The following is a 54,573-nucleotide window of genomic DNA, read 5'->3' on the forward strand; positions in this document are numbered from 1 at the left end:
ACCTTCAGCTCGTGATCCTGGCGCTGCTCGCCGAAAAGCCCGCGCATGGCTACGAGCTGATCAAGATCATCGAGGAGCGTTCGGAGGGGTTTTATACGCCGAGCCCCGGCGTGATCTATCCAGCGCTGACCTATCTCGAGGAGGTCGGCCACACCAGCGTCGCCCAGGATGGCGGCAGAAAACTCTACAGCATCACGCCGCAGGGTGAGGCCTATCTCGCCGAGCAGCGTTGGACCGCTGATGCGATCCTCCAGGCGCTGTCACGGATCGGGCGCCGCATGGACGAGGTGCGCGAGGCCTTTGCCGGCGTCAGCGATCTCGATGCCGATGCCTCCGACGAGCTGCATCGGGCCCGCCACAACCTCAAGCGCGCGCTGCGTTCCAGGCACGGCAGCGACTCCGCCGAGGCGCGTCGCATCGCCGGCATCCTGGAGCGTGCAGCCGCGGAAATTCTCGGCAAGTGACGAGGAAAGCGGGACATGACTGATCAGCCGCCCAGCCCGATCCGAGATCCGCGCGTCAACGCCGTGATCGCGCGCCTGCAAGGCGCGCGGCAGCGGCCCTCCGGCGGCGGACCGCGCAGTTCTTTCAACAGCCGCGATCCCCACGCTTATGCCGAGCAGGGCTTTTCGATCCATCCCGAGCAAGGCGAGTTGATCTACCTGCTGTGCCGCGGCCTGCGCGCCACGCGCGTGGCGGAATTCGCGACCTCGGTCGGCATGTCGACACTCTATTTCGCCGCCGCCTTGCGCGACAATGGCGGCGGGAAGGTGATCGGCTCGGAGATCGTGCCAGCCAAGGTCGAGGCCGCCAGGCGTAACCTCGCTGAGGCGGGGTTGGCCGACTATGCCGAGATCCGCGAAGGCGACGCCCGCAAGACGCTGCGCGATCTCGGCGGCCCGGTCGATTTCGTCCTGATTGACGGATGGCCGGGCGAGGGTGGTCCCTCGCTTGCGCGCGAAGTGATCGAGATCGTTGCGCCGCAGCTGCTCGTAGGCGGCTATGTCATGAACGACAATGCCGAACCCGATTATCTCGCCTTCATCCGCGATCCCCAAAACGGCTTCGTGTCGATGACGCTGCCGCTCAAGGGCGGCACGGAGCTAAGCCTGAAGGTGAGGTGAGGTCCTCCGCCCACAATACCTTCCGTTGGTGTGCCATCGTTGAACGATGGTCTCGTGCCACGGGCGCAGCAACGCCAAGAGGCGTTGCTGCGCCATGAGAGCGATGGATACGAAGAAAATTCGTGCGCCCTGACAAGCCAGCTGCATTGTGAGTTGTGCCTGAACGCCACGCGGTTACGATGCGTGCCGAGTTCCTGCGGTGTGCAGGAGCGGACATCGTCACTGGAGAGGCGACATGAGCGAGCAGGAACGCAAAGTCAAAGGATCGGACCTGTTCGTCGCGGCGCTCGAGAACGAAGGCGTCGACCGAATTTTTGGTGTGCCTGGCGAGGAAAACCTCGACCTCGTCGAATCGCTGCGCACCTCGAAGATCGAGCTGGTCCTGACTCGCCACGAGCAAGCGGCCGCCTTCATGGCAGCGACCCACGGCCGGTTGACCGGCAAGCCCGGCGTCTGCCTCTCCACGCTTGGCCCGGGCGCGCTCAACCTGTCGACCGGTGCCGCCTATGCGCATCTCGGCGGGATGCCGATGATCCTCATCACCGGGCAGAAGCCGATCATGAGCAGTCGGCAGGCACGCTTCCAGATCGTGGACGTGGTTGCGACCATGAAGCCGCTGACGAAACTGTCGCGGCAGATCGTCAGCGCCTCCTCGATTCCGACCGTGGTCCGCGATGCCTTCCGCGTGGCGATGGAGGAGCGGCCGGGTCCGGTGCATCTGGAATTGCCCGAGGACATCGCGGGTGATGAGGTGGCTGCTACCCCGGTGATTCCGATTCATCCGATCGAAATCCCCGTTGCGCACCGCGCTGCGCTCGACCGTGCCGCCGAGATGATCCTGGCCGCCAAGCGCCCACTGGTGATGATGGGCGCTGCGACCAGCCGGCCGCACTCGACCCACGGCATCGCCAGCTTCGTGCGGCGGACCGGCATTCCCTTCTTCACCACGCAGATGGGGAAGGGCACCGTGCCCGGCGGCACCAATCTCTACATGGGCACCGCGGCACTGTCAGAGCGCGACTATGTCCATGATGCGATCGACGCCGCCGACCTGATCGTGGCGATCGGCCATGATCCGATCGAGAAGCCCCCCTTCATCATGGGGCCGTCGGGCCCGAAGGTCATTCACGTCAGCTACACGTCGGCGAGCGTCGAGCTCGTCTATTTTCCCGACGCCGAGGTCATTGGCGACGTCGGCCCGAGCCTGGAGCTCCTGGCCGACCGGCTCGAGGGCAAGCTGCCCCAGGCAGCGGCGCTGCTGCCGTTGCGCGAGGAGATCCTCAACCACATCGCCGACCGCGCTACCGAGACGCGCTGGCCGCCGACGCCGCAGCGCATCGTGCACGACATCCGCCAGGTCATCCCCGAGAACGGCATCGTCGCGCTCGACAACGGCATGTACAAGATCTGGTTCGCGCGCAACTACCGTACCCGCGTCGCCAACACGCTGCTGCTCGACAACGCGCTGGCGACGATGGGTGCCGGCCTGCCGTCGGCGATGATGGCCGCGATGCTCTATCCCGATCGCCGCGTGCTCGCGGTCGCCGGCGACGGCGGCTTCATGATGAACAGCCAGGAGATGGAAACCGCCGTCCGCCTCAAGCTCAATCTGGTCGTGCTGGTGCTTGAGGACAACGCCTACGGCATGATCCGCTGGAAACAGGCCGTCGACCATTTCGCCGATTACGGCATGACCTTCGGCAATCCCGACTTTGCGCTTTACGCCAAGGCCTATGGTGCCAAGGGCCACCGCATCGCCAGCATCGACAGCTTCGGTCCGACGCTCGATGCCGCCTTCAAGGAGGGCGGCGTGCATTTGGTCGTGATTCCGATCGATTATTCGGAGAACGTGCGGGTGCTGGTCGACGAGCTGCGCGCGCGGCAGAAATAGGAGAGCGGGGCCTGCATGGTTCGAGACGCCCGCTTTCAGCGGGCTCCTCACCATGAGGAATTAGCATCTCGCCGCATATCCGGACCTCATCCTGAGGAGCCCGCAAAGCGGGCGTCTCGAAGGATGGCCACATCGGGATGATCTCGGCCCGATTTACGGCTCGGTGAATACCAGCCATTCCTTGATATATATCGTTCTACGATATATTGGCAGGCGCGAAGCATCCTCCCGACAAGAGACATCCATGCGCCAGACCCCCGACATGACCGGCGGCCTCCCGCGGCCTCGCGGCAAGCCCGGAGATTTTACCGCCGACCGCCGCGTGCTGGTCCTGATCGGCATGGCGCTGCTGGTCGGCAGCATCAGTGCCGGGGCTGCTTGGGTGCTGCTGAAGCTGATCGCGCTGGTGACCAATCTGGTCTGGTTCGGCCATGTCAGCGCCGAGAATGTCTCGCTGGCCAATGCCCATCCGGGGATCTGGATGGTGCTGGCGCCGGCGCTGGGCGGTCTCGTGATCGGGTTGATGGCGCGGTTCGGCTCGGAGAAGATCCGCGGCCACGGTATTCCCGAGGCGATCGAGGCGATCCTGATCGGTGGCAGCCGCATGCAGCCGAAGGTCGCGATCCTGAAGCCGTTGTCCTCCGCGGTGTCGATCGGCAGCGGCGGTCCGTTCGGCGCCGAGGGACCGATCATCATGACGGGCGGCGCGATCGGATCGATCTTCGCCCAGTGCTTTCATCTCACCGCCGCCGAGCGCAAGACGCTGCTGGTCGCGGGCGCGGCCGCCGGCATGACGGCGATCTTCGGCACGCCGATCGCGGCGGTGCTGCTCGCGGTCGAGCTGCTGCTGTTCGAATGGAAGCCGCGCAGCTTCCTGCCTGTGGTGACGGGGGCGGTGATCTCGGCGGCGTGGCGCCCGCTGCTGTTCGGGACCGGACCGCTGTTTCCGTTCGCGGAGCGGCCGGATCTGCCCTGGTGGGGCCTCGTGGCTGCGATCGGCGTCGGCATCGTCGCCGGCCTGCAATCCGGGCTGATGACGCGGCTGCTCTACGCGATCGAAGACCTGTTCGACCATCTGCCGGTGCACTGGATGTGGTGGCCGATGCTCGGCGGCCTCGTCGTCGGCCTTGGCGGGCTGATCGATCCCCGCGCGCTCGGCGTCGGCTACGACGTCATTGCCGATCTGTTGTCCGGCCACATGGTGCGCGACGAGGCGATCCGGTTGCTGCTGGTGAAATCCGCGATCTGGGTGATCGCGCTCAGTTCGGGCACCTCGGGCGGCGTGCTGGCGCCGCTGCTGATCCTGGGCGGCACGGCCGGCTGGTTGGAGGGATTGGCGCTGCCGGGTGGCGCATCATTCTGGGCGCTGGTCGGCATGGCCGCGATGATGGGTGGCACGATGCGCTCGCCGCTCACCGGCGTGATGTTCGCGATCGAGCTGACCGGCAATATCGACATGCTGCTGCCGCTGCTGGCGGCGACCGGCGCGGCGCACGCCGTCACTGTGCTTTTGCTCAAACGCTCGATCCTGACCGAGAAGATCGCGCGCCGCGGCCAACACATCACGCGCGAATACGCGATCGATCCGTTCGAGCTGATTCGCACGGCCGATGTCATGGTCACCAAGGTCGACACGCTGCCGGTCGACATGTCCATCGATGCGGCGGTTGCTTTCTTCACCTCGGATCAGCGCCGTCACAAATCCTATCCCGTCGTCGCCGCCGATGGACGGCTGAACGGCATGGTGACCCGCGCCGACGTGCTGCGCTGGCGCACCGAGGGTGATCATCAGGCGGCGACGCTCGACGACGTCGTGTCGGATACTTCGGTCGTGGTGGCTCATCCCGACGACGTGCTGGGGCGGGTCGCCGATCTCATGGTCGCCTCCGACCTCGGGCGGCTGCCGGTGGTCGATCGTGCGAGCCATCGCGTGGTCGGCCTGGTCGCTCGCAAGGATTTGCTGAGAATTCGCGCGGTCGTGAACGCGCAGGAGGAGGACCGCAACGCATATTTCCTGCGCGAAAAGGCGCTTGTGCCGGAGGCGCGGATCGCGGAAGGTCAGCCCCTCTGAACTCCAGCACCGGCAGGAATGAACATGACTCGCGTTCGCTGTATCACCGAGATGGGCATGGGCGTCGACGTTCACGGCAGGGACGCCACCAAGGCAGCGAAGCGGGCGGTGTCGGATGCGATCCGGCACTCGAGCCTCGGCTTCTTCCGGATGATCGACAAGACCGCGAACGACATGTTCGTCGACGTCACCATCGGCGTGCCCAATCCCGAGGCCGTCGACAAGGAGGCGGTCGCGAAGGAGCTTCCCTACGGCACCGTGACCGTCACCGCGGTCAAGGGCGGGCTGGAGATTCCCTCGGCCACGGAAGTGGCCAATGATCCCATCCTGATCGCCAACGCCGCCGTCATCGTCAGCTTCGACAAGGACTAGGCCGGTGTCCGACAGCGATGTGCGGCTCCTGGACCGTCCGATCTGGAGCGCACTGACGACGAGCCATCGGCATCTGGCCGAAGGCGGGCCGCGCGCGCTGCGCTATCCCCTGGACATGACGCCGTTCGCCGACATGGTCGACATGTCGGCGGCAAGCTTTGCCGCGCTCGGTGATCTCATGTCCGGCTCACAAGTTGCCGCGCTGTTCACGCCTGATACGGTCGATGTTCCCGCGGGCTTCAAGGTCGTGTTGGCCGAAACCGGCGAGCAGATGATCGGCTCGCCCGCGGATAGCCCGTTGCGCGATGCCGAGATCGTCACGCTTGGTGCGGCCGACGTTCCCGCGATGATGGCGCTCACCGCGCTGACCAAGCCCGGGCCGTTTGCATTGCGAACGCATGAGCTCGGGACGTTCCTCGGCATCCGCGTCGACGGCGAGCTGGTCGCGATGACGGGCGAGCGGATGAAACCGGGGAAGTTCGTCGAGATGACCGCGGTCTGCGTTCATCCCGACTATCGCGGGCGCGGCTATGCGCAGGCGCTGCTCGCCGCGGTCGCGCGCCAGATCGAGGCGCGCGGCGAGATTCCGTTCCTGCACGTATTCTCCCACAACACGTCCGCCATCGCGCTCTATCAGCGCCAGGGCATGCACATCCGCCGTCGTCTGCACGTCACGGCGTTCATGAAGCAGGAATGACGGCCCGGCGGCCTGCGCCGGGCCGCGCATCCTAGGTCGTGTAGTCGACGAGCAGCGCGCTCGATGCGTTGGAGGACGCCGAGTTGCCGTTGGAGCCATAGGATGTCGACTGGCTGGTTGCGTTCTGGAGCAGCGAGATCAACTCCTTCATCAGCTCTGCGGTGGTGGCCGAAGACGAGCTGGACGAGGAATCGGACGACGAGGTCGAGTCGGTGCTGCCAGTGCTGCTCGTGCTCGACGAATCGCTGCTGCCATCGGGCGGTGGCGGCGGTCCGCCGGCGCCATTGGCGCTGCCGGAGAAGGTGTTGGCGAACACGTTCTTCAGCTCACTGGCCTGGTCGCTGGTCAGCTTGCCGCTCGACACCTCGTTCTGGATGAGGTCGTCGATCTTGGACTGCATCTCGTCGGCCGAGGGCGGCGACGAGGAGCTGGCGCTGGATGCGCTGCTCTTCATCGCCGAGTCGATATCGTCGAGCGCGGACGACAGTGCGGATTCATCGCTCGACGAGATGGTGCCCGCCGAGACTTCCTTGGTGAGCTCGCTCTTAAGGCGGTCGAGTGGGGAGTAGGAATTGGTGGTCGTTGCGGAGATCGAGGTCATTGCCGGTCACCCTTGATGAAATTGAAGATACGCTGAACATGGGTGTGAGGCTAAAGGTCGCGCGCTTAATGAGATCTTGCCGTAGGGATTGCTGGCGTTTTCGTTGTGTTGCTCGCGCCGAGGCGAACATGCGGTGAAACAAAAATGCGGGTGTTGACGGCGCCGGCCGCGCCTTGCGCGAACAGGCTTCCCCGCGGCCGATTCGTTGCTATATCCATCGCCATCATCTCGGGAAGGGACCGGTTTATGGATGCCAGAACGACAGATTTTTCCGCCGCGCGGACAGCGATGCAGCGCTACGTCGATCAGGAGATCGTCCCCGGCATGTCCTGGGCAGTGCTGCGCGGGCGCGAGGTGGTCGATCAGCAATGCGTCGGCTTTGCCGATCGCGAGGCGAAGACGGCGCTCCGGCCGGACCATATCTTTCGCGCGTTCTCCAACACCAAGATCTTCGTCACCTCCGCGATCATGCTGCTGGTCGAAGAGGGCCGCATCGGGCTCGATGATCCAATCGAGAAATTCCTGCCGCAGCTTGGCAATCGCAAGGTGCTGAAGCAGGGGGCTTCGAGCCTCGCCGATGCGGAGCCGGCGAAGAGCCCGATCACGATCCGGCACCTCCTGACCCACACCTCGGGCCTCAGCTACGGCATCTTCGATCCCGGCACCGTGCTGTTCAAGGGCTACAACGATGCGCGCGTGCTCAATCCGTTGACGCCTCTGACCGACATGATCGACAAGCTTGCCGATCTGCCGCTGTCCTACCATCCCGGTACCAGCTGGGAATATTCGGTGGCGACCGACGTGCTCGGTCGCGTCGTCGAGGTCGTCTCGGGAAAACCCCTCGACGCCTTCTTCAAGGCACGCATCTTCGATCCGCTCGGCATGACCGATACCGGCTTCTCGGTGCCCGAAGCGCAGCAGGGGAGGCTGGTCGCGCACTATACCGGTGCCGACGTGCTCGATCCGACCAAGCCGGGCCTCACCCGCGCCGACGATCTGCCTTACCCGCAGGCCTATCGACGGCCGTTCCCGCGGCTGTCGGGCGGTGGCGGGCTGGTCTCGACCCTGCCGGACATGCTCTCGCTGGTGCGTGCGCTGGTGCCCGGACCGGAGGCGCTGCTGAAGCCTGAGACGCTGCGGCAGATGATGACCAACCAGTTGCCGGCGGGCCAGACCATCCGATTTGCCAATCTCGGGCCGATGCCGGGCAAGGGCTTTGGCCTCGGGGGTGCCGTGACCTTCGCGCCGACGCAGTTCGATCCTCCGAATTCCACAGGCGAATTCCAGTGGGGCGGTCTTGCCGGCACCCATTGGTGGATCTGCCCTGAGGTCAACACCGCCGGCGTCCTGATGGCGCAGCGCCACATGGGCTTCTGGAATCCGTTCTTCTTCGAGTTCAAGCGCCTGGCCTACCAGGCGGTCGGAGGCTGACCGCAAAAAAATTGCAAGCAGCCGCGAATCCTTTTGCGCGATCGCGCCCTCTTCACGGTCGAGGCATTCCGTCTCGGCTCGTGTTGGAGGATGTGATGGCATTTTACAGGAAGAATATCGGCGGCCTGCACCAGGCGGTGCGGGTGGTCGCCGGAATCGCCGTAGCAATCGCGGCATTGGTTCATCTCACCGGTGCGCCGGCATGGCTGGTCGCGCTCGGCGGCGCCGGCTTCGCGCTGACCGGCCTCGTCGGCTATTGCCCGATGTGCGCGATGGCCGGCATCGGCAGGGGAGGCGTGTCGTGAGTGCTGCGGCGATCTCTTCAAACCTGTTCGAGGCGGCCCGGCTCGGCGATCCCCAGGCGATCGCGGTTCTGCTCGAGACGGCACAGCCGGATATCCGCCGTTACGCACGCGCGACCTGCCGCAATTCCGCGGACGCCGAGGACGCGGCGCAGGAAGCGTTGTGGATCCTGAGCCGGCATGTCGGCGCGATCCGTTCACTGCTCGCATTTTCGGCGTGGCTGTTCAGCGTGGTCCGGCGCGAATGCCTGCGCCTCGCGCGCAAGGCGGGCTTGGCCCCGTCGATCGACGAGAGCCAGGCGGAGGCCGCGCTGCTGTCGCGCCCAGAGGCCGATCTGCGGCTCGACGTGGCCGCGGCCTTCGAGGCGCTGCCGCTGCATTACCGCGATGTCGCGCTGATGCGCGACGTCAAGGAAATGACCATCGATGAAATCGCCGAGGCGCTCGGCGCAACGCGACAGACCGTGAAAGCGCGCCTGCATCGTGCCCGCGCCCTGATGCGCGAATATCTGACGAGGTGAGCCATGACCGAATATCAAACCCCCGACGATCTGAAGTCGATCCCGGCCTTCGTCGCGCTGGCGCCAATCGAGGCCAATGCGTTCCTCGCGTTCAACCACGCGGTCGAGCGCCACGACGGATTGATTCCGCCGAAATATCGCGAGCTGATCTCGCTCGCCGTCGCGCTCACCACGCAATGTGCCTATTGTCTCGATGTGCATGCGGCGCAGGCCGCGAAAGCCGGTGCCTCGCGTGAGGAGGTGGCGGAAGCCGCGCTGATCGCAGCCGCCGTGCGCGCCGGCGGCACGCTCGGCCATGCGCTGCTGGCACAACGGCTGTTCGAGCGGCATCGGGGCGCTGGATGAGCGAGCATTGGTGGAAGGCGGGACCGGACGCGTGAACAACTATCTCGGTCTCGACGGATTTCGTTTCGGCTGGGTCGCCGCGTGGATCGATGATCGCGGCGATCACGGCTTCGATTATTCGCCGGGCCTCACGCGCCTGCTCGCGATGCCGCATGCGCGTACGATGATCGATATGCCGATCGGGTTGAAGCCGACCGGCTATCGAACATGCGATCTGCGTGCACGCGAAATGGTGGGCCCGGCGGTGTTTCTCGGGGCCCGCCGCGATCTCTGGTTATTTTCCGACATGGCGTCGGCCAATCGGCATTATTGGGAGCACGAAGGCAAGGGCAGGGGTGTCTCGGCGCAGCTCTGGAACATCAGGGACAAGATCAGGGACGTCGACGCGATCATGACGCCGCCGCGGCAAGCGACAATCGGCGAAGCGCATCCGGAGTTGATTTTCTGGAATCTCTCAGGGCGTATCCGGCTTGCGAGGAAGGCATCGGCGCAAGGCCGCGAGCAACGCATCGCGCTGCTGGCGCAGCGCGGCTTCACGCGCTTGCCGAAATGGCTGACGCAGCGGCACGGCACCGGCATTGGCCGCGACGATCTCATCGATGCCTGCGCCTGCGCGGTCGCGGCGCGGGACAGCAGGCAGCGCGTCGGCGGGGATGAGATCGATCCGCGCGGGCTGCGCATGGAGATCAATTACTGAGGGCGCCGGGCTGCAGGCCAACCCGGGAAAAACAGGCAAATTATTTGAACCATGGAGGAACTGGCGATTGCCGGCGCGCGTTCCCCGTGCGAACCGAATTGAGAGAAGCCCGTGCGATGAATGATGCCAGCCAGTTCGCGACAGCGATGCTCGCGCTCGTTTTCACCGGAGCATTGCTCGTCACCGGGCAGCTCTTCATCGAGCAGCGCGCCCAGCGCGAAGCGCTCTACGCCACCAATCATTTGCTGCGGCCGTTGTAGTTTGACTGAATGACCCGGCCTTGCGCCGTTCGATGGCTCGCCTAGATTAAGCGCCATCTCACGCATGAAGCCGGGGTTCCGATGTCTGATTTGTCCGCCTTTCCGATCACCAAGCGCTGGCCTGCCAAGCATCCGGAGTTGCTCCAGCTCTATTCGCTGCCGACGCCGAACGGCGTCAAGGTTTCGATCATGCTGGAGGAGATCGGGCTGCCTTACGAGGTTCATCTCGTCGACTTCGGCAAGGACGACCAGAAGACGCCGGAATTCCTCTCGCTCAATCCCAATGGCAAGATCCCGGCGATCCTCGATCCCAACGGTCCCGGCGGCAGGCCGCTGCCGCTGTTCGAGTCCGGTGCGATTCTGCAATATCTCGCGGAGAAGACCGGCAAGCTGCTGCCGCAGGACGCCGCCCGGCGCTACCAGGCGATCCAGTGGGTGCACTTCCAGATGGGCGGCATCGGGCCGATGTTCGGCCAGGTCGGCTTCTTCAACAAATTCGCCGGCAAGGATTTTGAGGACAAGCGCCCGCTGGAGCGTTACGTGGGCGAGTCCAAGCGCCTGCTCGGCGTGATGGAGACGCATCTCACCGGACGGCAATGGTTCATGGATGACGACTACACCATCGCCGACATCTCCATGCTTGGCTGGGTACGCAACCTCATCGGCTTTTACGGTGCCGGCGATCTCGTCGCATTCAGCCAATTCAAGTCGGTCGCGGCCTGGCTTGAGCGCGGGCTGGCCCGTCCGGCCGTTGAGCGCGGATTGAATATTCCGAAGCGGCCTTGAAGCTAGCCCAGCGCCTTGTAGGTCATGTAGAGCGCCATCAGTACGACGAGGGCGATCATCGTTTGGCGCAGCACCGCCTTGCTGACGCCGTTCGCCGCCCGTGCGCCGAGATCGGTGCCGACCCAGAGGCCGGCGATAATGCCGATGATGGCCGGCCAGCCGACCATCAGTCCCTTGCTCCAGTAGATCCAGGCGGCCGGAATGTTGGTCGGGATCACCGAGAAGATGAGGCTGATGAGTTGGGCCTGATGCTGCGGCACGCGCAGGCCCGCGGCGAGGCCGACCGTGATCGCAAGTCCGCCGCCGATGCCCATGAAACCGGAGGAGAAGCCGGCAAGCACGCCGATGAGCAGCAGGGGGAGCCAGGGCAGGTGGTCCTGATCAGCGGTGGGGCTGCTACCGTCCTTGCGGTCACGACGCAGGATCAGAAGCGCGATGAGAGCGACCAGGTAGGCGACGTAGGTCCATTGCAGCACCGCGTCGGAGACGGCGGCCGCGGCGTAGCCGCCGCCCGCGCCGCCGATCAGAAATCCGACGCCGATCCAGACAATCCACAGCAACGGGCTGTGATTGCCGCTTTGCCAGTAACGACGTACGCCGGCGAGACCTGTCGGCGGGACTTGCGTGATCAGCGAGGTTCCTTGGGCGACGTGCTGCTCGGCGCCGAGCAGCAGCACCGTGAAGATGACGAGGCCGCCGCCCGGGCTCGTGCCCATGAAGCCCGAGGTCAGTCCGCCGATGAGACCGACGCCGGCACCGGCGAGGAGGTCGTGGATTGCCGACATCGTTCACGTCCTCGTTCGTCGCTTGATGTCGGGCTTGGCCGTACGAAAGCCATCGATCACGCCGGTCACAGTCGCCATGCAGGCGGCGACGTCAAAATCCTCGCCCCAGCATTTTTGCAGCACAAAGCCCTGGAAGATCGCCACCAGCACGCGCGAGATCGCATCGGCGCCGAGATCGTGCTTGATCAGGCCGTCGTGCTGGCCGCGTTCGACCAGCGCCACGATCAGCGCGCGCGGCATGTCGATGCCTTCGACAACGCTGGTGCGGACGCGGCGGTTGCGCAGCGCCTCGGCCCAGCCATGGATGCCGACGCGGCGCCGCGCTTCGCCGGCGGGATCGGTCAGCCACTGCGCGTAGACGCGCACCAGTGCGTGCAATCCTTCGATCGGATCGCCCGATCCTTGCGCGACCGAGTTGAGGACGGCCTCGCGGCGATGCCGGTCGTCGGCCAGCGCCTCGATCAGATCGTCCTTGCTCTGGAAGTAGAGATAGACCGCGCCGTGGCTCAGGCCGGACCGCTTGACGATATCGGCCATGCCGGTCTGGTGAAATCCGTCTTCGGAGAAGCAGGCGAGCGCGGCTTCGAGGATCTGCTGGCGCCGGTCTTCACGCTTCTTGTCGCTGATCTTGGGCATCCGTCCCGTCCGTAAATAACTGACCGTGCGATCGTTTTAGGAGGCAGCCAGAAATGGCTCCCACGAAGCTTACCTTAATAAAAAACGATCAGTCAGTCATTTTTAATGGCAAAGCGGTTTCCGGTCAAGTCCGGGCGATTGAGCCGAAGAAACCGGACGAGATCTGAGAGAGTCCGCGAAGGCGATTCCGCTAGAACAGTCGCCCGCCGTTCGGCACCGGCTTGCTCGGCTGCATCAGCACGACCTTGCCGTCGGCATCGGGGAAGCCGAGCGTCAGCACCTCCGAGACGACAGGCCCGATCTGGCGCGGCGGGAAATTGACGACGGCCGCGACCTGCTGTCCGACCAACGTCTCGAGCGGATGGTTCTCGGTGATCTGCGCCGAGCTCTTGCGCACGCCGATGGCCGGGCCGAAGTCGATCCACAGCCGCCAGGCCGGCTTGCGCGCCTCGGGAAACGGCTTTGCGTCGACGATGGTGCCGACGCGGATATCGACCGCGAGGAACGTGTTGAAGTCGATGGTCGGCGAGGCGGATGCCGCGGGATCGTGGGTCACGTGCATGATGTGTCCGTTCGGAAGAGGTCGAAAGCGTCTTTGGCAATATTGTCGCGCGAACCGGAGTTTCGTACAACGCCACAGCACGTCACGACGCATGCGCGAGGATCGTCTTGCCCAACATCATCTACGGCATCAAGAACTGCGACACCATGAAGAAGGCGCGCGCCTGGCTTGACGGTCACGGCGTCGCCTACGAGTTCCACGACTACAAGGCCGCCGGCGTCGAGAAGGACAAGCTCAAGCAATGGAGCGACAAGGTCGGCTGGGAGACGTTGCTCAATCGCGCCGGCACCACCTTCAAGAAGTTGCCGGACGCAGACAAGGAAGGTCTGACGGAGAAGAAGGCCCTGGCCTTGATGCTAGCGCAACCATCGATGATCAAGCGGCCGGTGCTCGACATCGGCGGCAAGCTGCTGGTCGGCTTCAAGCCTGATATCTACGACAAGGAAGTCGGCGCCAAATCGCGTAAAAGCTAATTCAGCTCGATGATTTCGGTGGTGATATCAGGACCGCCGGGCTGATCGGCGAATTCGACGACGTCAGCAGCGACGATGCGTCCGGGGGCGCGGTGAAACAGTTCGCGGTCGATCACCGTGCGCAGTTTCGGCCGCGGCAGCGCGTCATTTCCGCGCAGCAGATTCTTGATCTCGAAGCCGCCGTCCTCGCAGAAGGTCTTGAGCGAAGCGATGACGTGACTGACCTTGTCGTCGGTCAGGAAGGGCAGCAGCAGCCGTTCGTAGGCGACGATGCGGCCGTAGATGTCGTCGACCTCGGCAACGCTGTAGACCGGAAGGCCGCGGGCGACGCATTCGTGGTAGACCGGCATGACGAAGGGCGCGAGCCGCGGCCCGACATAATCCTCCAGCAGGATTCCCTTGCCGGTATGGCCATAAGCGCGCGAAATCCGTGTGCCCTCGCTCTGAATGGTCAGGCGCGGGGTCGCCGGCGAATTGTCCACCGTGTAGTAGATGAGATCGGACAGCTCCTCCTCGAGTCGCGCGGGCTGATACTCCCAGATCGCCGGCGCAGCCTGCTGGCGCGCATAAAGTCGCAGCCACGTGTTGAGCAGGTCACGCTGCTTGATCGATTTGACGACGGACGGAGCGGCGCTGGCGAAATCCAAAACAATATTCCCGGCGAATGAAACCCGCACATGATCGCCACGGTGGGGAAATTTTTGATGAAGGCTGGCGCGCGGGACCAAAGACCGTTAACGACGGCTTGATGACCGGTGTCTTGCGAACCGGACGGCCGGCAGGCGCAACATCACAAAACCTCCAACTAAGGGAGCATAAGACTCCCGGCCGGAGGCCTGACCTGCTCAGCTTTCCGCCTTGCCTAACCCCCGTCACCTCCGGCATATTCCGCGCCCGGAGGCGGCGTTCCGGGAAGGCTCCAAGGCCTCCGGAAAGCCGAAGTCACAAGGACAGCCACGCGTATTGCGCGGGCAGGGGGAAATCTGTTTGGCCGATGAGTTCATTCTCGAAACGGAAGGCTTGACCAAGGAGTTCGCGGGCTTCTTCGCCGTCCGCGACGTTGCGCTCAAGGTCCGCCGTGGGAGTATTCACGCGTTGATCGGCCCGAACGGCGCCGGCAAGACGACGTGCTTCAATCTTCTGACCAAGTTCCTCAAACCGTCTGCCGGAAAAATCCTGTACAAGGGACAGGACATCACCGCGATGGCACCCGCCGATGTTGCGCGCCTGGGGCTGGTGCGTTCGTTCCAGATCTCGGCGGTGTTTCCGCACCTGACCGCGCTGGAAAACGTCCGTGTTGCGCTCCAGCGTCAGCACGGCAGCTCGTTTGATTTCTGGCGTTCGAAATCGGTGCTCAACCGTTTCAACAACCGCGCGCTGGAATTGTTGAACGATGTTGGCCTCAGCGAATTTGCCAATACGCCGGCGGTCGAGATGCCCTACGGGCGCAAGCGCGCGCTCGAGATCGCGACCACGCTGGCGCTCGATCCGGAGATGATGCTGCTGGACGAGCCGATGGCCGGCATGGGCCACGAGGACATCGACAAGATCGCAGCGCTGATCAAGCGTATCTCGGCGAAGTACACCATCCTGATGGTCGAGCACAATTTGAGCGTCGTGGCCAATCTCTCCGATATCATCACCGTGCTGACGCGCGGGCAGGTGCTCGCCCAGGGCAATTACGCCGATCTCACCAAGGACGAGCGCGTCAAGGAAGCCTATCTGGGAGCCGGTCATGCCTGAGACTGCGATGGCCGAAGCTCCGGCGAAGGCCGCAACCGGCGGTAACATCCTCCAGGTCCGGAACTTGGAGGCCTGGTACGGCGAATCCCACATCCTGCACGGGATCAATTTCGACGTGAACGCGGGCGAGGTCGTCACGCTGCTGGGGCGCAACGGCGCCGGCAAGACCACCACGCTGAAGTCGATCATGGGCATCATCGGCAAGCGTGCCGGCTCGATCAAATTCAACAACCAGGACATCATCCGCGCGACCTCCGACAAGATCGCGCGGATGGGCATCGCGTTCTGCCCGGAAGAGCGGGGGATTTTCTCCAGTCTCGACGTGCGGGAGAATTTATTGCTGCCGCCGGTGGTGCGCCCGGGCGGACTGCCGCTCGAACAGATCTTCGATCTGTTTCCGAACCTGAAGGAGCGGCTCAACAGCCAGGGTACCAAGCTGTCCGGCGGCGAGCAGCAGATGCTCGCGATCGCGCGCATCCTGCGCACCGGCGCCAGCTTCCTGATGCTCGACGAGCCGACCGAAGGTCTTGCGCCTGTCATCATTCAGCAGATCGGTCACACCATTGCGCGGCTGAAGAAGGAAGGTTTCACGATCCTTCTGGTCGAGCAGAACTTCCGGTTCGCATCCACCGTTGCCGACCGCTATTACGTCGTCGAGCACGGCAAGATCATTGACGGATTTTCCAATGCGGAGCTTGCCGCCAACATGGACAAGCTCCACACCTATCTCGGCGTCTAGTCCGGCCAGAGGTCGGACGGTCACGAGAAGATTCACGAGGGAAGTAGCATGAAAAAGTCGATTGCATCGTTGTTGCTCGGCACGGCGTTGGCCGTTACCACCGCTGGCGCGGCTTTCGCGCAGGACAAGACGGTCAAGATCGGCGCGCTGTCCGATCAGTCCGGTCTCTATGCGGACCTCGGTGGGCCCGGCTCGACGCTCGCAGCCCAGATGGCGGTGGAAGATTCCGGCCTCGCCGCGAAGGGCTGGAAGATCGACATCATCTCGGGCGATCACCAGAACAAGCCGGATATCGGCACCGCCATCGCAAGGCAGTGGTTCGACGTCGATAAGGTCGACATCATCGTCGACGTGCCGAATTCCGGCGTGGCGCTCGCGGTCAACAACGTCGTGAAGGAAAAGAACGGCGTCTATATCAATTCGGGCGCGGCGACCTCCGATCTCACCAACGCGCAGTGCTCGCCTAACACCGTGCACTGGACCTACGACACCTACATGCTGGCCCACACCACGGGCCAGGCCCTGGTGAAGGCCGGTGGCGACACCTGGTTCTTCCTGACCGCGGACTACGCCTTCGGTGCGGCGCTCGAGCGCGACACCACCGCCGTCATCACCGCCAACGGCGGCAAGGTCGTCGGCGGCGTCAAGCATCCGCTCAACACGCCGGACTTCTCGTCCTTCCTGCTGCAGGCGCAGGCCTCCAAGGCCAAGATCATCGGCCTTGCCAATGCCGGCGGCGACACCACCAATACGATCAAGCAGGCGGCCGAGTTCGGCATCGTCAAGGGCGGTCAGAAGCTCGCGGCGCTGCTCTTGTTCCTCACCGACGTCAAGGCGATCGGCCTGGAGACCGCGCAGGGCCTGAACTTCACCGAGACCTTCTACTGGGACATGAACGACCAGACCCGGGCTTTCTCCAAGCGGTTCTCGGAGAAAATGAAGAACGGCGCGATGCCGACCATGGTGCAGGCGGGTGTCTATGCGGGCGTGCGCCACTATCTCAAGGCGCTGGACGGGTTCGGCGGCAATCCTCATGATGGCGTCAAGGTCGTCGAGAAGATGAAGTCGATGCCGACGGAAGACGATCTGTTCGGCAAGGGCGAGATCCAGCCCAACGGCCGCACCATCCACAACGCCTATCTGTTCGAGGTGAAGAAGCCCTCCGAGTCCAAGGGACCGTGGGACTTCTACAAGCTCGTCGGCACGGTGCCGGGCGATCAGGCCTTCACGCCGCTCTCCGAGAGCAAGTGCGCGCTGCTTAAGAAGTGAGACCAACAGCCCGCCGGCGATGACCGGCGGGCGCTACTTTGGGAACGCCGAAGGGACTGGGTGCTGGATCGATGCAGGCTCTCTACGCACAGCTACTGGTGGGACTGATCAACGGCTCGTTCTACGCGCTGCTCAGTCTCGGGCTCGCCGTCATCTTCGGCATGCTCAACATCATCAATTTCGCCCATGGCGCGCTCTACATGATGGGCGCCTTCGTCGCCTATTTCCTGCTGAACCTCGGTGGCATCAGTTACTGGTGGGCGCTGCTGTTCGCGCCGATCATCGTCGGCATCTTCGGCATGATCCTGGAACGGACCATGCTGAAATTCCTGACCGGGCTCGACCATCTCTATGGTCTGCTGCTGACCTTTGGCATCGCGCTGATCGTGCAGGGTGTGTTCCAGAATTTTTTCGGGTCCTCCGGCCTGCCTTATGCCATTCCGGATCAGCTCAAGGGCGGCATGAATCTCGGCTTCATGTTCCTGCCGATCTATCGCGGCTGGGTGGTCATCTTCTCGCTGGTGGTGTGTCTTGCGACCTGGTTCCTGATCGAGAAGACGCGGCTCGGCGCTTATCTGCGCGCGGCCACTGAAAACCCGACGCTCGTGCGCGCCTTCGGAATCAACGTGCCGCGCATGATCACGCTGACTTACGGATTGGGCGTCGGCCTGGCCGCGCTCGCTGGCGTGCTCTCGGCGCCGATCAACCAGGTGCGGCCGCTGATGGGCGCCGACCTCATCATCGTCGTGTTCGCGGTGGTGGTGATCGGCGGCATGGGATCGATCATGGGCTCCATCATCACCGGCTTCGCGCTCGGTGTGATCGAGGGCCTGACCAAATATTTCTACCCCGAGGCCTCCAACACCGTCGTGTTCGTGCTGATGGTGCTGGTGCTCTTGGTGAAGCCAACGGGATTGACGGGAAGGGCAGCCTGACATGACAGCCTTGACGGACGACACGCTGCCGGTAGCTCCGCGGGCGATGCGCGACGAGATGATCGTCTTCGTGGTGATGGCGCTGCTGCTGGCCTCGGTGCCTTTCAGCGGCATCTATCCGTTCTTCGTGATGCAGGCGCTGTGCTTTGCGCTGCTTGCCTGCGCCTTCAATCTCTTGATCGGCTATGGCGGCCTGTTGTCGTTTGGCCATGCGATGTTCATGGGCACCGCGGGCTATTGCAGCGCGCACGCGCTGAAAGTATGGGCGCTGCCGCCTGAACTCGGCATCCTCGTCGGCATAGCCGCCGCGTTCGGGCTGTCGCTCATCACCGGCTACATCTCGATCCGCCGCCAGGGCATCTATTTCTCGATGATCACGCTGGCGCTGTCGCAGTTGCTGTACTTCATCTATCTGCAGGCGCCGTTCACCCATGGCGAGGACGGCATCCAGGGCATTCCGCAGGGGCACATGTTCGGTGTGCTCGATCTGTCGAAGCCGACCGTGCTCTACTACGTCGTGCTGGTCGGCTTCCTCGCGGGCTTCCTGCTGATCTATCGCATCATCAACTCGCCGTTCGGCGAGGTCCTGAAGTCGATCCGTGAGAACGAGCCGCGCGCCATCTCGCTCGGCTACAGGACCGATCAGTACAAGTTCCTGGCGTTTGTCCTGTCGGGGACGCTGGCGGGCTTTGCCGGCGCGCTGAAAGTGTTCGTGGCGCAGAATGCCTCGCTCACCGACGTGCACTGGTCGATGTCGGGCGAAGTCGTGCTGATGACGCTGGTTGGCGGTCTCGGTACCGTCTTCGGTCCCGTTGTCGGCGCCTTCGCGATCATCGCCATGCAGCAATATCTGGCCGGATTCGGCCAGTGGGTGACGGTGATCCAGGGCTCGATCTTCGTGATCTGCGTGCTCACCTTCCGCCGTGGTGTCGTCGGCGAATTTGCCCATTACTTCCGGCGGTCGCTCTAAATCATTGATATCGCACCAATTCCGTTGGTGCGTAAATCCGGTGGATGATCCGGCTCCGCGGGCGTGAGATGACACGCGCGCGGAACGAAAATGGTCTATGACAGTTTTGTGACGATCCGTTCGGGTCGGGCCATGTCCAGCCGGTAGACTATACCCATGATGCGATGGTTTCGTGCTTTCCTGCCCAAGGAAGAACGGTTCTTTGACCTGTTCGACCGCCACGCCCAAACCGTGATCCAGGGCGCGATCGCGCTTCAGGGCGTGTTGAACGGCGGCGAGGAGACGCCGGTCTACTGTCAGCGTGTCAACCAGTTCGAGAACGATGCCGACAACATCACCCGTGAGGTGCTGACGGCGGTGCGCCGCACGTTCATCACGCCGTTCGACCGCGGCGACATCAAGAACCTCATTACCTCGATGGACGATGCCATCGACCAGATGCAGCAGACCGCCAAAGCCGTGATGCTGTTCGAGGTCCGCACCTTCGAGCCGCCCATGCGCGAGATCGGTGCACTCCTGATCGAGTGCGCCAATCTGGTCGGACGTGCGCTGCCGCTGATGCAGTCGATCGGGCCCAACGTCGCGATGCTGACCGCGATCACCGAAGAGCTGACCAAGCTCGAAGGCCGCGTCGACGACCTCCATGACATCGGGCTGAAGGAGCTGTTCCTCAAGCACCGCGACGGCAGCGCGATGGACTTCATCGTCGGCGTCGAAATCTACGACCACCTCGAAAAGGTGGCCGATCGCTTCGACGACGTCGCGAACGAGATCAACAGCATCGTCATCGAGCAAGTTTAGGGCAGGGGCCGCGCCGTGGATGCTGCGTTGGGTCTTCCCGTCCTGGTCGGATTGATTGCCGTCGCGCTGCTGTTCGACTTCCTGAACGGCCTGCACGATGCCGCCAACTCGATCGCGACCATCGTTTCGACCCGCGTTCTGCGGCCGCAATTCGCGGTGTTCTGGGCTGCGTTCTTCAATTTCGTCGCCTTCATGGTGTTCGGCCTGCACGTCGCGCAGACCATCGGCACCGGTATCATCGACCCCGCAATTGTCGATGCCCAGGTGATCTTTGCAGCGCTTGTCGGCGCCATCGTCTGGAATCTCGTGACCTGGGCGCTCGGCATCCCGTCTTCCTCGTCGCATGCGCTGATCGGCGGGCTCGTCGGCGGCGGCATGGCCAAGGCCGGAATCTCGGCGGCGGTCTGGAGCGGGCTGACCAAGGCGGTCCTGGCGATCGTGCTGTCGCCGCTGGTCGGCTTCCTGCTCGCGATGATGCTGGTTGCGGTCGTATCCTGGCTCTCGGTGCGCTCGACGCCGTTCGCGGTCGACCGCGCCTTCCGCATCCTGCAATTCGCCTCCGCCTCGCTCTATTCGCTCGGGCACGGCGGCAATGATGCGCAGAAGACGATGGGCATCATTGCCGTGCTGCTCTATTCGCAGGGCCATCTCGGCGGCGAATTCACGGTGCCGTTCTGGGTGGTGCTCTCCTGCCAGTCGGCGATGGCGCTGGGCACGTTGATGGGCGGCTGGCGTATCGTCCGCACCATGGGGCTGCGCATCACCAAGCTGACGCCGATGCAGGGTTTTTGCGCCGAGACCGGCGGGGCGGCGACCCTGTTCATAGCCACCTTCCTCGGCGTTCCCGTCTCGACCACCCACACCATCACCGGCGCCATTGTCGGCGTCGGCGCCGCGCGGCGCGTCTCGGCCGTACGCTGGAACGTGGCAAGCTCGATCGTCTATGCCTGGGTGATCACGATCCCGGCCTCGGCCATCGTCGCAGCACTCTCCTGGTGGGCGGTCCAGCTCTTCCTCAGGTAACGAATTTGAGCCCCGCGATGCCCGCGACGATCAGGGCGATGCTGGCGAGCCGGAAGGCTGTGGCGGGCTCGCCGAACAGGATGATGCCGAGCGTCGCGGTGCCGACCGCACCGATCCCGGTCCAGACCGCATAGGCGGTTCCGACCGGCAGCGACTTGAGCGCCAAACCGAGCAGGATCACGCTGCCGGCCATGGCCGCGAGCGTGATGACGGACGGAACTAGCCTGGTAAAGCCCTCGGTATATTTCAGGCCAATCGCCCAGGTGATCTCGAGAAGACCGGCGACGAACAGGATGCTCCAGGCCATGACGACCCTCCATTCAAGGCAGGGTCGTCCCCGCAGGCTGTTATGCTGATGAGCAGGAAGGTCGTCCTCCCGGAAGCCGATATGGGGCTGGCCGAAGGGCTCCGCAATCACCAAATGAGGCTTGATTGGGCCCATTTTCCCTGCCAAACGCTCCCGCCATGTCCGACATCGCCACCACAGCCGAATCGCCGGCCCGTTCCCCGCTTGCCGCAGAAGTGTCGCGGCGTCGCACGTTTGCGATCATTTCGCACCCTGACGCCGGCAAGACCACGCTGACCGAGAAGCTGCTGCTGTTCGGCGGCGCCATCAATCTGGCCGGGCAGGTCAAGGCCAAGGGCGAACGGCGCAACACCCGCTCGGACTGGATGAAGATCGAGCGCGAGCGCGGCATCTCGGTCGTGACCTCGGTCATGACCTTCGAGTTTGAAGGCCTGGTCTTCAACCTCCTGGACACGCCCGGCCACGAAGACTTTTCGGAAGACACCTATCGTACGCTCACGGCGGTCGATTCCGCCGTCATGGTGATCGACGCGGCCAAGGGCATCGAGGCGCGGACGCGCAAGCTGTTCGAGGTGTGTCGTCTGCGCGACATCCCGATCATCACCTTCATCAATAAAATGGATCGCGAGAGCCGCGACGTTTTCGAGCTGCTCGACGAGATCGAAAAGACACTGGCGCTCGACACCACGCCGATGACCTGGCCGGTCGGCCGCGGCCGCGACTTCCTCGGCACCTACGACGTCGTCAATGGCGGCGTACGCCTGCTCGAGGGCGGCGGCGCCAAGACGGGCGCTGCGCAGCAGATCGAGATCGCCGAGCTCGCCAAGCTCAATGCGAATCTCGACGTCTCCGGGGTGAAGGACGAACTCGAGCTCGTGACCGAGGCTTCAAAACCGTTCGAGCTCGACGCGTTTCGCGAGGGCCATCTGACGCCGGTTTATTTCGGCAGCGCGCTGCGCAATTTCGGCGTCGGCGATCTCCTGGAAGGCCTCGGCAAGTTCGCGCCCGAACCGCGTGCGCAGGACAGCGACCAGCGCAAGGTCGAAGCCACCGACCCGCGCATGAGCGCCTTCGTGTTCAAGATCCAGGCCAACATGGATCCGAACCACCGCGACCGCATCGCGTTTGCGCGGCTGTGCTCAGGCAAGCTCAGCCGCGGCATGAAGGCGAAGCTGGTGCGCACCGGCAAGAGCATGCCGCTGTCGAGCCCGCAATTCTTCTTTGCCCAGGACCGTTCGGTGGCGGACGAGGCCTTTGCAGGCGACGTCGTTGGCATTCCCAATCACGGCACGCTGCGCATCGGCGACACGCTGACCGAGGGCGAGGATTTCAACTTCGTTGGTGTGCCGAGCTTCGCGCCCGAAATCGTTCGCCGGGTGCGTCTCACCGACGCGATGAAGGCGAAGAAGCTGAAGGAAGCGCTTCAGCAGATGTCGGAAGAGGGCGTCGTGCAGGTGTTCCGTCCGCGCGACGGCGCACCGGCGCTGGTCGGCGTGGTCGGCGCGCTGCAGCTCGACGTGCTCAAGGCACGGCTCGAGGCGGAATACTCGCTGCCAGTCGAGTTCGAGGTCAGCGAGTTCCAGCTCGCGCGCTGGGTCTCCTCGGAGGACCGCAAGAAGCTCGACACCTTCATTGCTTCCAACACCTCCAGCATCGCCGACGACGTCGATGGCGATCCCGTGTATCTGGCACGGAACGAGTTCTATCTCGGCTACACCAGGGAACGCGCCGAGGGGATCGAGTTCACCAACGTCAAGGACGTCAAGAAGAAGGGGTAGGGCGCACCCCGGCGGCTTAAGCGCGAGCATGTGAACGCGCGCGGGCTTGACGCTTGCTGCGGCGGTGCCACGTTGGTCTACATGATATCGCGAGCGCGCATCATGTGGCGTGGCATCCTCATCTTTCTCCTTCTGGCGATCTCAACCGTCGCGGTCGACGCGCAGCGCCGGCAGATCAATCCGATCCCGTTTGCGCACGAGCCGTGCAGTGTGCTCGACGGCCGTCCCTGCACGCCGTCCTATTGCAGCCCGCTCGATCACGGGCCCTGCATTCCCGAGATGGACTATCCCTACGGGCAGAACCTCCAGCTCACGATCGAGAGCGTCCCGTCAGAGGCTGATCGGGCCAAGTACCAGAAGCCGGATCACGATCTCGATACGATCGGCGACCTCTTTGCCGAGCTGCGCACCTGCTGGTCGCCGCCATCGGATAATGCCCGCGCGGGCATGCAGATGGCGGTGCGTTTCAGCTTTAACAAGACCGGGGGGCTGATCGGCCCGCCGCGCCTGACATATGCGACCGCAGGTGTTCCGGCGGACACAAGAACGGCCTATCTCAACGCGATCAATTCATCGCTGAACGCCTGCCTGCCGTTGAACTTCACCAGCGGCCTCGGCGGTGCCCTGGCCGGGCGTCCGATCGCGATCCGCTATGTCGATAATCGAGAGACTGGCAAGTAGCGCATCAGTTGCGACCGGCGGCCGATCGGTGATACGCCATGGGCGGGGGCGCTGGTTGAGGGGAGGATGTCGTGGGTCTGCTGGTCATGATCCTGGGGCTGGTGCTGTTTTTCGCCGCCCATGTTTTCACAACGAAACGAGAGGCACGCGCGCAGGCGATCGCGCGGCTGGGTGAGGGGACCTACAAGATCCTCTATTCGGTCGTCTCGCTCGCGGGGCTGGCGCTGATCGTCTGGGGCTTTGGCCATTATCGCGCGACCGGCTGGATCGATGTCTGGTATCCGCCGAAGGCGATGAAGCACATCACGGTCGCGCTGATGCTGCCTGCCGTCATCCTGGTGGTCGCGTCATATTTGCGGGGCCGCATCTATGCGACGCTGAAGCATCCGATGCTCGCCGGCATCAAGCTGTGGGCGGCGGCCCATCTGCTCGCCAATGGCGATCTCGGCTCCATCATCCTGTTCGGCTCGTTTCTGGGGTGGGGGGTCTATGATCGCATTTCGCTCAAGCATCGCAAGGATCCCGGTGGCCCGCCGATCCCGGTGGGCGGCGTTACCAACGATCTGATCGCTGTTGCGGTCGGTATCGTCGCCTATCTGGCGCTGGCGTTTGCGTTCCACCCTGTTGTGATCGGCGTTCCCGTCATGGGCGGCTAGCCGATCGGCGCAAGACATCATCTCCGTACTCATGTGCGGAAGGTGACAAAAGCAACAAGACGAGGACCCTCCGATGGACTGGTCGCAATCTCAGATTCCGCCGATGCGGTTCGAGGCGCGTTTTGGCGATCGGGTGGTCCCGGCCTTCACCGACCGGCCGGCTAGTCTCTGGGCGATGATCGCGGAGGCTGCCGCGCGCAACGGCGATGGCGAAGCGCTGGTCTGCGGTGACGTTCGCCTCAGCTGGCGACAGGCGGTGGAGCAGGCCGCGCGGATTGCATCGGGCTTTCGCAAGCTCGGCCTGCAGCGCGGCGACCGCGTCGCGATCCTGCTCGGCAACCGCATCGAATTTCCGCTGCTGCTGTTTGCCGCCGCGCATGAGGGGCTGGTCACCGTGCTGCTCAGCACGCGCCAGCAGAAGCCGGAGATCGCCTATGTTCTCACCGATTGCGGCGCCAAGATCCTGATCCACGAAGCCGGTCTCGCCGCGCGGTTGCCCGACGCACAGGATGTGCCTGATGTCGTCCATCGCGTCGCCGTCGACAATGATCCGCAATTGTCGCGCTTCGCGGTGCTCGCCGACAACGCACAGGCCATAGCACCGGTCGAAGTGAACGAGGAGGATACCGCGATGATCCTCTACACCTCGGGCACCACGGGCAAGCCGAAGGGCGCGATGCTCGCCCATTGCAACATCGTGCATTCCTCGATGGTGTTCGTGTCCTGCCTGCAATTGACGAAGGTCGACCGCTCGATCGCAGCCGTCCCGCTCGGCCATGTCACGGGTGTCGTCGCCAACATCACGACCATGATCTGCTGCGGCGGCGCGCTGATCATCATGCCGGAGTTCAAGGCTACCGATTATCTCAAGCTCGCGGCGCGCGAGCGCGTCACCTACACGGTGATGGTGCCGGCGATGTACAATCTCTGCCTGCTCCAGCCGGATTTCGACAGCTATGATCTCTCGAGCTGGCGCATCGGTGGTTTCGGCGGCGCGCCGATGCCGGTTGCGACGATCGAGAAGCTCAAGGCGACGATCCCGGGCCTGAAGCTCGCGAACTGCTACGGTGCGACCGAGACCACGTCGCCGTCCACCATCATGCCGGGCGAGCTGACGGAGAGCCATATCGACAGCGTTGGCCTGCCGTGTCCCGGCGCGCGGATCATCGCGATGGGGACCGAGGGACGCGAGCTGCCGCCCGGCGAGATCGGCGAGCTCTGGATCCAGAGCGCCTCCGTCATCAAGGGCTACTGGAACAACCCGAAGGCGACAGCGGAAAGTTTCACTGCCGGCTTTTGGCATTCGGGCGATCTCGGCTCGGTCGACGCCGAAGGGTTCGTCCGTGTCTTCGACCGGCAGAAGGACATGATCAATCGCGGCGGCCTCAAGATCTATTCGGCCGAGGTCGAATCCGTGCTGGCTGGCCACCCGGCCGTGGTCGAGAGTGCGATCATCGCCAAGCCATGCCCGGTGCTCGGCGAACGCGTCCACGCGGTCGTGGTCACCCGCGTCCAGGTCGGCACCGACGACTTGAAGGCCTGGTGCGCCGAGCGCCTGTCCGACTACAAGGTGCCGGAGACCATGACGGTCACCGCGGAGCCCCTCCCGCGCAACGCCAACGGCAAGGTGGTGAAACGCCAGCTGCGGGAGCTGCTGGTTGGGGCCTGAATGGAGGCGGGTGGGGTACCGGGATATCCCGGATCGCGTGTTAACGCCTTGATCGGCCTTGCTTTGCCTTGCCACCGCCATATCGATAGGGTATCGCCGCCGCCACGTGGGGACGGGCTTTAGACGCGCACGATCTGGCGCGCGCTCCCGGCCGGGCATGGGATTAGCATAAGTGTCTGAATTATTTGACGAAGTCGACGAGGAAGTACGTCGCGAGCAGCTCAAAAAGCTGTGGGACAAATATTCGCTCTACTTCATCGCCCTGATGGTGCTGGTCGTGGCGGCCGTGGGCGGCTGGCGCGGCTACCAGTATCTCGAGGCCAAGAAGGCCGCCGAGGCCGGCGCGACCTTCGAGAAGGCCGTGGAGCTGTCGGAGCAGGGCAAGCACGCGGAGGCCGAGACGGCCTTTGCTGACCTCGCTGCCAAGGCTCCGTCCGGCTACCGCACCCTGGCGCGGCTCCGGGCCGCAGCCGAGGCCTCGGCCCGCGATCCCAAGGCCGCCGCCAAGATGTATGACGACATCGCCGCCGACAGCGGCGTCGGCAGCGAATGGCGGGATCTTGCCAAGATTGGCGCGGCCGGCCTGCTGGTGGACAGCGCGAGCTACGCCGACATCCAGCAGCGGCTGGAAACCTCTGCCGAGCCCAGATCGACCTTCCGCCACAGCGCCCGCGAATTGCTGGCGCTGTCGGCCTGGCGCAACAATGACATGACCGCGGCACGCAAATGGGTCGACGCGATCGCCGAGGACGGCGAATCGCCGCCGGGCCTGCGCTCGCGCGCGGAAGCGCTTCAGGCCTTGCTGCCGCCCGTCGCCAAGAGCTGAGCCGACGGTCCCGAGAGCCCAGACGAGATTCTGATATGCGCCGCACGCCACGTTTGATCGCAGCCGCCGTTCTGATCGCCTTCACGGGCGTCCTGGGCGGTTGCTCCAGCTTCGATCCGAGCGATCTCCTGGACTTCCTCGACACCAAGAAGAAGTTGCCGGGCGAGCGCAAGCCGGTGTTCCCCGAGGGCGTGCCAGGTCTGGAGCAGGGCGTGCCGAAGGACATGTACAAGGGCGCGCAGCAACAGCAGGATCCGAACGCGCCTGCCGTCGCGGCGTTGCCCGCCGAGCCGCCGCCGGCTGAGACCGCCAAATCGTCGAAATCCGCCAAGGGCAAGAAGACCAAGCAGCCGGCCGCGACGGCAGCCGCACCGGCTGAAGCGCCGGCCGGTGAGGTTGACGGCGAGGCCCAGCCCGAGGCCGCACCGGCGCCGGCCGCTCCGCCGCCCAAGCAGAAGATCGTCCGCAAGCGCACCACCGCGCCGCCGCCGGATCAATCCGCACAGCAGCCGGCGCAATCGGCGCAGACCACCCAGCAACAGCAGACGCAGGGAGCCTTCCCGGCGCCGATGCCCAGCGGCAGTTTCTCGCGCTGATATTTTTCACCGATTTGACAGGCGCTATCTCGACGGCGCACGAATGACTGATGTCCTTTACGATCGCCATCATCGGCCGGCCCAATGTCGGCAAGTCGACGCTGTTCAACCGCTTGGTGGGACAGAAGCTCGCGCTTGTCGATGATTTGCCAGGCGTCACCCGCGACCGCCGTGAGGGCGAGGCCAGGCTCGGCGATCTCGAATTCACCATCATCGACACCGCAGGCCTCGACGAGGGCGCCAAGGGCTCGCTGACGGCGAGGATGCAGGAGCAGACCGAGGCGGCGATCGCCCAGGCCGATGCACTGTTCTTCGTGATCGATGCCCGCATCGGCCTCACGCCGACAGATCGCGCCTTCGCCGATTTCGCCCGCAAGGCCAACAAGCCGGTGCTGCTGGTCGCCAACAAGAGCGAGGGCAAGCATGGCGATGCCGGCGCGATGGAGTCCTTTGCGCTTGGTCTCGGCGATCCCATCCAGATCTCGGCCGAACACGGCGAGGGCATGGGCGAGCTTTACGACGAACTCGCCAAGCTGATGCCGGAGCCCGTCGACGAGGATGAGGCCGAGGACGACGAACCGCTGACCGAGGAAGAGGCCGCGACGCGCCCGATCCGGGTTGCCATCGTCGGTCGTCCCAATGCCGGCAAGTCGACGCTGATCAATCATCTGCTCGGCGAGGAGCGCCTGCTGACGAGCCCGGAGGCCGGCACCACGCGCGATTCCATCGCGGTCGAGATCAACTGGAAGGGCCGCGATTTTCGCGTGTTCGACACCGCAGGCCTTCGCCGGCGCTCGCGCATCGAGGAGAAGCTGGAGAAGCTCTCGGTGGCCGATGCGCTGCGCGCCGTGCGCTTCGCCGAAGTCGTCGTGATGATGATGGACTCGCAGAACCGCTTCGAGGAGCAGGATCTGCGCATCACCGATCTGATCGAACGCGAGGGCCGCGCGGTCGTGCTCGCCGTCAACAAATGGGACCTGATGGAGACCAAGGGCGGCGGCGCGATTTCGGGTCTGCGCCGCGACGCCGATCATTGGCTGCCGCAGCTCAAGGGCGTGCCGATCGTCGCCGTCTCCGGCCTGATGGGCGAGGGCATCGATCGCCTGATGCAGGCGATCCAGGACGCCTACGCGCTCTGGAACAGGCGCGTGCCGACCTCCGCGCTCAATCGCTGGTTCGAGCAGGCGATCCAGGCCAATCCGCCGCCCGCGGTGTCCGGCCGCCGGCTGAAGCTGAACTACATCACCCAGACCAAGGCGCGCCCGCCGAGCTTCGTGCTGTTCTGCTCGCGCGCGGACGCGGTGCCGCAGTCTTACCTGCGCTATCTCGTCAACTCGATGCGTGAGGCCTTCGATCTGCCGGGCACGCCGGTGCGCATCACATTGCGCGAAAAGGCCAATCCCTTCGCGCACAAGCGCAAGCGGCCGTCGTGAGCGGCGAGGCCGGCGAGGCGATAGCGCAAGGCGCTGCGCCGGTCCGGCGCGGGGCGGTCGCCTTCATCTTCGTCACCATCCTGCTCGACATGCTCGCGCTCGGCGTGATCATGCCGATCCTGCCCAAGCTGATCGAGAGTTTTGTAGGCAACGACACCGCGCATGCAGCCCGCATCTTCGGCCTGTTCGGCACGGCCTGGGCGCTGATGCAGTTCGTATTCTCTCCGCTGCTCGGCGCGCTGTCGGACCGCTTCGGGCGCCGGCCGGTGGTGCTGCTGTCGAATTTCGGGCTCGCCGCCGACTACGTGCTGATGGCGCTCGCGCCGTTGCTGACCTGGCTGTTCGTCGGCCGCGTGATCTCCGGCATCACCTCGGCCAGCATCTCGACCGCCTTCGCCTATATCGCCGACATCACGCCGCCGGAGCGGCGCGCGGCGGTGTTCGGTAAGATCGGTGCCGCGTTCGGTGCAGGATTCATCCTGGGGCCGGCAGTAGGCGGCCTGCTCGGCGATATCGATCCACGATTGCCGTTCTGGGCGGCGGCAGGCTTGAGCTTTGCAAATGCACTCTATGGCCTGCTGATCCTGCCGGAATCGCTGGCGCCGGAGAAGCGCGCCTCGTTCCGCTGGAGGAGCGCCAATCCGGTCGGCGCGTTGCACCTCTTGAGTTCAAGCGCCGGGCTGGCGGCGCTGTCGGTCGTCAATTTCATCGCTCAGGTGGCGCATGTCGTGCTGCCATCGACCTTCGTGCTCTATGCGACCTATCGCTACGGGTGGGATTCAAAGACCGTCGGACTGACGCTGGCGATGGTGGGCGTCTGCGCCATGGTGGTGCAGGGGCTCGCCATCGGTCCCATCGTGCGCCTGCTCGGCGAACGCAACGCGACGTTGATGGGCCTGTGCTGTGGCGCGATCGGCTTCGTGATCCTGGGTGCGGCTCCGACCGGACCGCTCTCCTGGCTCGGCATTCCCGTGCTGTCTCTCTGGGGTATCTCCGGCGCTGCGATGCAGTCGCTGATGACGCGGCTGGTCGCGCCGGATCAGCAGGGCCAGTTGCAGGGCGCGACCTCGAGCGTGCAGAGCGTGGCGCAGCTCGTCGGTCCCTTCCTGTTCACGCTGACGTTTTCGTATTTCATCGGCGGCAGCGCGCCGTTGCATCTGCCCGGCGCACCGTTCCTGCTCGCAGCCACGTTGATGGTGATTTGCGTAGCCATCGCGGTGCGGACGCTGGCAGCAACGAAGACGGTCTCGTAGGGTGGGCAAAGCGCAGCGTGCCCACCGCTACTTCGATCGTGGAGAGATGGTGGGCACGGCGCTTTCGCGCCTTTGCCCACCCTACGGCAGTGTTGACTGGCTTACTTCTTCACCAGCGGACACTCGCTGTCCTTGAGCGGCTTGGCCGCGTCTTCCGCCGAGATGGTCGAGACCAGCTTGTAATAGTCCCACGGGCCCTTCGACTCCTCCGGCTTCTTCACCTCGAACAGGTAGGCCGGGATGATGCGGCGGCCGTCCTCGCGGAGCGGACCCTTGCCGAACAGCGGATCGTCGGTCGGGATTTCCTTCATCTTGGCGACGACCTTGGCGCCGTCATGTGGATTGCCGCCGAGCGCCTCGAGCGCCTTGAGGTAGTGTATCACGCCGGCATAGTTGCCGGCCTGCGTCATCGACGGCATCGCCTTGTTGGCGGTCTTTTCCTGGAAGCGCTTTGACCAGGTGCGCGTGGCATCGTTGAGGTCCCAGTAGAAGGACTCGGTGAAGGTCAGGCCGTGCGCGGTCTTCAGGCCGAGCGAGTGGACGTCGTTGATGAAGAGCAGCAGCGCTGCGAGCTTCTGGCCGCCCTCGACGATGCCGAATTCGGCCGCCTGCTTGATCGAGTTGGTGGTGTCGCCGCCGGCGTTGGCAAGCCCGACGATCTTCGCCTTCGAGTTCTGCGCCTGCAGCAGGAAGGACGAGAAGTCGGAGGTGTTGAGCGGATGCTTGACGCCGCCGAGCACCTTGCCGCCGTTCGCGGTCACGACCGCGCTGGTGTCACGCTCGAGCGCGGCGCCGAAGGCGTAGTCGGCGGTCAGGAAGAACCAGGTATCGCCGCCGGCCTTGGTCAGCGCCTTGCCGGTGCCGGTGGCAAGCATGTAGGTGTCGTAAGTGTAGGAGATGGTGTTGGCGTTGCAGGCCTTGCCGGTCAGGTCGGCGCTGGCGCCGCCATTGTTGAGCAGGACGACGTTCTTTTCCTTGGCGACGTTGCTGACCGCCAGCGCCACGCCGGAGTTCGGCGTGTCGGTGATCATGTCGACCTTCTGGGTGTCGATCCACTGCCGCGCGATGTTGACGCCGACGTCAGGCTTGTTCTGGTGGTCGCCGCTGACGACCTCGATTTTCCAACCCTTCGCGGCGAGGCCGGAATCCTCGACCGCCATCTTCACCGCCACGACGGAGCCGGGACCGCCGATATCGGCGTAGAGGCTGGACATGTCGTTGAGCACGCCGATCGTGACGGTCTTGTCCTGGGCGTAGGCTGATGATGCAAATCCGAAAGCGGCGCAGGCCAGAAGGGCCGCAGTGCGGCGCGCGAACGTCGTCGTCATAAAAGGTTTCCTCCGGTGTCAAATATTCGGACGGCCCTCTTGCGGAGCCTTGTTCCGGCAAATTCCGTAGCCTGTCCCAGGGACGGCGGCAATGCGCCTAAAGCCGGATGACACTGCGTCGTAGCGTCATCCGTCGGTTAACTTTTGGGCAAAATGCGTTGAGGCGCTATTTCAGCGCGTCCGAAATCAGCTTGAATTTCTGGATGCGCTTGCCCTCGACCTCGCCGGTATAAACGTTCCCCTTGGCGTCGACGGCCATGGCGTGGAGCAGTTCGAACTGACCGGCGTTGCGGCCGCTGTGGCCGAAGGTGCCGACCACGCTGCCGTCGTCACGTTTGATGACGCGGATCTCGTTGTTGGTGCCGTCGGCATTCAACAGGTAGGTCTGCTTTGGATCGGGCCACAGCGCCAGATCGAACACTGCGCCGTCACCACGGCTATCCTTCTCGTAGACCGACTCCTTCACGAAGGTGCCGTCCTTCTTGAAGACCTCGATACGGTTCTGGCTGCGGTCGCAGACATAGACGAGGCCGTCATTGGCGATCTTGATGCAGTGGACGGGATTGCCGAACTGCTCCTGTGCCGTGGCGCTCGGATCGTAAGGCGGTTGCTTGTCGTCGTTCGGGGCCTTGCCGTGGCCACCCCAATGCCGCTTGTAGGCGAGCGTGGTGGCGTCGAACACGATGACGCGGCGATTGCCGTAGCCGTCGGCGATGTAGAGTTCGTTGGCCTCCTTGTCGATCGCGATCTCCGCCGGACGACCGAGCTGCGTCGTGTCGTTGCTGTTGGTGCGCGGCGCGATCTTGCCGATCTGGCCGAGATATTTGCCGTCGAGCGTGAATTTCAGGATCGCACTGTCATTGTCGGCATTGCCGCCGATCCAGACGAAGCCACGCTCGTCGACCTCGATGCCGTGCTCGCGGCCGACCCATTCATAGCCGTCGCCGGGCCCGCCCCAGGACCGCAGCAGATTGCCGTCGACGTCGAATTCCAGCACGGGCGGTGCGGGCACGCAGCATTTTGCCCGCGGCGGATTGAGGGTCGCGGCCTTCTCGCCGTCGATCAGCGAGCGGGGACGGTGGATCACCCAGATGTGCCCCTGCCAGTCCACGGTGATCCCGCCGATCTGGCCGATAATCCAGTTGTTCGGAAGCTGCTTCGGCCAGGACGCATCGACCGCGAAGGTCGGGACGTCGCCGGCCGCGGCGACGTTCGGAAGCGCGAAGGCGATAGCTGCAATCAGGATGGAGACGGCGTGAGAGACGCGTGCGAGCGCACGGTAAAAGCCTGCGCGATCATGCCATGACGCCATGGCGACCTCCCTTTTTTGGCTTGCGGCTTGCTGCCGCTTGAGCGCGCGCAGTCAATCGCGGGGAGGTGCTTGAGTCAATCAGGCCGGCGCGCGGAAGCCCATCAGGCTGCGGGTCTTGTAGTCGTAGAACTTGCCGGTCTCGATCCAGTCGGGCGCGCACAGCGGGACGATGAACTCGGCGACCTGCTCGGGCGTGTCCAGCGTCGCCGGGTCTTCGCCCGGCATCAGGGTTGCGCGCATGCGGGTGCGGATCGGGCCCGGATTGAACAGGTTGACGCGCAGGGGTGTGTTCGCAGTCTCCTGCGCCCAGGCGCGTGCCAGCGTCTCCAGCGCGGCCTTGGAGGCAGCGTAGGGGCTGACATAGGCGGTGGCCTTGTTGGCGGCGCCAGACGTGATGAACACGGCGCGGCCGGCGTCGGATTGTTTGAGCAGCGGCTCCATGCAGCGGATCAGCTGGAAGTTCGCGGAGACGTTGACGGCCATGACGTCGTTGAACGTCTTGAGCTCGATATGGCCGACCGGCGAGGAGGGGCCGAGCACGCCGGCATTGCCGACGAGAATGTCGAGCTTGCCATAGCGCTCGTGCAGGCCGGCGCCCAGCCGCGCGATACCGTCGGAATCGGTGAGGTTCAGCGGCACCAGCGTGGCACCGTTGCCGCCTATTTTGCGGATCTCGTCGTCGAGCTCCTCGAGCCCGCCCTGCGTGCGCGCGGTGGCAACAATGTGCGCACCGGCCTTCGCCAGCGCGAGTGCCGTGGCAAAGCCGATGCCGCGCGAGGCGCCGGTGACGAGAGCGATGCGGTTAGCGAGAGGCTTGGTCATGGCGGGGTTTTACAGGCGTGGATGGCTGGGACAAGCCCGGCCGAGACGGAATTTGGATCCTAGACCCTAGCTGCCGCCGCCTTGGAGCATGTTGTCGCTATTGCTTCCGTTTCCCGAACTATCGGGCGTCACCTTCATACCCTGCCTGAAGGCGAAGGCGATGAAGCCGACCAGCAGCGTCCCATAGAGAACGGCGAAGGTCAGCTGCATCGGCGTGGCCTCGTGTTAGCTCGCCTCCGCCAGCAGCGACAGCTGCCGCGGTTGCGGCTCGGTCTGGGTCTGGTCGGTGAGGTGGGTCGGATAGACGCCCGTGAAGCAGTGATCCGCAAACTTCGGATTGGCGGGGTCGCGGCCGGGTTCGCCCATCGCGCGGTACATGCCGTCGATCGACAGGAAGGCGAGCGAGTCGGCGCCGATGAGCTCGCGCATCTCCTCGAGCGAATGCGTCGCGGCCAAGAGGCCGCCGCGGTCGGGCAGATCGATGCCGTAATAATCGGGATAGAGGATCGGCGGCGAGGCGAGGCGGAAGTGCACTTCCTTGGCGCCGGCATCGCGCATCATGCGCACGATCTTCTTCGACGTGGTGCCGCGCACCAGGGAGTCGTCGATCAGGATGATGCGCTTGCCTTCGATCGCGGCACGGTTCGCCGAGTGCTTCATGCGCACGCCGGATTCGCGGATCGCCTGCGTCGGCTGGATGAAGGTGCGGCCGACATAATGGTTGCGGATGATGCCGAGCTCGAACGGCACGCCCGAATGCTGGCTGTAGCCGACCGCGGCGGGCACGCCGGAATCCGGCACCGGCACCACGACGTCGACAGGCACATGGCTCTCGCGCGCGAGCTGAGCGCCGAAGGCCTTGCGCACCTCGTAGACCGAGCGGCCGTGGACGATGGAGTCAGGACGCGAGAAATAGATGTATTCGAAGATGCAGGGGCGCGGCGCCATCGGCGGGAACGGCTTGTGGATGTCCTGGCCGTGCTCGTCGAACACGATGACTTCGCCGGGCTCGATGTCGCGGACGAAGCGCGCGCCGATGATGTCGAGGGCGCAGGTCTCCGACGTCAGGATCGGGCAGCCGTCGAGTTCGCCGAGCACCAGCGGGCGGATGCCGCGCGGATCGCGCGCGCCGACCAGCTTCTTGTTGGTGAGCGAGACCAGCGCATAGGCGCCTTCGATCTCGCGCAGCGCGTCGATATAGCGCTCGATGAAGCGGCTGCGCCGGGAGCGCGCCACCAGGTGCAGGATCACCTCGGTGTCGGAGGTCGACTGCATCATCGCGCCGTTCTTGACGAGCTCGCGGCGCAGCGTCAGGCCGTTGGAGAGGTTGCCGTTGTGGGCGACCGCGAGGCCGCCGGCATTGAGCTCGGCGAACAGCGGCTGCACGTTGCGCAGGATGGTGGCGCCGGTCGTGGCGTAGCGGACGTGGCCGACCGCCATGGTGCCGGGCAGGCGGTCGATCACCTCGCGGCGGGAGAAGGTGTCGCCGACGAGGCCGAGGCGGCGTTCGCTGTGGAAGCGGCTGCCGTCGTAGGAGACGATGCCGGCGGCTTCCTGGCCGCGGTGTTGAAGTGCATGGAGGCCGAGCGCCGTGATGGCGGCAGCTTCAGGATGTCCATAGATGCCGAATACGCCGCATTCCTCGCGGACCGTATCTCCGTCCAGGTCGTCCTGAAGCTCTAGCGCGGCGGAGCCGGGATCGAGTTCAGTGTGGGCGTCCTGGTCAGGGTGTCGCATCTCGTCCGCGCCTCTCTTTAGGGCTCAATCAACGCGCCGCAGGTTTCTCGATCAGCTTCTTGAGGCTGTCACGAGCAGGTTTACTGTAACCGTCGCCAGTGCCCGAAGGCTGCTGTTCGGTATCAGCTTGATCATCATCTGGTTTGTTTTTCTTGAATCTCTTCAAGATGGTGTTCTCGGGGTCATCCGGCAAGAGGGACATCAGCCAATCCCCGGTTCCCTGGAGCACCACACGGGATTTTGCCCCCGAGACCCAGTCCGGGCGTTGCTTGTCCGGCACCAGCCAGGTGAAGAACAGGAAGGCCACCACGACGATCAAGAGCCCGCGAGCCAGCCCGAACAGGAACCCGAGGGTGCGGTCCAGCGCGCCAATGCGCGAATCCAGGATCATGTCGGAGATTCGGACCGTGATCACGGAGACCACGACCAGGGTACCGACGAACACACCGGCGACCACGACCACGCTGGCGACGGTGTCGTTGTTGAAATAGGTCTTGGCGGTCGGCAGCAGCTTGGAGAACGAGTACAGCGTCACGATCGCCGCCGTGCCCCAGGCTGCGATCGACAGGATTTCGCGCATGAAGCCGCGGACCATCGCGAGCAGGCCCGAGATCAGCATCACACCGAGCAGGATCAGGTCGAGGAGTGTAACTGGCATCGGCTGGTCTGGTCCGCTCGTACTCTCAAAGGGTGCTCAGCGAATCGGTGTTTGGCCGCCGCCCTAACTGAAGGCCAGACGACGTTCCCGGCAAGGCCGTAACCACGCAATCCCGTGCTGCTTTTGTGACGGCTGTATAGCGGCGGGGACGCTTGACGTCACCTCCGGCTACCCCTCTCCGCGGCGGAATCTTGCCGGTGTGGCATTTTTCTCCGCAGGCGGGTTCTGATCGCCGCGGCGGGAGCCCTTGGCGGCGATTTCAGCGACCAGCGTGGTGAGGCTGTTGACTGCGTTCAGGGTCAGCCCGGCGTCGCCGCCGGCCTCACCGCCGCGGGCCGATTCGGGCAGCACGGCGCGCTTGAAGCCGAGCTTGACCGCTTCCTTGAGCCGGGCCGGGGTCTGCGCCACCGGGCGGATGACGCCGGAGAGCGAAATTTCGCCGAAATAGACCGCATCGGTGGGTAACTGCGCATTAACCAGGGAGGACACCAGCGCGGCCGCAGCCGCCATATCGGCCGCCGGCTCGTGGATGCGCAGGCCACCCGCGACGTTCAGATAGACGTCGTGGCCCGACAGCTTGACCCCGCAATGGGCTTCCAGCACCGCCAGCACCATCGAGAGCCGGCTCTGGTCCCAGCCGACCACGGCGCGACGCGGGGTGCCGAGCGAGGTCGGCGCCACCAATGCCTGCAATTCGACCAGAACGGGCCGCGTGCCCTCGATGCCCGCGAAGACTGCGGTGCCGGGGGTGCCGAGGTCACGCTCGGACAGGAACAGCTCGGAAGGGTTGGTGACCTCGCGCAGGCCGAGGCCGGTCATCTCGAACACGCCGATCTCGTCGGTCGGACCGAAGCGGTTCTTGACGGCGCGCAGGATGCGGAATTGCTGCGAGCCTTCGCCCTCGAACGACATCACGGCATCGACCATGTGCTCGACCACGCGAGGGCCCGCGATCTGGCCGTCCTTGGTGACGTGGCCGACCAGGATGATGGCCGCACCGGTCTTCTTGGCGAACCGAATGAGGGCCTGCGCCGAAGCGCGCACCTGGGTGACCGTGCCGGGCGCGGATTCCACCGTGTCGGTCCACATCGTCTGGATCGAGTCGATCACGATCAGCCGCGGGACGGCGCCCTCCGACAATGTCGAGACGATGTCCTCGACCGAGGTCTCGGCCGCGAGCTGCACCGGTGCATCCGACAGCCCGAGCCGTTCGGCGCGCAGCCGCACCTGGGCGATGGCTTCTTCGCCGGAGATGTAGACGATGCGGTGGCCGGCGCGCGCCATCAGGCTGGTCGCCTGCGTCAGCAGCGTCGATTTGCCGATGCCGGGATCGCCGCCGACCAGCAGCACCGAGCCGCGCACGAAGCCGCCGCCGGTGACGCGGTCGAGCTCGGTCATCCCCGAGGACAGGCGCGGCGCGTCAGGGCTTTTGCCCGCGAGGCTCTCCAGCGCAAACGTGCGGCCCTTGCGCTTGGAGCGGATCGAGACCGGGACGCTGCCGGTCGCATCCTCCTCGGCCAGCGTATTCCACTCGCCGCAGGACTCGCACTTGCCCTGCCAGCGGTTATAGGCCGCGCCGCAGTTCTGGCAGACGAAGGAAAGCGTGTTCTTGGCCATGGGATGGTGAGTCGGAGGTTTCAGATTTGCTGATAGCACGGAACGGCGGGTTGTGCGGGCGCCCGTGAGCGCTCCAATTAGCCCAATTCCGTGCAGCCGATACACCCTTTGTTAGCTCTACGCCGCCGCGCCGCGCCGGACTTTGCCAAATGTTAGCGGACGCGGGTCCAGTTTCGGAACAAGACGGGGTGGCTAAAAAGAATGACGGCAGTCCTACGGATATTGCTCGCTGTGAGCATGGCCCTTGGCGTTCTCGCGCCAGCCGGCCACGCTGTTGCGGCTGACGCAAAACCCCTCAACATCGTTTTCGTGAGCCCGGGCAAGATCGGTGAGGTCTACTGGGACATGGTCGCGCAGACCATGCAGGCCGCCGGCCGCAAGCTCGACGCCAATGTCGAGGTGCTGAGCAGCGAGCGCAATTACCGCACCATGCAGGAGCTCGGCCTCGGCGTGGTCGCGCGCGCCGACAAGCCCGACTTCCTCATTCTCTCGAACGAGGAATCCGCCGCCGTTCCGATCCTGGAGGCGGCCGAGGTCGTGGGCGTGAAAACGCTGCTGCTGTCGAATACGCTGATCGGCGAGGATGCGCTGCGTCTCGGACCGCCGCGCAGCAAGCTCAAGACCTGGCTCGGCGACATCACGACCGATCTGACGACCGCGGGCGCGCGCATGGCCAATGCGTTGATAGACGCGGCGCGTCACGAAAAATGGCAAAGCCCCGATGGCAAAATCCATCTTCTCGGGATCGGCGGTGACGAGATCACGCCGGCCTCGATTGCCCGCAATGCCGGTCTCCAACTCGCAGTCGCGGCCGCGCCCGACGTCGTCGTGGACCGGATGCTGTTTGCCAATTGGACGCAGTCGGAAGCGGAACAGGTCGCGGCCAACTATCTGAGCTGGGCCTCGCGCAAGGGCATCCGTCCCGCTGGAATCTGGGCCGGCAACGATCCGATGGCCCTCGGTGCGCTCAAGGCGGCTGCCGCCGCGGGACTTGAGCCCGGCCAGAATATCCAGGTCGTCGGCCTGAACTGGTCGGAGGACGCGCTGCGCGAAATCAAGGCCGGTCGTCTGCTGCTGACCGATGGCGGCCATTTCCTGCTCGGCGGCTGGTCGATCGTGCTGCTGCGCGACTATGCCGACGGTTGCGACTTCGCAGCCAGCTCGCCGCACATCGAGGTCAAGACGTCGGCGATCACGCGCGATAATCTCGCCTCCGTCGCCGCGCTGATCAAGACCCGGGCCTTCGACCGGATCGACTTCGCGCGGTTCAAGGCAAGGCCGGGACGTTGCGGCCAATACGATTTCTCGCTGGATGCGCTGATTTCGTCGCTGTCGCCCCCAAGCGCCGCCGGTGAATGATGCAGGACGCTGACGGCATGAACGCTCCGACCAGGCCGGCTGCATCGCGCTCCGTCGTCCGCGCGATGATCTGGGCCACCGTGCCGGTGCTGCTGTTGGTGCAGCTGCTGGCGTCGGCCGGCGTCGAGGTCTCGAGCTTCTGGTCGCAGATCCGGCAGCTCGATGCCCGCATTGCCCGCGTCGCCGAGAGCCGCGCCGAGCTGATCGCCGAGCCGCTCTGGAAGATGCGCTACGACCAGGTCACCGGCGTGCTCAACGAGATCATGCACGACGAGACCATCGCGGCTGCCGCCGTCTACGACGACACCGGCGTCGTGATCGCCCGCGTGGTGGCGCGGCCCGCGGTCCAGGCGCTCACCGAGGTCTCGCGCCCGATTGCCTACCGCAACGGCAACATCGCCGTTCAGGCCGGCCGCATCGTGATCGCCTATTCCTATGCGACGCTCTATGTGGACACCGGCAGCCGGCTGGGACTGCTTCTCGTCGTCGGCCTCCTCGGTACGCTTGCGACCGTGATCGCGATGCGGATCTCTGCGAACATCTTCATCGGCAAGCCGCTGGCCGCGATGATGTCGGCGATCCAGCGCAGCAAGCAGGACGGCCGCGCCTATCCGGCCGACGTCAAATCGTCGAACGAATTCGGCCAGCTCGCGAGCGCCTTCAACGCGATGCAGCACACGACGTCGGGCGCGCTCGACCGGCTCGGCCACATGGCCGCGCACGATCCGCTCACGGGCCTGCCCAACCGCCGCTCACTGTCCGAGCGCCTCGTGACCTTGAGCAGGGATGCCGGTTCGCCGGACGCGCTGATTGCCTTCTCCTTCATCGATCTCGACGATTTCAAGGGCATCAACGACACCTTCGGTCACGATGCCGGCGACAAGTTCCTGGTTCATATCTCCGAACGGCTTCGTGACACGGTCGAACCGGAAGATTGGGTCGCGCGGCTCGGCGGCGACGAGTTCGTGGTCATTCGTCCGGAAGTCAGCAATGAAGCGGCCGCGCAGGCCTTCGCGCGGCAAGTGCTGGACGCCATTTCTGAACCGATCCTGCTGCATGACAAGCAGGTCGTGCCGCGCGCCAGCATCGGCCTTGCCGTGCGCCGCGCCGGTGACCCTGAATTGTCCCACTTGCCGGCGCTCGCCGACATCGCGCTCTACCACGCCAAGAGCAAGGCGCCCGGCACCGTCGCGGTGCTCGACGAAGCGCTCCAGCGCGACTATCGCCGCCGCAGGGATCTCGAGCTTGCGATCCCGACAGGCTTTGCCGAGCAGCAATTCGAGGTCTGGTATCAAAGCCAGGTCGATCTGGTGACCCAGGACGTCATCGGCCTGGAGGCGCTCATTCGCTGGCGTCATCCCGAGCATGGCGTGATCGGTCCCGGTGAATTCCTGCCGCTGATCGAGCGCAGCGGCAACAATGCGCGGCTGACACGCTACGTGCTGACCGACGCCTGCCGCGCGCTGCAACGCCTGGCGGCCGTGGGCAGGCCGCAGATCCGGATTGCGATCAATCTGCCCCCATCCGAATTGGCCGACCATTCGCTCGCCGCCGAGCTGCGCGAGACGTGCGAGCGGCTCGGCGTCGCGGCGTCATCACTCGAGCTCGAGATCACCGAGGGGTCGCTGATCAACAACATCGCCAGCGCATCCGAGACGCTGCGCCGGCTGCGGCGCCTCGGCGCCACCATTGCGCTCGACGATTTCGGCACGGGCTATAGCTCGCTCGCCCATCTGCGTCGGTTTCCGCTCGACAAGGTCAAGATCGACAAGGCCTTCATCCGCGAAATCCCCGAAAGTGCCGAGGACAAGGCGATCGTCGGCGTGATCGCCTCACTCGCGGAGACGCTGGGGCTCACCTTGGTCGCGGAAGGCATCGAACGGGCTGAGCAGGCGCAGGCCATGCGCGAGATGGGCGTGAGGCTCGGCCAGGGTTTTCTGTATCACAAGCCGCAGCCGCTCGATGCCGTGCTGGGGGGCCTTGCGGAAACCGGCGGTGGCGAGGATCGTCTGCTCGCAGACAGCCCGCCAATCGCGCCGGAATTCGCCGCCTGAGCGGTACGGCTAGGGCTGCGTCGCGTTCCATAGCATCGAGAGCCCGGCTGCGATCATGATCGCATCCATCACCATGCGGAACATCTCGGGTTTCAGGTGCATCACGAAGCGCTTGGCGACGAAAGCGCCGGCCATCAGCGAGGAGCCTGCGATCAGGCCCTTGATGAAGACGTCCTGCGTCAGCGCTCCGAAGCGTTCGAACGTCACGGATTTGGCGAAGTAGAGCCCAAGCGAGGCGGCGGCTTCGGTGGCGAGAAAGGCGCCTTTGGACAAGCCATAGAACAGGAACAGCGGCACGCTGAGCGGTCCTGTCGAGACCACGATGCCGGTGAGATAACCGATGACGGCGCCGCCGATCGCCAGATGCCAGAGATTGGCCTTGAGGTCGTGGCGCGCCAGCCAGTGCCGCACCGGCACCATCGCGATGAGGAAGACGCCGATGGCAAGATCGACGGCGTGGGAGGGCAGGGCGAGCAGCGTCCGCGCGCCCAGCGCCGCGGCCGGAATGCCAGTGACGGAATAGGCCAGGCAGGCCCGCCAGTCGACTTCTCGCCACCACGCCAGAATGCGCGAAAAGTTTGCCATGACGGAAGCGACCGCCATGATCGGCACGGCCTCCTTCGGCCCGTAGGCATAGACCAGCACGGGCATCAGCATGATCGACGAGCCCGTGCCGACGATGCCGGAAATGGTGCCTGCGATCAGGCCGACGCTGAGGACGAAGAGAAAAGCCAAGGGCGGGCTCCGGGAATCGGCAGAGTTTAGCCGGAGGAAGGGGAGCGCGCGAATGGGGTTACCGGCCCGCCCGTAGTTAACCGCCGGTGTCGCGCCCGCCGCCAATCCGACCGGTTCCCGGGCCTGATCCTTAGAATTTGAAGCGTATTGATCGGAGCGTCGCTCAAAGAATTTGAGGTCCATGATGCCTGACCACCATTCCTTCTCCGCGCTCGACCGTCATGCGGTGCTCGGCGGATCCGACAACGGCTTTCCCTGGTACGCGGGTGCGATGCTTGCGGTCGAGGCGAGCGAAGTGGTGCGGCTCCGCTGCGAGAAGCTCAGCCATGGCGATGAGGCTGCCGGGCAGGAAGCCGTGCTGATGGTCAGCGAGAAGGTCGCGGCCGCCTTCGAAGCGTTGGCGTGCCTGCTCGCGGGCGCAACGCCTGCGGCGGTGGTTCAGCGCTATCGCGAGCATGTGGCCGCCAACGCCAAGCGCCTGTCTGCGAATTGAGACGTCGCGCGGCATCCGCGTGACGGCTCATCGGTCGCCATGAACCCGCCGCGCGGTGGGGGCGACAGACGGTGGATGATGCCGCGCCAGCTCCTGTAGCAATTCCAAGTTCGTTCGCCGACAGACGCGTGCGCCTGGCACCCAAACTGTCGGAGACCAATGTGAGTGACATCAAGCGGCGAGATTGGGCAGCCCGGACCATTGCATTGCTGGCGGTGGTCGTTGTCCTCGCGGGAGCCCTGCTGCTGTTCAATGCGCCGAACCGCGAACGCCGGACCGCGATCACGACGAGTTGCAGTCAATTCGGGGCCGATGCCCACAAACTGTTCGGCAAAGGTGATACTGCCGTCCTGAGCGCGTCGTTCGCGGCCGGCGACAACGTGCATCTGGCGATCGATTTCAAGGGCGTCGGTTATGTCTGGGAACTGACCGGCGTGTTGGCGACGGCCAAGAAGGATGTGACCGGCTCCGGCTCGTTCACCACGGTCACCAAGTCCAAATCGACGTCGACCGCGGCCAATTCCGGCACATCGACCATTTCGCATGGCGAGATCAATGGCTTTGCCACCTTGGATGTGGCGAGCGACATCATTGCGGCCGGGGAAGGCGGGATCGTCATCACCAACACCAACAGTTTGCCGCCGTTCGCGCTGCCGAGGGTCGCGAGCGCAAGCTGCGAGGCCTCGAAAGGGCCGGTCCAACTCTCGGTTCATGCGACGACAAAGTGAGACAGGCCAGTTCTCCCGCTGCTGACAGCATGTTGGCAGCAGGGGCGGGCTATGACCATCTCCTGACAAAACGGGGAGCGGATCATGCCGGTCGAGGCAAGCTGTCATTGCGGTGAGACGGTGTTCGAGGTGACAGAGGCGCCTTCGAGCGTGACGCGCTGCACCTGCTCGCTCTGCACCAAGCGCGGCGCACTGTGGGCCTATTACACGCCGGCGCAGTTTCGCCTGCTGTCGCCCGCCGACAACGTCGCGACCTATCTCTGGGGCAGCCGCACCGTCAAACATCACTATTGCGCGAATTGCGGCTGCGGCACCTATTCGGAGTCGCCGGACTGGTCGAATGGCAAGCCCGATTTCGACAATCCCAAGGTCGCAGTGAATGCGCGCTTGTTCGACGATTTCGACCTGGAGGCCGTGCCGGTCAACATGATCGACGGCAAGAATCTATGGTGAGCAGGCGGCCTCCCGCATATCTGCTCGCACGCCCATCCTCTTGAGGCTCTTTTGAAAAGCTGATTTGGTTCCGGCCCAATAAAAAGGGGAGGAAGCCATGATGCGTCTTTTTGCGCGAGTGATGCTCGCAATGTGTCTGGCCGTTGCAGCCGGCTTCAATGCGCAAGCGCAAACCAAACCGAAGGTCACGACGCTCGGACCCGACTTTCCGAAGGCCGCATTGTTCGTCGGCAATAGCTTTTTCTACTACAACAACGGCATGCCCGGGCATCTCTCCTTCATGGAGCGGGCCGCGGATGAGGCCAACAAGGCGGCCTATCGCAACACCATGGCCACCATCGGCGGCTCCGGGCTCGACTGGCACGACATGGACAATCTGCTGCGTCCGGGCGGTCTCGGCGCCTATTCCTTCGACGATCACAACGTCGTCGTCTTCAACAAGCCCGGCAAGCAGTTCGATGCCGTCGTGATGATGGATTGCAGTCAGTGCCCGATCCATCCGCAGCTGAAGGACGCCTTCACCACCTTCGCCAAGAAGGACAGCGAGATCGTTCGCGCTCACGACATGCGGCCGGTGCTGTTCATGTCCTGGGCCTATCTCGACAAGCCGGAAATGACCGAAGCGCTGGCCGAGGCCTATACGATTGCCGGCAATGCGAACAATGCGCTCGTGATTCCCGCAGGGCTCGCCTTCGCGCGCGTCCGCAAGCTGCAGCCGGAGCTCAATCTCTATGCGCCGGACAAGCGTCACCCGAGCCCCGCCGGCACCTATCTCGCGACCTGTGTCACGCTGGCTGCGTTGACCGGCCGCTCGCCCATCGGCAATTCCTACACGATGGGGATCGATCCGGAGACGGTGCAACTGCTGCAGAAGGCGGCGTGGGACACGGTGCAGGAGTATTACGGACGGTGATCTGGCACGGTCTCGTAGGGTGGGCAAAGGCGTACTTGCGCCGTGCCCACCATCTGCTTCCGTAGACGAATTGCGTGGGCACGCTTCGCTTTGCCCACCCTACGAGACCATCGCTTACTTCAACACCACCCACGCCGGCGCATGATCGCTCGCACCATCCTCGCCACGAACCGTCTTGTCGACGCCGGCCTTCGCCAGACGCGAGACGAGGGTAGGGCTGAGCAGCAGATGGTCGAGCCGTAAGCCCGCATCGCGCGGCCAGCGGTTTCGCTTGTAGTCCCAGAAGGTGTAGATGCGTTTGTCTCCGTGCAGCTCGCGGATCGCATCGCACCAGCCTTGCTCGACCAGCGAGGCGAACGCCGCACGGCTTTTCGGCTGGATCAGCGCATCCTTGTCCCATGAGCGCGTCGGATAGATGTCGATCTCATCAGGCGCGACGTTGAAGTCGCCGGCGAGCACGACAGGCAGATCCTGCTTGAGGAAGGTTTTGGCGTGGCGCTTCAGCCGCGCGAACCAGTCGAGCTTGTAGTCGAATTTCGGCCCGGGCTGCGGATTGCCGTTCGGCAAGTAGATGCTGGTGACGATGACGCCGCGCACGGCGGCCTCGATGTAGCGCGCTTCGTGGTCGTCGGGCCGCCCCGGTAGCCGGTCGCGCGTGAGCACCGGTTCGGCGTTGCGGGCGAGGATGGCGACGCCGTTCCAGGTCTTCTGTCCGCGCCAGACTGCGCCGTAGCCGGCCTTTTCGATCGCGGCCGCCGGAAATTCGCCATCACTTGCCTTCAACTCTTGGAGTGCAACGACATCCGGCTTCGCCGCGCGCATCCATGCGAGCAGGTTGGGCAGGCGGCGGTTGATGTTGTTGATGTTGAATGTCGCAATCTTCATGTAGAGCTGATCGCCTCGTACGTCCCGACACCGGAGATACAATGACCAAGTTGAGCTTTGCCGCTATTGCATTCGTCGTCGCGTTTTCCGGAGCCGCTTCGGCACAATCGGCCGATCCGCGCGGCGCCTGCAAGGCGGATTACGACAAATTCTGCGCCGGCATCGCGCCCGGTGGTGGCAAGATCGTCGCCTGCCTCAACGCCAAGCGCGACCAGCTCAGCGCGACCTGCAAGGCGGCGCTGGATAGCCGGAAGAAGTAAGAGGCGTCTTAGCTCGGCAGCGGCGGCGGAGCCGCTGGCTGCTCGAGTGGCGGCGGGGCGGGCGGCTGTTCCGTCGCCAGCGCAGGCTCCGGCTCCGGTTTTGCGAGCGGCTCCACGACATCGCCGCCTTTGTAGACGCGCGCGTAGCGGTGGCCGAGGCTGGTCAGCACCTCGTAACCGATCGTGCCGAAATGGTGGGCGAGCTCGTCGACGGTGATGCCCTCGCCGAGCAGCGTCACCATGTGGCCGCGCCGCGCCGCGTTCGGCGGCAGATCGGTGATGTCGATCGCGATCAGGTCCATCGAGACGCGGCCCGCCACCGGGCAGCGCTTGCCGGCAACGATTACCTCGGCGCCGCGGGTGCCGTCATTGGAGCTTGCAGCGCGGAAATAGCCGTCGGCGTAACCGACCGCGATGATCGCGAGCTTGGTCGGCCGACGCGCGGACCAGGTGCCGCCGTAACCGACGGTCTCGCCGCGCTCGATGTTGCGGATCTGCACGATGCGCGCCTTGAGATCGACCACGGGCTGCATCGGATTGTCGGCCTCCGGGGTCGGATTGACGCCGTAGAGCGCTGCGCCCGGCCGCACCAGGTCGAACTGGAAGGGCGCGCCGAGAAAGATGCCCGAGGAGTTGGAGAGCGCCGCCGGCACGCCGGAGAATTCGCTGGCGATGCCGCGGAAGGCAGCGAGCTGCTTGGCGTTGACGGGGCTGTTGAGCTGCTCGGCCGAGACCAGATGGCTCATCACCAGCGTGATGCCGTGATCGCCGGCATTGATGCGGGGAATGATGGCCTGCGCTTCCGCGAGCGTCAGCCCGAGCCGGTTCATGCCGGTGTCGATGTGAACAGCGGCGCCCCCGGACCAGCCGGTGCGGCGGCAGAACACGTCCCATTCGGCGAGCTCGTTGAGGTCGCCGATCACGGGACGGCAGTTGATCTTGGCGTAGTGCTCGCCGGTGTTCTGGAAATAGCCGCCGAGCACGTAGATGGCCGCGTCCGGCACCGCCGCGCGGGCGGTGCGTGCCTCCTCGATGGTGGCGACGAAGAAGGTCTTGCAGCCGGCCTTGTTCAGCGCCTGCGCGACCTGCGCGGTGCCGCAGCCGTAAGCGTCGGCCTTGATCACCGCCGAGCACTCGGCCGGCACGGCGGTCTTCTCGAGCTTGCGCCAGTTGGCGATGATGGCGTCGAGATCGACGGTGAGCACGCCGCCGAAGGCAGCGAGCGCGGCAGCCTGATTGGCCTCCGCGGAGAGAAGGCCGGATTGCTGGATCATGTTCGGGTCGGACGCCATTGTCATGACGCCGTTTTACGCAAGAGGCTGGTCCGGTTCAAGGAACTCAGTAATCGTTGCTGCTGCGAGCCGGCAGTTGACTGTCCGGCGCGAGGTCGCCGAACCGCGTGACGGAAGCTTCGAACGCCAGATCGACGGTTCCTGTCGGGCCGTGGCGCTGCTTGCCGATGATGACTTCGGCCTTTCCGTGCGCCAGACTCATGTCAAGCTGCCACTTCTCGTGTTCAGGCGTGCCCGGGCGCGGCTCCTTCATGGCGAGGTAATATTCCTCGCGATAGACGAACAGCACGACGTCGGCGTCCTGCTCGATTGATCCGGATTCACGCAAGTCGGAGAGCTGCGGTCGCTTGTCGTCGCGGGATTCCACCTGACGCGAGAGCTGCGACAGCGCGATGACGGGGACGTTGAGTTCCTTCGCCAGCGCCTTCAGGCTCGTCGTGATCTCCGTGATTTCCTGCACGCGGCTGTCGCTGGCGCGCTTGCCCGAGCCGGAGAGCAGCTGGATGTAGTCGATCACAAGCAGGTCGAGGCCCTTCTGTCGCTTCAGCCGCCGCGCGCGCGCCATCAGCTGCGCGATCGACAGGCCGCCCGTCGCGTCGACATAGAAGGGCAGCGACTGCAGCTCGATTGAGACCTCCCGGATCTTGTCAAAATCGGCTTCCGAGATGCCGCCGCGGCGGATGTGGGAAGAGGGAATGCCGGTGCGCTCGGCCACGATACGCGTGGCGAGCTGGTCGGACGACATTTCGCAGGAGAAGAAGCCGATCACGCCGCCATTGGCGGCCTTCATGGTGCCGTCGGCCTGAAGCTCGCCGACATAGGCCTTGGCGACGTTGTAGGCGATGTTGGTCGCCAGCGACGTCTTGCCCATGCCCGGGCGTCCGGCCACGATGATGAGGTCGGAGTGCTGCAGGCCGCCCATCTTGGTGTCGAGGTCGCGCATGCCGGTCGAGATGCCGGACAGCTTTCCGTCGCGCTGGAACGCCTTTGCCGCGAGATCGACCGCGATCGCCAACGCCTGCGAGAATTTCTGGAAGCCACCGTCGTAACGGCCGGACTCGGCGAGCTCGTAAAGGCGGCGCTCGGCGTCCTCGATCTGCGCGCGCGGTGCGAAATCGACCGGCGCGTCATAGGCGACATTGACCATGTCTTCGCCGATGCCGATGAGGTCGCGACGCAGTGCAAGATCGTAGATCGTGCGCCCATAGTCCTGGGCGTTGATGATGGTGGTCGCCTCGGCCGCGAGCCGCGCCAGATATTGGCCGATGGTCATGCCGCCGACGTCGGTGTCGGCGGGCAGGAACGTCTTCAGCGTCACGGGCGTGGCGATCTTGCCCATCCGGATCAGGCTGCCGGCGGTCTCGAAGATGGTCTGGTGCAGCGGCTCGAAATAGTGCTTCGGCTCCAGGAAGTCGGAGACCCGATAGAAGGCGTCGTTGTTGACCAGAATCGCGCCCAGAAGGCTCTGTTCCGCCTCGATATTATGCGGCGCGCTCCGATAAGCGGGAGTTCCGGGCTCGGGCGCGAGTTTGAGGACGTTCGAATCAGTCAGGGCCATGGTCGAGCGATAGCAATTTTCTTGGGCGGATGCGGGGCCGGGATAAAGCGCCGACGCAGCCCGAAGCGGAAGCAAAAGCTCGTCGCTATCAACCGATCATTAAAAATGGTGGATGATTAGCAGTCGCAGCAAGCGCCGCGCTTGACGGATTTTCGCGGAACTCGCCCGGCGCTGGACGTGGCCGCGGCCGCATCACGGAAAAATCCGGATGCCGTGAACCTTATGGATTGAGGCGCAGACGTATCGAAGAGCGCGCGAAATGACGCACGCTGGCCGCTTTCGGCGCGGGTTTCAGACCAGCAGGAGGTAGACCAGCGCAACCAGGGCCGCGCCGACGCCGGTGGCGATCAGGGCGTAATCGGTGCGGAGGTCGTCCTGCACGTCGAATGAGGTTTGGGTCTCTTTGCTCATGGCGACGATCTAGGCCAGGACCAAACAGACTTATGTGAAGCAGATCACATCTCTCCGGATTCTTTCGGGGTACCTCGGGAACAGGACTGGCGGGTAGGGGATTGTCTCCCATAACCTGCCAATAGGGAGACGAGGCAAGCCATGCGGCCAGAACGGCAGCTACAGGTTTGGCGAAGCGAGGCTGGTAGTCGGCTTTGGCTGTCCGGGCTGATCGCGGCCATGGAGCACGCCGCGCGGCCCGAGCAGCGGCGACTGCCTGTCGCGCCCGAAACCCTCGCGGAATTGCGCGCCCAGCTAGCGTTACCGACTTCTTGCCGGATCCCGCCGATTTCGACCCTGTGTCATTAGAATTCATTCACCAGCAAGCTTCAGCTTGGACCTGGCGCCGCCTTCGCGGGCGCGCAGCCGGGCTTCCTCATGCGCGATATCGTCGCGCGTGATCGGGACCACGCCCTGACGCTTGGTGAGCTGAAGCTGGAAGTTCATCATGCCCTGCTTCCGGAACGTCATCTCGCAGGCGGCGAGATAAAACTCCCACATCAGCGCGAAGCGCTCGTCATAGAGCTGCACGGCCTCCTCGCGCCGGGCCGTGAAACCTTCCCGCCAGGCCTTCAGCGTCTCGCGCCGGTCTTGGCGAACTGTGCGTCGTCGAGGGTTGTTTCCGGTGTCTCGAAGTAGACGCAGCTATTTGCTTGTCGGCGTCGAGAAATCATAGAGCCGCACATCGAGATCGTAGTGATGTGTGACATTGCTGCGCGATCGCGCCCGCGGATTGAACTGTCTGAGGTGCCGGACGAGATTGAGCAGGATCGCGAGAGCATCAGCTATGTTGCCGCGCTCGACGACAAACTCGCCGCTCATAGAGGCCTCGCCAAGAACCCCCGTAACAAGCGGTCCATGGGCACCAACCTCTCGAGCGAACCCGAAAAGATGCGACGACCCGGCCGTCACACCGATGCTTGGACGACACGTTGGTTCCAATGCGTTCGCATGGACGTCCAGGCAGCCTATTCCCGCCCAGCTATTGCGTTGTGTTCAAACCCGATATTCGAAAATCGCGTGTTCACATGCTTGTTGAGTGCGCTTCCATTCGCAGCGCAATCGGCTAAAAGGTGACCCGCCGCCGCGCCGAATGCCGGCCGTATCTGTCGGATTTCAATGGAGATGATGGGAATGTCGAGCCGAGCGCTCAGCCTCGCCACGGTGCTGTTTCTGATCGGCTTCGGCGCCTCCGATGCCGTTCTGGCGCAGGCGACGAACCTCGAGGCCGGCAAGGCCCCATCCCAGCTTTTCGCGCAGACCTGCAACGCCTGCCATAAGAGCCCGCGAGGGCTGTTGAAGACGGTCGCGCCGGGCTCGCTGCCGGGCTTCCTGCGGCAGCACTACACTACCAGCCCCGACATGGCCGGCGTGCTCGCCTCCTACCTCATCTCCAATGGTGCCACCGATACCCGCTATCAGGCCAAGGACGGGAAGGACGGCAAGGAGAAGAAGGACGGCGCCAAGGAGAAGGACGCCAATACGGCTCCGGGGCAATCGCCTGAGCACCAGGGCCGACGCCAGCGCTCGCAGGAGGCCGCAAGGCCCGAGGGCGAGGGTGCCGCTGGCCCGGCGCCTGAAGGCCGCCAGAAGCGCGCGGCGCGGCCGAGCGAAGAGGGCGCCAAGGAAGGTGTCAAGGAAGGCGCAAAGCCCGAGGCCGCCACCGAACAGCCGCCCGAAGGTCGCAAGGGCAAGCGGATGAGCAAGCGCGGCAAGCCGGAAACGGAAGACGCAGCCGCGCCGAAGGTTGAGCCCAAGGTCGATTCCAAGACTGAGCCCAAAGCCGAACCCAAGGCCGAACCCAAGAGCGAGAGCGCCAAGGTCGATTCTGGTCGGGACGAATCCAAGCCCGACAGCGGCAAGCCGGCTGAGAAGCCTGCAGAGGCCAAGCCGGAAAGCGCCAAGGTCGAGCCGAGCAGCAGCGAGACGCCGGCTCTGCGCCCCGATCCAGTGCCGCAGGTCACACCGGCCCCGCCGGCGGCTGCCAAGCCGGCTGAACCGGCCGCGCCCAAGCCGGCAGAAGCGGCCGTCTCCAAACCGGCCGAGCCCGCGCCCAGCGCCGAACCAGCGGCCAAGCCGTCAGAGCCGGCACCGTCTGCGCCCGCCGCGGCCGCGTCGCCCGCGCCCGCCGAGTCCTCCGGTCCGCCGGCGCCGCCGATCTCGCGCTAAGCCGACAATCCTGCCGATCTGCGAAGGCCGCGCCCAGCGCGGCCTTCGCGTCGTCTTGACCATCATTAGAGTTACGCTCTAGAGTAATACTCTAGGAGGCGGCGATGTCATCCGGCGTTCGCGACGATCTATTGGCTGCGGGGCTCGCGGTGTTCGACCGGTCGGGCTTCGAGGGCGCGACGGTGGCCGCCATCCGCGCCAAGGCCCGTGCCTCCAATGGCAGCTTCTTTCATGTGTTCGGCTCCAAGAAGGAGCTTGCCGGTGCGCTGTTCCTGGACGTGCTGCGGCACTATCACGCCGCGATGCTCGCCGCGCTCGATCAGGCGCTCGAAGCGGAGCAGGGCATCGATCGCCTGATCCGCGCCCATCTCGACTGGGTCGTGCTGAGCCGCCGCGAGGCGCGCTATCTTTTCGAGATCTCGCGCAGCGAATGGGGCGAGGACATCCGCGACGCCCAGCGCGCGCAGAATGCACGGCTCGCCGAAGGCATCGAGCGCTGGCGCGCGCCGCTGGTCGCAAGCGGCGAGCTTCTGCCGATGACATCCGTGATGTTCGTCAGTCAGCTGATCGGCCCTGCGCAGATCTTCTGCCGGGCCTTTCTCTCCGGGCGCGATCGCGCCGATCCGCGCGGCGAGGCCGACACGCTGATCGCCTGCGCCATCCGCGCGCTGGTGCCGCCCGGGCGCGTCAACACCAAGCAAGGAGTGGCGACATGAGCAACGAAGCCGATCCCGAGTTCGTGGCCGTAGCCGAGCGCATCCACGCCAATGTCGGCCGGCAGGGCTTCATGAACCTCGTCGGTGCCGAGCTGTCGGACTTGTCGCGGGGCACTTGCACGATTGCGGTCGAGCGTCGGCCGGAGCTGTTGCAGCAGCACGGCTTCTTCCACGGCGGTGTCACGGCCTTCCTGGTCGACAATGCCACGACCATTGCGGCGGCGACCTCGCGCGGACAGTCGGCGCTGACGGCGGAATACAAGCTCAATCTGTTGTCGCCCGCGGTCGGAGACAAGCTGATCTGCCGCGCAAGGGTGATCAAGCCGGGCCGTCAGGTCTCCGTGGTCGCGGCAGACGTGTTCTGCGTCAGCGACGGTGTCGAGAAGCACACGGCAACGGCACTCGCCTCGATCGCGATGCTGAGCGAGGATGTCGCGTCCAAAACGAAAAGCCCGGCTGCCTGAGGCAGCCGGGCTTCGTAGCCCTGCTTCGTAGCCTTGCGCGAGCGCGAGGCTTACTTCTCGGTCTCTTCCGCAGCCGGGGCCGGCTCGGCGTCGTCGTGCTGGGCTTCCGGATCGAAGAACTCGCCGGCGGCGGCAATCGCCTCGGCGGCCGCGTCGCGGTCCTCGTTGCGGGTCGAGATGTCCTCGCCGCGGTTGATGCGCTCGGCCTCGTCCTGGCTGCGCGCAACCGTGACGGTGACCTCGACCTCGACCTCGGGGTGAACCGCGACCGTGATCGAGTGCTTGCCGATGGTCTTGATCGGTGCGTCGAGCTGCACCTGGGGACGCTCGAGGGCAACGCCGTCGGCCTCGAACGCCGTAACGACGTCACGCACCGTGACCGAGCCGAACAGCTGGCCGGCTTCGGACGCCTGACGGATCACGATGATGTTCTTGCCCTGGATCTTCTCGGCGACCTTGGACGCCTCGCCCTTCGAGGCAAGGTTGCGGGCTTCGAGGTCGGCCTTCATTCCGTCGTACTTGGCGCGGTTGTCGGCGGTGGCGCGCAGCGCCTTGCCGCGCTTGAGCAGGAAATTGCGGGCATAACCGTCGCGAACCTTCACGACTTCGCCCATCTGGCCGAGCTTGCTCACGCGTTCCAGCAAAATGACTTCCATATTCGTTCTCCTTTGAGGTGCTCTGGTTTTCAGTTTTCGGGTTGGACTTAAGTTGTCGGCAATGGCGGCGGTTGCCGGTTGCGCAGGAAGCGCTCGCGGAAGCCGAACACGGCGTCCGCGAGCCCAAGGGCGGTCAGCAGGATGAGGCTCACGCTGAACATGAAAACGATGGCGTAGGCGGTGGCGAGCCAAATTCCGCGATTGGCGAGGTCGCGCGTGATGGTGTGCAGAACGGCAAAGCCGACCAGCGCATAGGCCATCATCAGGACGGTCGTGACGACGACGGCGAGAATGCCGGTCATTCCGCCGGAGAAGCTGAACGCGAGCGCGACACAGAGGGCCACCAGCGTCATTGGCGGCAAGCTCGTGCTGCTGAGGTCCGGCCACGGCCGATGCAGCCGGCCTGAAACAGCCGCGACCTTGGCGGCAAGCCAGAGATTCAAGGTCAGCGTCGCCATCTGCGACGCCGCGACCAGAACCGGAATGACCGCGACCATCAGGCCGACGCGCGGATCGCTCTCCGTAACGGTCGTCTCGCTCACCATTGAAAGAATCTTGGCGAAGCCACGCCGCATCGCATCGCTGATGGCCGAGGCATCGCTTCCCAGCGAATACAGCGATCCCGCGGTCAGCAGCGTCGCCAGCGCCGCAATCCAGAGCAGGATGCGCCCAAGCGGGTACCATTCGACCTGGGGCGAAGCCGCATCCTGGCCCGCGATGCCGCCGGCGATCGGCCTGCCCAGCATGGCGAGATGGCCAAGCCACCAGGCCGGCAGCGCGAATGCGAGACCGTAACCGAGGGCGAGGGGCGGGCTGAGCGCGCCGGCAATGACGAGCGTCGCGATGAGGCCGCCGAGGGCGCCGCACAGCGGCCCCCAGGCGATTGCGGCGAGCATGAGCGGCAGCGGAGCAAGATAAACCAGGACGAGCGAGATCAGTGCGCCCGACACGATCGAGGCGAACATCAGGGCCGACGCAGCGCCGGCGATCAGGGCTATCAGTCCAAATACCATCATCAGCTGTCCCGCTCCCTTCGAGCGGTTAGAGGCGCTTTGCCCCAACCATCGGCGACCGGAGGACCCGGAAGCCTTATGAGTTCAGAAAGTCGCGACCGGCGGCGTGATCGCCGCCGGTCGAATTCGTCTTAGCGAATGACGTAGGGCAGCAGGCCCAGGAACCGCGCGCGCTTGATGGCGCGGGCAAGCTCACGCTGCTTCTTCGCGGACACGGCGGTGATGCGGCTCGGCACGATCTTGCCGCGCTCGGAGACGTAACGCATCAGCAGCTTGGAGTCCTTGTAGTCGATCTTCGGAGCATTGGCGCCCGTGAACGGGCAGCTCTTACGACGACGGAAAAACGGGCGGCGTGCACCAGCTTCAGCCATTGGTCTTACTCCCCATCCGTCGTGGTTTCAGCTTCGTCACGCGGACGGCGCGGGCCGCGATCACCGCGGAAGCCACCACCGTCACGATCGCCGCCACGGAAACCGCCTTCACGGTCGCCACGGAAACCGCCGCCGCCTTCACGGTCGCGGAAGCCGCCGCCACGGTCGTCACGCTCGCGATCGCGGTCAGCCTTGCGCATCATCGCGGACGGGCCTTCCTCGAGCTCTTCGACGCGGACGCTGAGATAGCGGATCACGTCTTCGCTGATGCGCTCCTGGCGCTCGATCTCGGCGATC

Annotated in this window: 62 protein-coding genes (2 of these 62 running past the window's edge); 39 read left to right on the plus strand and 23 right to left on the minus strand. The window is 64.6% G+C overall.

Annotated features, from left to right (window positions below; all coding sequences use genetic code 11):
• The 6 genes from NLM32_RS21700 to NLM32_RS21725 all read left to right on the plus strand — a co-directional run.
• Positions 1-464: the 3' portion of a PadR family transcriptional regulator gene (locus NLM32_RS21700; RefSeq protein WP_254130926.1), read on the plus strand. It extends 163 nt beyond the left edge of the window; the window shows 464 of its 627 coding nt (coding positions 164-627); its start codon lies beyond the left edge, outside the window; the stop codon is at positions 462-464.
• A gap of 15 nt (positions 465-479) precedes the next feature.
• On the plus strand, positions 480-1,124 hold the full coding sequence (locus NLM32_RS21705) for an O-methyltransferase (protein WP_254130927.1): 645 nt from the start codon (positions 480-482) through the stop codon (positions 1,122-1,124).
• Positions 1,125-1,359: 235 nt separating this feature from the next.
• Entirely contained in the window at positions 1,360-3,015 is a 1,656-nt protein-coding gene (locus tag NLM32_RS21710) for an acetolactate synthase large subunit (RefSeq protein ID WP_254130928.1), read from the plus strand.
• 244 nt (positions 3,016-3,259) lie between these two features.
• Entirely contained in the window at positions 3,260-5,086 is a 1,827-nt protein-coding gene (locus NLM32_RS21715) for a chloride channel protein (protein WP_254130929.1), read from the plus strand.
• Positions 5,087-5,110: 24 nt separating this feature from the next.
• Positions 5,111-5,458, plus strand: a complete 348-nt coding sequence (locus tag NLM32_RS21720) for a Lin0512 family protein (RefSeq protein ID WP_254130930.1) — start codon at positions 5,111-5,113, stop codon at positions 5,456-5,458.
• Positions 5,459-5,462: 4 nt separating this feature from the next.
• Positions 5,463-6,155, plus strand: a complete 693-nt coding sequence (locus NLM32_RS21725; protein WP_254130931.1) for a GNAT family N-acetyltransferase — start codon at positions 5,463-5,465, stop codon at positions 6,153-6,155.
• 31 nt (positions 6,156-6,186) lie between these two features.
• Here the strand turns inward: NLM32_RS21725 and NLM32_RS21730 are convergent, their stop codons facing one another.
• Entirely contained in the window at positions 6,187-6,756 is a 570-nt protein-coding gene (locus tag NLM32_RS21730) for a hypothetical protein (RefSeq protein WP_254130932.1), read from the minus strand.
• Positions 6,757-7,002: 246 nt separating this feature from the next.
• Between NLM32_RS21730 and NLM32_RS21735 the strand changes: the two genes are divergently transcribed.
• From NLM32_RS21735 to NLM32_RS21765, 7 genes are all read left to right on the plus strand, one after another.
• A complete protein-coding gene (locus tag NLM32_RS21735; protein ID WP_309144855.1) occupies positions 7,003-8,187 on the plus strand; it encodes a serine hydrolase domain-containing protein in 1,185 nt (394 codons plus the stop codon).
• A gap of 95 nt (positions 8,188-8,282) precedes the next feature.
• Positions 8,283-8,492, plus strand: a complete 210-nt coding sequence (locus NLM32_RS21740; protein WP_254130934.1) for a DUF2892 domain-containing protein — start codon at positions 8,283-8,285, stop codon at positions 8,490-8,492.
• Positions 8,489-9,010, plus strand: coding sequence for an RNA polymerase sigma factor (locus NLM32_RS21745; protein ID WP_254130935.1), 522 nt, complete (start codon positions 8,489-8,491; stop codon positions 9,008-9,010). Before NLM32_RS21740 ends, NLM32_RS21745 begins: the two co-directional genes overlap by 4 nt.
• A 3-nt stretch (positions 9,011-9,013) precedes the next feature.
• Positions 9,014-9,355, plus strand: coding sequence for a carboxymuconolactone decarboxylase family protein (locus NLM32_RS21750; protein ID WP_254130936.1), 342 nt, complete (start codon positions 9,014-9,016; stop codon positions 9,353-9,355).
• 31 nt (positions 9,356-9,386) lie between these two features.
• The gene (locus NLM32_RS21755) at positions 9,387-10,052 is read left to right on the plus strand and encodes a DUF429 domain-containing protein (RefSeq protein WP_254130937.1); all 666 of its coding nucleotides are present in this window, start codon (positions 9,387-9,389) and stop codon (positions 10,050-10,052) included.
• Positions 10,053-10,168: 116 nt separating this feature from the next.
• Positions 10,169-10,312 carry a hypothetical protein gene (locus tag NLM32_RS21760; protein ID WP_254130938.1) on the plus strand — a complete coding sequence of 48 codons (144 nt, stop codon included), beginning with the start codon at positions 10,169-10,171 and terminating at the stop codon, positions 10,310-10,312.
• An 81-nt stretch (positions 10,313-10,393) separates the two neighbouring features.
• Complete coding sequence (locus tag NLM32_RS21765) at positions 10,394-11,098, plus strand: glutathione S-transferase family protein (RefSeq protein ID WP_254130939.1); 705 nt, start codon at positions 10,394-10,396, stop codon at positions 11,096-11,098.
• Positions 11,099-11,100: 2 nt separating this feature from the next.
• Here the strand turns inward: NLM32_RS21765 and NLM32_RS21770 are convergent, their stop codons facing one another.
• The 3 genes from NLM32_RS21770 to NLM32_RS21780 all read right to left on the minus strand — a co-directional run bounded on the left by NLM32_RS21770 (position 11,101) and on the right by NLM32_RS21780 (position 13,081).
• Positions 11,101-11,883: a sulfite exporter TauE/SafE family protein gene (locus NLM32_RS21770; RefSeq protein WP_254130940.1), complete on the minus strand. Its 783-nt coding sequence runs from the start codon at positions 11,881-11,883 to the stop codon at positions 11,101-11,103.
• A 3-nt stretch (positions 11,884-11,886) separates the two neighbouring features.
• Positions 11,887-12,519 carry a TetR/AcrR family transcriptional regulator gene (locus NLM32_RS21775; protein ID WP_254130941.1) on the minus strand — a complete coding sequence of 211 codons (633 nt, stop codon included), beginning with the start codon at positions 12,517-12,519 and terminating at the stop codon, positions 11,887-11,889.
• A 190-nt stretch (positions 12,520-12,709) separates the two neighbouring features.
• A complete protein-coding gene (locus tag NLM32_RS21780; protein ID WP_128961888.1) occupies positions 12,710-13,081 on the minus strand; it encodes a tRNA-binding protein in 372 nt (123 codons plus the stop codon).
• Between the two features lie 107 nt (positions 13,082-13,188).
• Between NLM32_RS21780 and NLM32_RS21785 the strand changes: the two genes are divergently transcribed.
• A complete protein-coding gene (locus NLM32_RS21785) occupies positions 13,189-13,554 on the plus strand; it encodes an ArsC family reductase (RefSeq protein WP_254130942.1) in 366 nt (121 codons plus the stop codon).
• Here NLM32_RS21785 and NLM32_RS21790 read toward each other — a convergent pair.
• The gene (locus tag NLM32_RS21790) at positions 13,551-14,201 is read right to left on the minus strand and encodes a PAS domain-containing protein (RefSeq protein ID WP_254130943.1); all 651 of its coding nucleotides are present in this window, start codon (positions 14,199-14,201) and stop codon (positions 13,551-13,553) included. The two genes, NLM32_RS21785 and NLM32_RS21790, sit on opposite strands and share 4 nt — an antisense overlap.
• A gap of 340 nt (positions 14,202-14,541) precedes the next feature.
• Here NLM32_RS21790 and NLM32_RS21795 point away from each other — a divergent pair, with 340 nt between their 5' ends.
• The 7 genes from NLM32_RS21795 (at position 14,542) to NLM32_RS21825 (ending at position 21,034) form a co-directional block, all read left to right on the plus strand.
• Positions 14,542-15,297: an ABC transporter ATP-binding protein gene (locus NLM32_RS21795; RefSeq protein WP_254130944.1), complete on the plus strand. Its 756-nt coding sequence runs from the start codon at positions 14,542-14,544 to the stop codon at positions 15,295-15,297.
• Positions 15,290-16,036 (plus strand): ABC transporter ATP-binding protein, encoded by a 747-nt coding sequence (locus NLM32_RS21800; RefSeq protein ID WP_254130945.1) that lies wholly within the window; start codon positions 15,290-15,292, stop codon positions 16,034-16,036. Before NLM32_RS21795 ends, NLM32_RS21800 begins: the two co-directional genes overlap by 8 nt.
• A 48-nt stretch (positions 16,037-16,084) precedes the next feature.
• Positions 16,085-17,305 carry an ABC transporter substrate-binding protein gene (locus tag NLM32_RS21805; RefSeq protein ID WP_254130946.1) on the plus strand — a complete coding sequence of 407 codons (1,221 nt, stop codon included), beginning with the start codon at positions 16,085-16,087 and terminating at the stop codon, positions 17,303-17,305.
• A 71-nt stretch (positions 17,306-17,376) separates the two neighbouring features.
• Complete coding sequence (locus tag NLM32_RS21810; RefSeq protein WP_234680633.1) at positions 17,377-18,240, plus strand: branched-chain amino acid ABC transporter permease; 864 nt, start codon at positions 17,377-17,379, stop codon at positions 18,238-18,240.
• A 1-nt stretch (position 18,241) separates the two neighbouring features.
• Positions 18,242-19,210 carry a branched-chain amino acid ABC transporter permease gene (locus NLM32_RS21815; RefSeq protein WP_254130947.1) on the plus strand — a complete coding sequence of 323 codons (969 nt, stop codon included), beginning with the start codon at positions 18,242-18,244 and terminating at the stop codon, positions 19,208-19,210.
• 156 nt (positions 19,211-19,366) lie between these two features.
• On the plus strand, positions 19,367-20,011 hold the full coding sequence (locus NLM32_RS21820; protein WP_234680631.1) for a DUF47 domain-containing protein: 645 nt from the start codon (positions 19,367-19,369) through the stop codon (positions 20,009-20,011).
• Between the two features lie 15 nt (positions 20,012-20,026).
• A complete protein-coding gene (locus NLM32_RS21825; protein WP_254130948.1) occupies positions 20,027-21,034 on the plus strand; it encodes an inorganic phosphate transporter in 1,008 nt (335 codons plus the stop codon).
• On the opposite strand, the gene sugE is transcribed toward NLM32_RS21825, so the two are convergent.
• Entirely contained in the window at positions 21,027-21,341 is a 315-nt protein-coding gene (gene sugE / locus NLM32_RS21830; RefSeq protein ID WP_254130949.1) for a quaternary ammonium compound efflux SMR transporter SugE, read from the minus strand. The genes NLM32_RS21825 and sugE overlap by 8 nt on opposite strands.
• Before the next feature lie 158 nt (positions 21,342-21,499).
• On the opposite strand from sugE, the gene NLM32_RS21835 reads away from it, so the two are divergent.
• From NLM32_RS21835 to NLM32_RS21870, 8 genes are all read left to right on the plus strand, one after another.
• A complete protein-coding gene (locus NLM32_RS21835) occupies positions 21,500-23,119 on the plus strand; it encodes a peptide chain release factor 3 (protein ID WP_254130950.1) in 1,620 nt (539 codons plus the stop codon).
• Between the two features lie 102 nt (positions 23,120-23,221).
• Entirely contained in the window at positions 23,222-23,800 is a 579-nt protein-coding gene (locus NLM32_RS21840; RefSeq protein WP_254130951.1) for a hypothetical protein, read from the plus strand.
• Between the two features lie 71 nt (positions 23,801-23,871).
• Positions 23,872-24,456 (plus strand): NnrU family protein, encoded by a 585-nt coding sequence (locus tag NLM32_RS21845; RefSeq protein ID WP_254130952.1) that lies wholly within the window; start codon positions 23,872-23,874, stop codon positions 24,454-24,456.
• Between the two features lie 73 nt (positions 24,457-24,529).
• Positions 24,530-26,125 carry a class I adenylate-forming enzyme family protein gene (locus tag NLM32_RS21850; protein ID WP_254130953.1) on the plus strand — a complete coding sequence of 532 codons (1,596 nt, stop codon included), beginning with the start codon at positions 24,530-24,532 and terminating at the stop codon, positions 26,123-26,125.
• 172 nt (positions 26,126-26,297) lie between these two features.
• The gene (locus NLM32_RS21855; RefSeq protein ID WP_254130954.1) at positions 26,298-26,951 is read left to right on the plus strand and encodes a tetratricopeptide repeat protein; all 654 of its coding nucleotides are present in this window, start codon (positions 26,298-26,300) and stop codon (positions 26,949-26,951) included.
• Positions 26,952-26,986: 35 nt separating this feature from the next.
• A complete protein-coding gene (locus NLM32_RS21860; RefSeq protein ID WP_254130955.1) occupies positions 26,987-27,547 on the plus strand; it encodes a hypothetical protein in 561 nt (186 codons plus the stop codon).
• Between the two features lie 50 nt (positions 27,548-27,597).
• The gene (der, locus tag NLM32_RS21865; protein ID WP_254130956.1) at positions 27,598-28,980 is read left to right on the plus strand and encodes a ribosome biogenesis GTPase Der; all 1,383 of its coding nucleotides are present in this window, start codon (positions 27,598-27,600) and stop codon (positions 28,978-28,980) included.
• Positions 28,977-30,233, plus strand: coding sequence for a TCR/Tet family MFS transporter (locus NLM32_RS21870; RefSeq protein ID WP_254130957.1), 1,257 nt, complete (start codon positions 28,977-28,979; stop codon positions 30,231-30,233). Before der ends, NLM32_RS21870 begins: the two co-directional genes overlap by 4 nt.
• Before the next feature lie 101 nt (positions 30,234-30,334).
• Here NLM32_RS21870 and NLM32_RS21875 read toward each other — a convergent pair whose 3' ends face one another.
• The 7 genes from NLM32_RS21875 to radA all read right to left on the minus strand — a co-directional run bounded on the left by NLM32_RS21875 (position 30,335) and on the right by radA (position 37,707).
• Positions 30,335-31,561, minus strand: a complete 1,227-nt coding sequence (locus tag NLM32_RS21875) for an ABC transporter substrate-binding protein (RefSeq protein ID WP_254130958.1) — start codon at positions 31,559-31,561, stop codon at positions 30,335-30,337.
• A gap of 166 nt (positions 31,562-31,727) precedes the next feature.
• Entirely contained in the window at positions 31,728-32,873 is a 1,146-nt protein-coding gene (locus NLM32_RS21880) for a hypothetical protein (protein ID WP_254130959.1), read from the minus strand.
• A 78-nt stretch (positions 32,874-32,951) separates the two neighbouring features.
• Positions 32,952-33,695 carry an SDR family NAD(P)-dependent oxidoreductase gene (locus NLM32_RS21885; RefSeq protein WP_254130960.1) on the minus strand — a complete coding sequence of 248 codons (744 nt, stop codon included), beginning with the start codon at positions 33,693-33,695 and terminating at the stop codon, positions 32,952-32,954.
• A gap of 66 nt (positions 33,696-33,761) precedes the next feature.
• Entirely contained in the window at positions 33,762-33,905 is a 144-nt protein-coding gene (locus NLM32_RS21890; RefSeq protein ID WP_254130961.1) for a hypothetical protein, read from the minus strand.
• Between the two features lie 15 nt (positions 33,906-33,920).
• Positions 33,921-35,432: an amidophosphoribosyltransferase gene (gene purF / locus NLM32_RS21895; protein ID WP_254130962.1), complete on the minus strand. Its 1,512-nt coding sequence runs from the start codon at positions 35,430-35,432 to the stop codon at positions 33,921-33,923.
• 28 nt (positions 35,433-35,460) lie between these two features.
• The gene (locus tag NLM32_RS21900) at positions 35,461-36,090 is read right to left on the minus strand and encodes a CvpA family protein (protein WP_234680617.1); all 630 of its coding nucleotides are present in this window, start codon (positions 36,088-36,090) and stop codon (positions 35,461-35,463) included.
• Positions 36,091-36,258: 168 nt separating this feature from the next.
• Entirely contained in the window at positions 36,259-37,707 is a 1,449-nt protein-coding gene (gene radA, locus NLM32_RS21905) for a DNA repair protein RadA (RefSeq protein WP_254130963.1), read from the minus strand.
• A 237-nt stretch (positions 37,708-37,944) separates the two neighbouring features.
• Here radA and NLM32_RS21910 point away from each other — a divergent pair, with 237 nt between their 5' ends.
• Positions 37,945-39,066, plus strand: a complete 1,122-nt coding sequence (locus NLM32_RS21910; protein WP_254135386.1) for an ABC transporter substrate-binding protein — start codon at positions 37,945-37,947, stop codon at positions 39,064-39,066.
• Positions 39,067-39,083: 17 nt separating this feature from the next.
• Positions 39,084-41,120: a bifunctional diguanylate cyclase/phosphodiesterase gene (locus NLM32_RS21915; RefSeq protein ID WP_254130964.1), complete on the plus strand. Its 2,037-nt coding sequence runs from the start codon at positions 39,084-39,086 to the stop codon at positions 41,118-41,120.
• Between the two features lie 9 nt (positions 41,121-41,129).
• On the opposite strand, the gene NLM32_RS21920 is transcribed toward NLM32_RS21915, so the two are convergent.
• The gene (locus NLM32_RS21920) at positions 41,130-41,855 is read right to left on the minus strand and encodes a sulfite exporter TauE/SafE family protein (RefSeq protein ID WP_254130965.1); all 726 of its coding nucleotides are present in this window, start codon (positions 41,853-41,855) and stop codon (positions 41,130-41,132) included.
• 184 nt (positions 41,856-42,039) lie between these two features.
• Here NLM32_RS21920 and NLM32_RS21925 point away from each other — a divergent pair, with 184 nt between their 5' ends.
• The 4 genes from NLM32_RS21925 (at position 42,040) to NLM32_RS21940 (ending at position 44,442) form a co-directional block, all read left to right on the plus strand.
• A complete protein-coding gene (locus tag NLM32_RS21925) occupies positions 42,040-42,348 on the plus strand; it encodes a hypothetical protein (RefSeq protein ID WP_254135387.1) in 309 nt (102 codons plus the stop codon).
• Positions 42,349-42,419: 71 nt separating this feature from the next.
• A complete protein-coding gene (locus NLM32_RS21930) occupies positions 42,420-43,076 on the plus strand; it encodes a hypothetical protein (protein ID WP_254130966.1) in 657 nt (218 codons plus the stop codon).
• 84 nt (positions 43,077-43,160) lie between these two features.
• Positions 43,161-43,529 carry a GFA family protein gene (locus NLM32_RS21935; RefSeq protein ID WP_254130967.1) on the plus strand — a complete coding sequence of 123 codons (369 nt, stop codon included), beginning with the start codon at positions 43,161-43,163 and terminating at the stop codon, positions 43,527-43,529.
• Between the two features lie 97 nt (positions 43,530-43,626).
• Positions 43,627-44,442 (plus strand): DUF4886 domain-containing protein, encoded by an 816-nt coding sequence (locus NLM32_RS21940; RefSeq protein WP_254130968.1) that lies wholly within the window; start codon positions 43,627-43,629, stop codon positions 44,440-44,442.
• 114 nt (positions 44,443-44,556) lie between these two features.
• Here the strand turns inward: NLM32_RS21940 and NLM32_RS21945 are convergent, their stop codons facing one another.
• Positions 44,557-45,327: an exodeoxyribonuclease III gene (locus tag NLM32_RS21945; protein WP_254130969.1), complete on the minus strand. Its 771-nt coding sequence runs from the start codon at positions 45,325-45,327 to the stop codon at positions 44,557-44,559.
• Between the two features lie 41 nt (positions 45,328-45,368).
• Between NLM32_RS21945 and NLM32_RS21950 the strand changes: the two genes are divergently transcribed.
• On the plus strand, positions 45,369-45,587 hold the full coding sequence (locus tag NLM32_RS21950) for a cysteine rich repeat-containing protein (RefSeq protein ID WP_254130970.1): 219 nt from the start codon (positions 45,369-45,371) through the stop codon (positions 45,585-45,587).
• Positions 45,588-45,595: 8 nt separating this feature from the next.
• Here the strand turns inward: NLM32_RS21950 and alr are convergent, their stop codons facing one another.
• The 4 genes from alr to NLM32_RS45870 form a co-directional block, all read right to left on the minus strand.
• Complete coding sequence (alr, locus tag NLM32_RS21955; RefSeq protein WP_254135388.1) at positions 45,596-46,879, minus strand: alanine racemase; 1,284 nt, start codon at positions 46,877-46,879, stop codon at positions 45,596-45,598.
• Between the two features lie 46 nt (positions 46,880-46,925).
• Positions 46,926-48,437 (minus strand): replicative DNA helicase, encoded by a 1,512-nt coding sequence (locus NLM32_RS21960; RefSeq protein WP_254130971.1) that lies wholly within the window; start codon positions 48,435-48,437, stop codon positions 46,926-46,928.
• A gap of 762 nt (positions 48,438-49,199) precedes the next feature.
• Positions 49,200-49,532, minus strand: coding sequence for a class I SAM-dependent methyltransferase (locus tag NLM32_RS21965; RefSeq protein ID WP_256568504.1), 333 nt, complete (start codon positions 49,530-49,532; stop codon positions 49,200-49,202).
• The gene (locus tag NLM32_RS45870) at positions 49,533-49,709 is read right to left on the minus strand and encodes a hypothetical protein (protein ID WP_256568282.1); all 177 of its coding nucleotides are present in this window, start codon (positions 49,707-49,709) and stop codon (positions 49,533-49,535) included.
• Between the two features lie 312 nt (positions 49,710-50,021).
• Here NLM32_RS45870 and NLM32_RS21970 point away from each other — a divergent pair, with 312 nt between their 5' ends.
• From NLM32_RS21970 to NLM32_RS21980, 3 genes are all read left to right on the plus strand, one after another.
• On the plus strand, positions 50,022-51,056 hold the full coding sequence (locus NLM32_RS21970; protein ID WP_254130972.1) for a hypothetical protein: 1,035 nt from the start codon (positions 50,022-50,024) through the stop codon (positions 51,054-51,056).
• Between the two features lie 104 nt (positions 51,057-51,160).
• Positions 51,161-51,772 carry a TetR/AcrR family transcriptional regulator gene (locus NLM32_RS21975; protein ID WP_254130973.1) on the plus strand — a complete coding sequence of 204 codons (612 nt, stop codon included), beginning with the start codon at positions 51,161-51,163 and terminating at the stop codon, positions 51,770-51,772.
• Positions 51,769-52,236, plus strand: coding sequence for a PaaI family thioesterase (locus tag NLM32_RS21980; protein ID WP_254130974.1), 468 nt, complete (start codon positions 51,769-51,771; stop codon positions 52,234-52,236). Before NLM32_RS21975 ends, NLM32_RS21980 begins: the two co-directional genes overlap by 4 nt.
• Positions 52,237-52,286: 50 nt before the next feature.
• On the opposite strand, the gene rplI is transcribed toward NLM32_RS21980, so the two are convergent.
• From rplI to rpsF, 4 genes are all read right to left on the minus strand, one after another.
• On the minus strand, positions 52,287-52,892 hold the full coding sequence (gene rplI, locus NLM32_RS21985) for a 50S ribosomal protein L9 (protein WP_254130975.1): 606 nt from the start codon (positions 52,890-52,892) through the stop codon (positions 52,287-52,289).
• A 47-nt stretch (positions 52,893-52,939) separates the two neighbouring features.
• Positions 52,940-53,908, minus strand: a complete 969-nt coding sequence (locus NLM32_RS21990; RefSeq protein ID WP_254130976.1) for a DUF2232 domain-containing protein — start codon at positions 53,906-53,908, stop codon at positions 52,940-52,942.
• 128 nt (positions 53,909-54,036) lie between these two features.
• The gene (rpsR, locus tag NLM32_RS21995) at positions 54,037-54,276 is read right to left on the minus strand and encodes a 30S ribosomal protein S18 (RefSeq protein ID WP_007592020.1); all 240 of its coding nucleotides are present in this window, start codon (positions 54,274-54,276) and stop codon (positions 54,037-54,039) included.
• A 5-nt stretch (positions 54,277-54,281) separates the two neighbouring features.
• Positions 54,282-54,573: the 3' portion of a 30S ribosomal protein S6 gene (rpsF, locus tag NLM32_RS22000; RefSeq protein ID WP_254130977.1), read on the minus strand. It continues 212 nt past the right edge of the window; the window shows 292 of its 504 coding nt (coding positions 213-504); its start codon lies beyond the right edge, outside the window; its stop codon occupies positions 54,282-54,284.

Source organism: Bradyrhizobium sp. CCGUVB14 (assembly GCF_024199935.1).
GTDB lineage: Bacteria > Pseudomonadota > Alphaproteobacteria > Rhizobiales > Xanthobacteraceae > Bradyrhizobium.

Bases quoted from the DNA above. Each gene is read 5' to 3' on its own strand.
- NLM32_RS21705 (WP_254130927.1), top strand. From the start codon at position 480: ATGACTGATCAGCCGCCCAGCCCGATCCGAGATCCGCGCGTCAACGCC.
- NLM32_RS21710 (WP_254130928.1), top strand. From the start codon at position 1,360: ATGAGCGAGCAGGAACGCAAAGTCAAAGGATCGGACCTGTTCGTCGCG.
- NLM32_RS21715 (WP_254130929.1), top strand. From the start codon at position 3,260: ATGCGCCAGACCCCCGACATGACCGGCGGCCTCCCGCGGCCTCGCGGC.
- NLM32_RS21720 (WP_254130930.1), top strand. From the start codon at position 5,111: ATGACTCGCGTTCGCTGTATCACCGAGATGGGCATGGGCGTCGACGTT.
- NLM32_RS21730 (WP_254130932.1), bottom strand. From the start codon at position 6,756: ATGACCTCGATCTCCGCAACGACCACCAATTCCTACTCCCCACTCGAC.
- NLM32_RS21735 (WP_309144855.1), top strand. From the start codon at position 7,003: ATGGATGCCAGAACGACAGATTTTTCCGCCGCGCGGACAGCGATGCAG.
- NLM32_RS21740 (WP_254130934.1), top strand. From the start codon at position 8,283: ATGGCATTTTACAGGAAGAATATCGGCGGCCTGCACCAGGCGGTGCGG.
- NLM32_RS21750 (WP_254130936.1), top strand. From the start codon at position 9,014: ATGACCGAATATCAAACCCCCGACGATCTGAAGTCGATCCCGGCCTTC.
- NLM32_RS21760 (WP_254130938.1), top strand. From the start codon at position 10,169: ATGAATGATGCCAGCCAGTTCGCGACAGCGATGCTCGCGCTCGTTTTC.
- NLM32_RS21765 (WP_254130939.1), top strand. From the start codon at position 10,394: ATGTCTGATTTGTCCGCCTTTCCGATCACCAAGCGCTGGCCTGCCAAG.
- NLM32_RS21770 (WP_254130940.1), bottom strand. From the start codon at position 11,883: ATGTCGGCAATCCACGACCTCCTCGCCGGTGCCGGCGTCGGTCTCATC.
- NLM32_RS21775 (WP_254130941.1), bottom strand. From the start codon at position 12,519: ATGCCCAAGATCAGCGACAAGAAGCGTGAAGACCGGCGCCAGCAGATC.
- NLM32_RS21780 (WP_128961888.1), bottom strand. From the start codon at position 13,081: ATGCACGTGACCCACGATCCCGCGGCATCCGCCTCGCCGACCATCGAC.
- NLM32_RS21800 (WP_254130945.1), top strand. From the start codon at position 15,290: ATGCCTGAGACTGCGATGGCCGAAGCTCCGGCGAAGGCCGCAACCGGC.
- NLM32_RS21805 (WP_254130946.1), top strand. From the start codon at position 16,085: ATGAAAAAGTCGATTGCATCGTTGTTGCTCGGCACGGCGTTGGCCGTT.
- NLM32_RS21810 (WP_234680633.1), top strand. From the start codon at position 17,377: ATGCAGGCTCTCTACGCACAGCTACTGGTGGGACTGATCAACGGCTCG.
- NLM32_RS21815 (WP_254130947.1), top strand. From the start codon at position 18,242: ATGACAGCCTTGACGGACGACACGCTGCCGGTAGCTCCGCGGGCGATG.
- NLM32_RS21820 (WP_234680631.1), top strand. From the start codon at position 19,367: ATGATGCGATGGTTTCGTGCTTTCCTGCCCAAGGAAGAACGGTTCTTT.
- sugE (WP_254130949.1), bottom strand. From the start codon at position 21,341: ATGGCCTGGAGCATCCTGTTCGTCGCCGGTCTTCTCGAGATCACCTGG.
- NLM32_RS21835 (WP_254130950.1), top strand. From the start codon at position 21,500: ATGTCCGACATCGCCACCACAGCCGAATCGCCGGCCCGTTCCCCGCTT.
- NLM32_RS21840 (WP_254130951.1), top strand. From the start codon at position 23,222: ATGTGGCGTGGCATCCTCATCTTTCTCCTTCTGGCGATCTCAACCGTC.
- NLM32_RS21850 (WP_254130953.1), top strand. From the start codon at position 24,530: ATGGACTGGTCGCAATCTCAGATTCCGCCGATGCGGTTCGAGGCGCGT.
- NLM32_RS21860 (WP_254130955.1), top strand. From the start codon at position 26,987: ATGCGCCGCACGCCACGTTTGATCGCAGCCGCCGTTCTGATCGCCTTC.
- der (WP_254130956.1), top strand. From the start codon at position 27,598: ATGTCCTTTACGATCGCCATCATCGGCCGGCCCAATGTCGGCAAGTCG.
- NLM32_RS21875 (WP_254130958.1), bottom strand. From the start codon at position 31,561: ATGACGACGACGTTCGCGCGCCGCACTGCGGCCCTTCTGGCCTGCGCC.
- NLM32_RS21880 (WP_254130959.1), bottom strand. From the start codon at position 32,873: ATGGCGTCATGGCATGATCGCGCAGGCTTTTACCGTGCGCTCGCACGC.
- NLM32_RS21885 (WP_254130960.1), bottom strand. From the start codon at position 33,695: ATGACCAAGCCTCTCGCTAACCGCATCGCTCTCGTCACCGGCGCCTCG.
- NLM32_RS21890 (WP_254130961.1), bottom strand. From the start codon at position 33,905: ATGCAGCTGACCTTCGCCGTTCTCTATGGGACGCTGCTGGTCGGCTTC.
- purF (WP_254130962.1), bottom strand. From the start codon at position 35,432: ATGCGACACCCTGACCAGGACGCCCACACTGAACTCGATCCCGGCTCC.
- NLM32_RS21900 (WP_234680617.1), bottom strand. From the start codon at position 36,090: ATGCCAGTTACACTCCTCGACCTGATCCTGCTCGGTGTGATGCTGATC.
- radA (WP_254130963.1), bottom strand. From the start codon at position 37,707: ATGGCCAAGAACACGCTTTCCTTCGTCTGCCAGAACTGCGGCGCGGCC.
- NLM32_RS21910 (WP_254135386.1), top strand. From the start codon at position 37,945: ATGGCCCTTGGCGTTCTCGCGCCAGCCGGCCACGCTGTTGCGGCTGAC.
- NLM32_RS21915 (WP_254130964.1), top strand. From the start codon at position 39,084: ATGAACGCTCCGACCAGGCCGGCTGCATCGCGCTCCGTCGTCCGCGCG.
- NLM32_RS21925 (WP_254135387.1), top strand. From the start codon at position 42,040: ATGCCTGACCACCATTCCTTCTCCGCGCTCGACCGTCATGCGGTGCTC.
- NLM32_RS21935 (WP_254130967.1), top strand. From the start codon at position 43,161: ATGCCGGTCGAGGCAAGCTGTCATTGCGGTGAGACGGTGTTCGAGGTG.
- NLM32_RS21940 (WP_254130968.1), top strand. From the start codon at position 43,627: ATGATGCGTCTTTTTGCGCGAGTGATGCTCGCAATGTGTCTGGCCGTT.
- NLM32_RS21945 (WP_254130969.1), bottom strand. From the start codon at position 45,327: ATGAAGATTGCGACATTCAACATCAACAACATCAACCGCCGCCTGCCC.
- NLM32_RS21950 (WP_254130970.1), top strand. From the start codon at position 45,369: ATGACCAAGTTGAGCTTTGCCGCTATTGCATTCGTCGTCGCGTTTTCC.
- alr (WP_254135388.1), bottom strand. From the start codon at position 46,879: ATGGCGTCCGACCCGAACATGATCCAGCAATCCGGCCTTCTCTCCGCG.
- NLM32_RS21960 (WP_254130971.1), bottom strand. From the start codon at position 48,437: ATGGCCCTGACTGATTCGAACGTCCTCAAACTCGCGCCCGAGCCCGGA.
- NLM32_RS45870 (WP_256568282.1), bottom strand. From the start codon at position 49,709: ATGAGCGGCGAGTTTGTCGTCGAGCGCGGCAACATAGCTGATGCTCTC.
- NLM32_RS21970 (WP_254130972.1), top strand. From the start codon at position 50,022: ATGTCGAGCCGAGCGCTCAGCCTCGCCACGGTGCTGTTTCTGATCGGC.
- NLM32_RS21975 (WP_254130973.1), top strand. From the start codon at position 51,161: ATGTCATCCGGCGTTCGCGACGATCTATTGGCTGCGGGGCTCGCGGTG.
- NLM32_RS21980 (WP_254130974.1), top strand. From the start codon at position 51,769: ATGAGCAACGAAGCCGATCCCGAGTTCGTGGCCGTAGCCGAGCGCATC.
- rplI (WP_254130975.1), bottom strand. From the start codon at position 52,892: ATGGAAGTCATTTTGCTGGAACGCGTGAGCAAGCTCGGCCAGATGGGC.
- NLM32_RS21990 (WP_254130976.1), bottom strand. From the start codon at position 53,908: ATGATGGTATTTGGACTGATAGCCCTGATCGCCGGCGCTGCGTCGGCC.
- rpsR (WP_007592020.1), bottom strand. From the start codon at position 54,276: ATGGCTGAAGCTGGTGCACGCCGCCCGTTTTTCCGTCGTCGTAAGAGC.